The sequence below is a fragment of the Mycobacterium sp. genome, from assembly GCF_004298145.1.
Lineage (GTDB): Bacteria > Actinomycetota > Actinomycetes > Mycobacteriales > Mycobacteriaceae > Mycobacterium.
This window is the reverse complement of record NZ_SCRH01000070.1, coordinates 1-57,671: the sequence shown is the minus strand read 5'-3', so window position 1 is coordinate 57,671 and position 57,671 is coordinate 1. Positions and strand designations below refer to the sequence as shown.

51 protein-coding genes and 3 pseudogenes (1 of these 54 running past the window's edge) are annotated in these 57,671 nt (G+C 67.6%); 38 read left to right on the top strand and 16 right to left on the bottom strand.

The features are described 5' to 3' along the window. From glmS to EPN51_RS27625, 19 genes are all read left to right on the top strand, one after another. On the top strand, positions 1-1,204 hold the 3' portion of the coding sequence (glmS, locus tag EPN51_RS27715) for a glutamine--fructose-6-phosphate transaminase (isomerizing) (protein ID WP_293049079.1). It extends 674 nt beyond the left edge of the window; 1,204 of the gene's 1,878 nt are visible here — the last part of the coding sequence; its start codon lies off the left edge, out of view; the stop codon is at positions 1,202-1,204. Between the two features lie 114 nt (positions 1,205-1,318). Further along, positions 1,319-2,209, top strand: coding sequence for a DUF4436 domain-containing protein (locus EPN51_RS27710; protein WP_293049078.1), 891 nt, complete (start codon positions 1,319-1,321; stop codon positions 2,207-2,209). 69 nt (positions 2,210-2,278) lie between these two features. After that, the gene (locus tag EPN51_RS27705) at positions 2,279-2,998 is read left to right on the top strand and encodes a rhomboid-like protein (RefSeq protein WP_293049077.1); all 720 of its coding nucleotides are present in this window, start codon (positions 2,279-2,281) and stop codon (positions 2,996-2,998) included. 73 nt (positions 2,999-3,071) lie between these two features. Further along, positions 3,072-4,493: an NAD(P)H-hydrate dehydratase gene (locus EPN51_RS27700; RefSeq protein WP_293049076.1), complete on the top strand. Its 1,422-nt coding sequence runs from the start codon at positions 3,072-3,074 to the stop codon at positions 4,491-4,493. Positions 4,494-4,532: 39 nt separating this feature from the next. Continuing rightward, a complete protein-coding gene (locus EPN51_RS27695; RefSeq protein ID WP_293049075.1) occupies positions 4,533-5,897 on the top strand; it encodes a glutamate decarboxylase in 1,365 nt (454 codons plus the stop codon). A 100-nt stretch (positions 5,898-5,997) separates the two neighbouring features. Next, positions 5,998-7,164, top strand: a complete 1,167-nt coding sequence (gene alr / locus EPN51_RS27690) for an alanine racemase (RefSeq protein WP_293049074.1) — start codon at positions 5,998-6,000, stop codon at positions 7,162-7,164. A 52-nt stretch (positions 7,165-7,216) separates the two neighbouring features. Continuing rightward, positions 7,217-8,272, top strand: coding sequence for an alpha/beta hydrolase (locus tag EPN51_RS27685; RefSeq protein ID WP_293049145.1), 1,056 nt, complete (start codon positions 7,217-7,219; stop codon positions 8,270-8,272). After that, a complete protein-coding gene (locus EPN51_RS27680; protein WP_293049073.1) occupies positions 8,259-8,744 on the top strand; it encodes a tRNA (adenosine(37)-N6)-threonylcarbamoyltransferase complex ATPase subunit type 1 TsaE in 486 nt (161 codons plus the stop codon). Before EPN51_RS27685 ends, EPN51_RS27680 begins: the two co-directional genes overlap by 14 nt. Beyond that, the gene (tsaB, locus tag EPN51_RS27675) at positions 8,741-9,367 is read left to right on the top strand and encodes a tRNA (adenosine(37)-N6)-threonylcarbamoyltransferase complex dimerization subunit type 1 TsaB (protein ID WP_293049072.1); all 627 of its coding nucleotides are present in this window, start codon (positions 8,741-8,743) and stop codon (positions 9,365-9,367) included. Before EPN51_RS27680 ends, tsaB begins: the two co-directional genes overlap by 4 nt. Continuing rightward, a complete protein-coding gene (gene rimI, locus EPN51_RS27670) occupies positions 9,364-9,849 on the top strand; it encodes a ribosomal protein S18-alanine N-acetyltransferase (RefSeq protein ID WP_293049071.1) in 486 nt (161 codons plus the stop codon). The genes tsaB and rimI overlap by 4 nt, the downstream gene beginning before the upstream one ends. A gap of 52 nt (positions 9,850-9,901) precedes the next feature. Beyond that, positions 9,902-10,927 (top strand): tRNA (adenosine(37)-N6)-threonylcarbamoyltransferase complex transferase subunit TsaD, encoded by a 1,026-nt coding sequence (gene tsaD / locus EPN51_RS27665; protein ID WP_293049070.1) that lies wholly within the window; start codon positions 9,902-9,904, stop codon positions 10,925-10,927. 272 nt (positions 10,928-11,199) lie between these two features. Next, the gene (groES, locus tag EPN51_RS27660) at positions 11,200-11,502 is read left to right on the top strand and encodes a co-chaperone GroES (protein ID WP_007167930.1); all 303 of its coding nucleotides are present in this window, start codon (positions 11,200-11,202) and stop codon (positions 11,500-11,502) included. Between the two features lie 138 nt (positions 11,503-11,640). Continuing rightward, on the top strand, positions 11,641-13,260 hold the full coding sequence (gene groL / locus EPN51_RS27655) for a chaperonin GroEL (RefSeq protein ID WP_293049069.1): 1,620 nt from the start codon (positions 11,641-11,643) through the stop codon (positions 13,258-13,260). A 99-nt stretch (positions 13,261-13,359) separates the two neighbouring features. Then, positions 13,360-14,874, top strand: a complete 1,515-nt coding sequence (locus tag EPN51_RS27650; RefSeq protein WP_293049068.1) for an adenylate/guanylate cyclase domain-containing protein — start codon at positions 13,360-13,362, stop codon at positions 14,872-14,874. 38 nt (positions 14,875-14,912) lie between these two features. Then, entirely contained in the window at positions 14,913-15,587 is a 675-nt protein-coding gene (locus EPN51_RS27645) for an isoprenylcysteine carboxylmethyltransferase family protein (protein WP_293049067.1), read from the top strand. Positions 15,588-15,636: 49 nt separating this feature from the next. Further along, a complete protein-coding gene (locus tag EPN51_RS27640; protein ID WP_293049066.1) occupies positions 15,637-16,059 on the top strand; it encodes a PAS domain S-box protein in 423 nt (140 codons plus the stop codon). A 65-nt stretch (positions 16,060-16,124) separates the two neighbouring features. Then, positions 16,125-16,940, top strand: a complete 816-nt coding sequence (locus EPN51_RS27635; protein ID WP_293049065.1) for a methyltransferase domain-containing protein — start codon at positions 16,125-16,127, stop codon at positions 16,938-16,940. Further along, complete coding sequence (locus EPN51_RS27630) at positions 16,937-17,656, top strand: ABC transporter ATP-binding protein (protein WP_293049064.1); 720 nt, start codon at positions 16,937-16,939, stop codon at positions 17,654-17,656. The genes EPN51_RS27635 and EPN51_RS27630 overlap by 4 nt, the downstream gene beginning before the upstream one ends. A 9-nt stretch (positions 17,657-17,665) precedes the next feature. Then, on the top strand, positions 17,666-19,999 hold the full coding sequence (locus EPN51_RS27625) for an ABC transporter permease (protein ID WP_293049063.1): 2,334 nt from the start codon (positions 17,666-17,668) through the stop codon (positions 19,997-19,999). Here EPN51_RS27625 and idi read toward each other — a convergent pair. Further along, positions 19,934-20,572, bottom strand: coding sequence for an isopentenyl-diphosphate Delta-isomerase (gene idi / locus EPN51_RS27620; protein WP_293049062.1), 639 nt, complete (start codon positions 20,570-20,572; stop codon positions 19,934-19,936). The two genes, EPN51_RS27625 and idi, sit on opposite strands and share 66 nt — an antisense overlap. A gap of 24 nt (positions 20,573-20,596) precedes the next feature. Then, positions 20,597-21,523 carry a heme o synthase gene (locus EPN51_RS27615; RefSeq protein WP_293049144.1) on the bottom strand — a complete coding sequence of 309 codons (927 nt, stop codon included), beginning with the start codon at positions 21,521-21,523 and terminating at the stop codon, positions 20,597-20,599. A 275-nt stretch (positions 21,524-21,798) separates the two neighbouring features. On the opposite strand from EPN51_RS27615, the gene EPN51_RS27610 reads away from it, so the two are divergent. Next, on the top strand, positions 21,799-22,899 hold the full coding sequence (locus EPN51_RS27610) for a ferritin-like domain-containing protein (RefSeq protein WP_293049061.1): 1,101 nt from the start codon (positions 21,799-21,801) through the stop codon (positions 22,897-22,899). A gap of 88 nt (positions 22,900-22,987) precedes the next feature. Here the strand turns inward: EPN51_RS27610 and EPN51_RS27605 are convergent, their stop codons facing one another. Genes EPN51_RS27605 through EPN51_RS27595 form a run of 3 tightly spaced genes read right to left on the bottom strand, consistent with a single transcriptional unit; the run spans position 22,988 to position 24,889 of the window. Further along, positions 22,988-23,638: a DUF1345 domain-containing protein gene (locus EPN51_RS27605; protein ID WP_293049060.1), complete on the bottom strand. Its 651-nt coding sequence runs from the start codon at positions 23,636-23,638 to the stop codon at positions 22,988-22,990. Between the two features lie 50 nt (positions 23,639-23,688). Then, a complete protein-coding gene (locus EPN51_RS27600) occupies positions 23,689-24,102 on the bottom strand; it encodes a hydrogenase (protein ID WP_293049059.1) in 414 nt (137 codons plus the stop codon). A 58-nt stretch (positions 24,103-24,160) separates the two neighbouring features. After that, positions 24,161-24,889, bottom strand: coding sequence for a superoxide dismutase family protein (locus EPN51_RS27595; RefSeq protein ID WP_293049058.1), 729 nt, complete (start codon positions 24,887-24,889; stop codon positions 24,161-24,163). Positions 24,890-25,207: 318 nt separating this feature from the next. Between EPN51_RS27595 and EPN51_RS27590 the strand changes: the two genes are divergently transcribed. After that, positions 25,208-25,714, top strand: coding sequence for a GreA/GreB family elongation factor (locus EPN51_RS27590; RefSeq protein ID WP_293049057.1), 507 nt, complete (start codon positions 25,208-25,210; stop codon positions 25,712-25,714). Between the two features lie 334 nt (positions 25,715-26,048). Next, positions 26,049-27,224 (top strand): hypothetical protein, encoded by a 1,176-nt coding sequence (locus tag EPN51_RS27585; protein WP_293049056.1) that lies wholly within the window; start codon positions 26,049-26,051, stop codon positions 27,222-27,224. 269 nt (positions 27,225-27,493) lie between these two features. Here the strand turns inward: EPN51_RS27585 and ureA are convergent. Further along, positions 27,494-27,709: pseudogene (gene ureA / locus EPN51_RS27580) on the bottom strand (urease subunit gamma); the annotation flags it as partial. Positions 27,710-27,887: 178 nt separating this feature from the next. Further along, positions 27,888-28,190, bottom strand: a complete 303-nt coding sequence (locus EPN51_RS27575; protein ID WP_293049055.1) for a WhiB family transcriptional regulator — start codon at positions 28,188-28,190, stop codon at positions 27,888-27,890. A gap of 362 nt (positions 28,191-28,552) precedes the next feature. Between EPN51_RS27575 and EPN51_RS27570 the strand changes: the two genes are divergently transcribed. The 3 genes from EPN51_RS27570 to EPN51_RS27560 all read left to right on the top strand — a co-directional run bounded on the left by EPN51_RS27570 (position 28,553) and on the right by EPN51_RS27560 (position 30,666). Beyond that, entirely contained in the window at positions 28,553-29,395 is an 843-nt protein-coding gene (locus EPN51_RS27570; protein ID WP_293049054.1) for a hypothetical protein, read from the top strand. A 91-nt stretch (positions 29,396-29,486) separates the two neighbouring features. After that, the gene (locus tag EPN51_RS27565) at positions 29,487-30,065 is read left to right on the top strand and encodes a sigma-70 family RNA polymerase sigma factor (RefSeq protein ID WP_293049053.1); all 579 of its coding nucleotides are present in this window, start codon (positions 29,487-29,489) and stop codon (positions 30,063-30,065) included. Continuing rightward, positions 30,052-30,666, top strand: a complete 615-nt coding sequence (locus tag EPN51_RS27560) for an anti-sigma-D factor RsdA (RefSeq protein ID WP_293049052.1) — start codon at positions 30,052-30,054, stop codon at positions 30,664-30,666. Before EPN51_RS27565 ends, EPN51_RS27560 begins: the two co-directional genes overlap by 14 nt. A gap of 9 nt (positions 30,667-30,675) precedes the next feature. On the opposite strand, the gene EPN51_RS27555 is transcribed toward EPN51_RS27560, so the two are convergent. Then, positions 30,676-31,089, bottom strand: a complete 414-nt coding sequence (locus EPN51_RS27555) for a DUF5319 domain-containing protein (RefSeq protein ID WP_293049051.1) — start codon at positions 31,087-31,089, stop codon at positions 30,676-30,678. A gap of 163 nt (positions 31,090-31,252) precedes the next feature. Between EPN51_RS27555 and guaB the strand changes: the two genes are divergently transcribed. Together guaB and EPN51_RS27545 are read left to right on the top strand one after the other, a co-directional pair. Continuing rightward, positions 31,253-32,848: an IMP dehydrogenase gene (gene guaB, locus EPN51_RS27550; RefSeq protein WP_293049050.1), complete on the top strand. Its 1,596-nt coding sequence runs from the start codon at positions 31,253-31,255 to the stop codon at positions 32,846-32,848. A gap of 7 nt (positions 32,849-32,855) precedes the next feature. Further along, entirely contained in the window at positions 32,856-33,995 is a 1,140-nt protein-coding gene (locus EPN51_RS27545; protein WP_293049049.1) for a GuaB3 family IMP dehydrogenase-related protein, read from the top strand. Here the strand turns inward: EPN51_RS27545 and EPN51_RS27540 are convergent. Next, a complete protein-coding gene (locus EPN51_RS27540; RefSeq protein WP_293049048.1) occupies positions 33,992-34,618 on the bottom strand; it encodes a TetR/AcrR family transcriptional regulator in 627 nt (208 codons plus the stop codon). The two genes, EPN51_RS27545 and EPN51_RS27540, sit on opposite strands and share 4 nt — an antisense overlap. A 53-nt stretch (positions 34,619-34,671) precedes the next feature. Between EPN51_RS27540 and EPN51_RS27535 the strand changes: the two genes are divergently transcribed. Both EPN51_RS27535 and EPN51_RS27530 read left to right on the top strand, forming a co-directional pair. Then, positions 34,672-36,708, top strand: a complete 2,037-nt coding sequence (locus tag EPN51_RS27535) for a molybdopterin-dependent oxidoreductase (protein WP_293049047.1) — start codon at positions 34,672-34,674, stop codon at positions 36,706-36,708. 129 nt (positions 36,709-36,837) lie between these two features. Beyond that, on the top strand, positions 36,838-38,574 hold the full coding sequence (locus EPN51_RS27530; protein WP_293049046.1) for a GMC family oxidoreductase: 1,737 nt from the start codon (positions 36,838-36,840) through the stop codon (positions 38,572-38,574). 161 nt (positions 38,575-38,735) lie between these two features. Here EPN51_RS27530 and EPN51_RS27525 read toward each other — a convergent pair whose 3' ends face one another. Continuing rightward, a complete protein-coding gene (locus EPN51_RS27525; RefSeq protein ID WP_293049045.1) occupies positions 38,736-39,638 on the bottom strand; it encodes a TauD/TfdA family dioxygenase in 903 nt (300 codons plus the stop codon). A 60-nt stretch (positions 39,639-39,698) separates the two neighbouring features. On the opposite strand from EPN51_RS27525, the gene EPN51_RS27520 reads away from it, so the two are divergent. Further along, entirely contained in the window at positions 39,699-40,274 is a 576-nt protein-coding gene (locus EPN51_RS27520; RefSeq protein ID WP_293049044.1) for a TetR/AcrR family transcriptional regulator, read from the top strand. Here the strand turns inward: EPN51_RS27520 and EPN51_RS27515 are convergent. From EPN51_RS27515 to EPN51_RS27500, 4 genes are all read right to left on the bottom strand, one after another. Next, positions 40,268-42,634 carry a glycoside hydrolase family 65 protein gene (locus EPN51_RS27515; RefSeq protein ID WP_293049043.1) on the bottom strand — a complete coding sequence of 789 codons (2,367 nt, stop codon included), beginning with the start codon at positions 42,632-42,634 and terminating at the stop codon, positions 40,268-40,270. The genes EPN51_RS27520 and EPN51_RS27515 overlap by 7 nt on opposite strands. Continuing rightward, entirely contained in the window at positions 42,631-43,377 is a 747-nt protein-coding gene (locus EPN51_RS27510) for a beta-phosphoglucomutase family hydrolase (RefSeq protein WP_293049042.1), read from the bottom strand. Before EPN51_RS27510 ends, EPN51_RS27515 begins: the two co-directional genes overlap by 4 nt. Positions 43,378-43,605: 228 nt before the next feature. Further along, on the bottom strand, positions 43,606-45,192 hold the full coding sequence (locus tag EPN51_RS27505; RefSeq protein WP_293049041.1) for a PPE family protein: 1,587 nt from the start codon (positions 45,190-45,192) through the stop codon (positions 43,606-43,608). 376 nt (positions 45,193-45,568) lie between these two features. Then, positions 45,569-45,889, bottom strand: a complete 321-nt coding sequence (locus EPN51_RS27500; RefSeq protein ID WP_293049040.1) for a methyltransferase domain-containing protein — start codon at positions 45,887-45,889, stop codon at positions 45,569-45,571. Positions 45,890-46,293: 404 nt separating this feature from the next. Here EPN51_RS27500 and EPN51_RS27495 point away from each other — a divergent pair, with 404 nt between their 5' ends. Beyond that, positions 46,294-46,911 (top strand): TetR/AcrR family transcriptional regulator, encoded by a 618-nt coding sequence (locus EPN51_RS27495; RefSeq protein WP_293049039.1) that lies wholly within the window; start codon positions 46,294-46,296, stop codon positions 46,909-46,911. A 28-nt stretch (positions 46,912-46,939) separates the two neighbouring features. Here the strand turns inward: EPN51_RS27495 and EPN51_RS27490 are convergent, their stop codons facing one another. After that, positions 46,940-48,202, bottom strand: a complete 1,263-nt coding sequence (locus EPN51_RS27490) for a hypothetical protein (protein WP_293049038.1) — start codon at positions 48,200-48,202, stop codon at positions 46,940-46,942. Between the two features lie 410 nt (positions 48,203-48,612). Between EPN51_RS27490 and EPN51_RS27485 the strand changes: the two genes are divergently transcribed. The 7 genes and pseudogenes from EPN51_RS27485 to EPN51_RS27455 all read left to right on the top strand — a co-directional run bounded on the left by EPN51_RS27485 (position 48,613) and on the right by EPN51_RS27455 (position 57,323). After that, positions 48,613-51,489, top strand: a complete 2,877-nt coding sequence (locus EPN51_RS27485; protein ID WP_293049037.1) for a PEP/pyruvate-binding domain-containing protein — start codon at positions 48,613-48,615, stop codon at positions 51,487-51,489. 82 nt (positions 51,490-51,571) lie between these two features. Beyond that, complete coding sequence (locus EPN51_RS27480; RefSeq protein ID WP_293049036.1) at positions 51,572-52,630, top strand: hypothetical protein; 1,059 nt, start codon at positions 51,572-51,574, stop codon at positions 52,628-52,630. Between the two features lie 131 nt (positions 52,631-52,761). After that, positions 52,762-52,970, top strand: a pseudogene (locus EPN51_RS27475) (hypothetical protein); the annotation flags it as partial. A 136-nt stretch (positions 52,971-53,106) separates the two neighbouring features. Continuing rightward, complete coding sequence (locus tag EPN51_RS27470; protein ID WP_293049155.1) at positions 53,107-53,253, top strand: hypothetical protein; 147 nt, start codon at positions 53,107-53,109, stop codon at positions 53,251-53,253. An 11-nt stretch (positions 53,254-53,264) separates the two neighbouring features. Then, the gene (gene guaA, locus EPN51_RS27465; RefSeq protein WP_293049035.1) at positions 53,265-54,845 is read left to right on the top strand and encodes a glutamine-hydrolyzing GMP synthase; all 1,581 of its coding nucleotides are present in this window, start codon (positions 53,265-53,267) and stop codon (positions 54,843-54,845) included. Between the two features lie 213 nt (positions 54,846-55,058). Next, positions 55,059-55,742 carry a hypothetical protein gene (locus EPN51_RS27460; RefSeq protein WP_293049034.1) on the top strand — a complete coding sequence of 228 codons (684 nt, stop codon included), beginning with the start codon at positions 55,059-55,061 and terminating at the stop codon, positions 55,740-55,742. Positions 55,743-55,790: 48 nt separating this feature from the next. Continuing rightward, entirely contained in the window at positions 55,791-57,323 is a 1,533-nt protein-coding gene (locus tag EPN51_RS27455; protein ID WP_293049033.1) for a DNA polymerase Y family protein, read from the top strand. A 208-nt stretch (positions 57,324-57,531) separates the two neighbouring features. On the opposite strand, the pseudogene EPN51_RS27450 reads toward EPN51_RS27455, so the two are convergent. Further along, positions 57,532-57,671: pseudogene (locus EPN51_RS27450) on the bottom strand (beta-ketoacyl-ACP synthase); the annotation flags it as partial.

Below are 57,671 nucleotides of genomic sequence, written 5' to 3'. Positions count from 1 at the left end.
GGTGATCACCGCGAACGGCTACCGGATCACCGACTTCGACGGCAACGAGGATGTCGAATACCGCGAGTTCCATATCGATTGGGATCTGGCCGCCGCCGAAAAGGGCGGCTACGAGTACTTCATGCTCAAGGAGATCGCCGAGCAGCCCGCCGCCGTGGCCGACACCCTGCTGGGGCATTTCGTGAACGGCCGGATCGTGCTCGACGAGCAGCGGCTGTCCGATCAGGAACTTCGCGAGATCGACAAGGTATTCGTGGTGGCCTGCGGCACCGCGTACCACTCCGGGCTGCTGGCGAAATACGCGATCGAGCACTGGACGCGGCTGCCGGTGGAAGTGGAGCTGGCCAGCGAATTCCGTTACCGCGACCCGGTTTTGGACCGCAGCACCCTGGTGGTCGCCATCTCGCAGTCCGGTGAAACCGCCGACACGCTCGAAGCGGTGCGGCACGCCAAGGAGCAGAAGGCCAAGGTGCTGGCGATCTGCAACACCAACGGCTCGCAGATTCCGCGCGAGTGCGACGCGGTGCTCTACACCCGCGCCGGCCCGGAGATCGGGGTGGCCTCGACCAAGACGTTCCTGGCGCAGATCACCGCCAACTATCTGGTCGGTCTGGCGCTGGCGCAGGCCCGCGGCACCAAGTACCCCGACGAGGTCGCGCGGGAGTTCCACGAGCTGGAGGCGATGCCGGACCTCGTCGCGCGGGTCATCGCGACGATCAAGCCGGTGGCCGCGTTGGCCTATCAATTCGCCCAGTCGCCGACGGTGCTGTTCCTGGGTCGCCACGTCGGATACCCGGTGGCGCTGGAAGGTGCGCTCAAACTCAAGGAATTGGCGTACATGCACGCCGAGGGGTTCGCCGCCGGCGAGCTCAAGCACGGCCCCATCGCGCTGATCGAGGACGACCTGCCCGTCATCGTCGTCATGCCGTCCCCCAAGGGGTCGGCCGTGCTGCACGCCAAGCTGCTGTCCAACATCCGCGAGATCCAGGCCCGCGGGGCGATCACGATCGTGATCGCCGAAGAGGGCGATGACACCGTGCGCCCCTACGCCGACCACTTGATCGAAATCCCCTCGGTGTCAACGCTTTTACAGCCGCTGCTGTCGACGATCCCGCTCCAGGTGTTCGCCGCGTCCGTCGCGCAGGCGCGGGGCTACGACGTGGACAAACCGCGAAACCTGGCCAAGTCCGTCACCGTTGAATAAGCGGGCATAAGCCGCTTCGCCCGTATGGGCGACGGACACGCAACCGATCCATTACATTGCCCTGGGAAACCATTTCGGCCAGGTGGTCAAGGCTGCGTCCGTGCGGGAGGAAGTATGCGATCGGGCGGCATGAGGTACGGCGTCGTCGGTGTCGTCGTGCTCCTCCTCGTGGCATACGTCGCGTCGGTCATGATGTACGCCCAAGGCGATGTCGTCCATCGTCTGGGGGACGTCACCGCGGGCGTGAGCGGCGACGAGCCCTCGGCGACGATCAACGTCGAAGAGGTCCAGTCGAACAACAGCGTGCTCGCCGTCAACCTCGCCTTCAATCCGGGATCGGCGTTGCTGGATCCGAAAACCCACCATCTCAAGGAGGATCTCAGCCTCCGCGTCAGATCCTCGGCGATGCCCTCCCGGCGCACCTGGACCAAGGGCATGCTTCCGGGCCTGATGCCGGTCCCGCTGACCCTCGGCGGGCAGATCGAACGCTGGCCGTTTGACCAATATCGCTCCGGGCCGCTGGAAGTCGAGATCTTCCACGGCCCCGATACCGACCGCGCGCCCGCACGCGTGCCCGTCACCTTCGTCGACCACCTCTCGGGGTGGCAGCTCACCGCGGCCAGGCCGCAGGCGGACGGACCGTACCGGCTGCACCTGCGGCGGTCGCTGAGCACCGCGGCGTTCGCCGTCGTCATCCTCGGCGTGCTCATCACGATCGCGAGTCTGGCTCTGTTCGTTGCGATTCAGACCGCACGAGACAAGCGGCCGTTCCAGCCGCCGATGACGACGTGGTACGCGGCGATGCTGTTCGCGGTGGTGCCGCTGAGAAATGCGCTGCCCGGCTCGCCACCCTTCGGCAGCTGGGTCGACATCACCGTCGTGATCTGGGTCCTGGTCGCGTTGGCGGTCTCGATGGTGCTCTACATCGGCTGCTGGTGGCGACATTTGAGAGCGCCGGTGCCCGTCATTGCGGCGCCCGCCCCGGTCCCCGCGCCCGTCGAGTAGCTGAGCGGCGGCGGCGTGTTTGCCGCCGAAGTCCTACGGTGGCACGCCGCGCGTGCGAAGGTTGATGTCGTGGCGCATGCATCGGTTCGTGGACGAGTGCGCAGCATGACGCTGGCGGTGTGGCATTTCGTCAGCAGTGCGCCGCTGACCTACGGCTGGTTGTTCGTGCTGATGGCCACGACGATCATTCAGAACCATCTCACCGGCAGGCAGTTGCACTCGGTATTGCTGCACCGCTCCACCAACATTCACGAGTTGGGCAGGAACCCGCTCGACGTACTGTTCTCCAGCCTGCTGTGGATCGACGGTAAAAACTTCGAGCCCTACCTGCTGCTGTTCACCCTGTTTCTCGCCCCGGCCGAACACTGGCTCGGTCAGTTGCGCTGGCTCACTGTGGGATTGAGCTCTCACATCCTTGCCACCTACATCAGCGAGGGCATCCTCTACTTCGCGATCGAGGAACGCGATGCGTCGCAGCGCCTCGTGCACGCCCGCGACATCGGGGTCAGCTATTTCCTCGTCGGCGTGATGGCCGTGCTGGCGTATCACATCGCCCGGCCCTGGCGCTGGGGCTATCTCGGGGTGCTGTTCGTCATCTTCGGTTTCCCGCTGATCACGATGGACCGCGTCGAACTGAACTTCACCGCGATCGGGCATTTCGCCTCGATCCTCATCGGCCTGTGCTTCTACCCGTTGACGCGCACCCGCGCCGAAGGCAGCCGCCCATTGAGTCCCGCGCGCCTGCGGGCCATGGCGCGCCGGAGCGTGCCCCCGAAGGCCCCGAGCTGATGTCGGCGCCGGGCGGCGATGGAAGATGGTTGGGCGCCAAGCCCCCGCGACGGCGACACGTAATCTGGCTCTGATGCGGCATTACTACTCCGTAGATGCGATCCGTCAGGCCGAGGCGCCGCTGCTGGCCAGCCTGCCCGACGGCGCCCTGATGCGCCGCGCGGCGTTCGGGTTGGCCACCGAGATCATCGGCGAGTTGACGGCCCGCACCGGCGGGGTGACCGGGCGGCGTGTGTGCGCGGTTGTCGGCTCGGGGGACAACGGCGGTGACGCGCTCTGGGCGGCCACCTTGGTGCGGCGTCGCGGCGCGGCCGCGGACGCGATCCTGCTCAACCCCGAGCGCACCCACCGCAAGGGGTTGGCGGCGTTCCGCAGGGCGGGCGGCCGGATCATCGAAAGGGTATCGCCGACAACGGATCTCGTCATCGACGGGGTGGTCGGCATCTCCGGCTCGGGGGCGTTGCGGCCCGCCGCGGCCGAGGTGTTCGCCGCGGTCGATGACGCGCGGATCCCGGTGGTCGCCGTCGACATCCCCAGCGGCATCGACCCGGCCACGGGGGCCAGCCCCGGCCCCGCGGTGCGCGCCGCGCTGACCGTCACCTTCGGCGGGCTCAAACCCGTGCACGCGCTCGCCGATTGCGGCCGGGTGAGGTTGATCGACATCGGGCTGGACCTGCCGGACACCGACCTGCTGGGCTTGCAGGCCGCCGACGTGGCGGCGCGCTGGCCGGTACCCGGGCCCCACGACGACAAGTACACCCAGGGCGTCACCGGCGTGCTGGCCGGGTCGTCGACGTATCCCGGCGCCGCCGTGCTGTGCACGGGTGCCGCCGTCGCGGCGACCTCCGGCATGGTCCGCTACGCCGGCAGCGCGCACCGCGAGGTGCTCGCGCACTGGCCCGAGGTGATCGCCTCACCCACGCCGGCGTCGACCGGGCAGGTGCAGTCCTGGGTCGTCGGGCCCGGACTGGGCATCGACGACGCCGGCGCCGCGGCGCTGTGGTTTGCGCTGCAAACCGACCTGCCGGTGATCGTGGACGCCGACGGGCTGACCATTCTGGCGGCCCATCCCGAGCTGGTGGAAAACCGCACCGCGCCGACGGTGCTGACTCCGCACGCCGGTGAATTCGCCCGCCTGGCGGGTAGCCCCCCCGGGGATGACCGGGTGGGTGCGTGCCGCAAGCTGGCCGACGCGTTCGGCGCCACGGTACTGCTCAAGGGGAACGTCACGGTGATCGCCGATCCGGGCGGCCCGGTCTACCTCAATCCCGCCGGGCAGTCCTGGGCGGCCACCGCCGGCTCCGGCGACGTGTTGTCCGGCATAATCGGCGCGCTGCTGGCGGCGGGCCTGCCGGCGGCGGAGGCGGCCGCGGCGGCGGCCTTCGTCCACGCGCGCGCGGCGGCGCTCTCGGCCGCCGACCCGGGCCCCGGCGAGGCGCCGACGTCGTCGTCGCGCATGGTGCCGCACATCCGAGCCGCCCTGGCCGCCCTATAGACCTATCGAGAGGATTCCCCAGTGCCACAACATCCTTCAATGCCCGCTCACGCCATCGCCCCCGCCTACACCGGCCGGCTGTTCACCGCGCCGGTACCGGCGCTGCGGATGCCCGACGAATCGATGGATCCCGACGCCGCCTACCGCTTCATCCACGACGAGCTGATGCTCGACGGCAGTTCGCGGCTGAACCTGGCCACGTTCGTCACCACCTGGATGGACCCCGAGGCCGGCAAGCTCATGGCCGAGACGTTCGACAAGAACATGATCGACAAGGACGAATACCCGGCGACCGCTGCCATCGAGCAGCGCTGCGTGTGCATGGTGGCCGACCTGTTCCACGCCGACGGCCTGAACGACGCCGACCCCTCCAGCGCGTGCGGGGTGTCGACCGTCGGCTCCAGCGAGGCGGTGATGCTGGGCGGCCTGGCCATGAAGTGGCGGTGGCGCCAGAAGATCGGGAAGGACTGGAAGGGCCGCACCCCGAACCTGGTGATGGGGTCCAACGTCCAGGTGGTCTGGGAGAAGTTCTGCCGCTACTTCGACGTCGAGCCCCGCTACCTGCCGATGGAGGAGGGCCGTTACGTCATCACGCCGGAACAGGTCGTCGACGCCGTCGACGAGGACACCATCGGCGTGGTGGCGATCCTGGGCACCACCTACACCGGTGAACTGGAACCCGTCGCCGAGATCTGCGCGGCCCTGGACAAACTGGCCGCCGGCGGCGGTGTGGACGTCCCGGTGCATGTCGACGCCGCCAGTGGCGGGTTCGCGGTGCCCTTCCTGCACCCGGAGCTCAAGTGGGACTTCCGGCTGCCCCGGGTGGTGTCGATCAACGTCAGCGGCCACAAGTACGGGCTCACCTATCCCGGCGTCGGGTTCGTGGTGTGGCGCAGCAAGGAGTATCTGCCCGACGACCTGGTGTTCCGGGTCAACTACCTCGGCGGCGACATGCCGACCTTCACGCTGAACTTCTCCCGGCCCGGCAACCAGGTGGTCGGTCAGTATTACAACTTCCTGCGGCTGGGCCGCGAGGGCTACACCAAGGTCATGCAGGCGCTGTCGGGGACGGCGCGCTGGCTGGGTGAGCAGCTGCGGGTCAGCGAGCACTGCGAGCTGGTTTCCGACGGCTCGGCGATCCCGGTGGTCGCCTTCCGGCTGTCCAAGGATCGCGGCTACACGGAGTTCGATCTCTCCCACGAGCTGCGGACCTACGGCTGGCAGGTGCCCGCCTACACCATGCCGGACAACGCCACCAACATCTCGGTGCTGCGCATCGTGGTGCGCGAGGGGCTCTCCGCCGACCTGGCCCGCGCCCTGCACGACGACGCCGTCTCGGCGCTGAGCTCGCTGGACAAGCTCAGACCGGGCGGGCACTACCAGGCGCAGCACTTCGCGCACTGAGGATCGCCGCGAGACTGCAACCAGCGACGCAAATCGCGAGTAGCGACGTCGGTAGTTGCAGTCTCGCGGTGCATTTTCGGCTTCTGGGACAATGGCGGGCGTGCCCGTTACGCCGATATCCCTGACACCGGGCCTCCTCGCCGAGGCCCTGGTCGACCTGGGCGCCATTGAGCACAACGTGCGGCTGCTGCGCGAGCAGGCCGGCGGCGCGCAGGTGATGGCTGTCGTCAAGGCCGACGGCTACGGCCACGGAGCCGCCCCGACGGCGCGCGCCGCGCTGGCCGCGGGGGCGGCCGAGTTGGGTGTCGCCACCGTCAACGAGGCGCTGGCGCTGCGCGCCGCCGGCATCACCGCACCGGTGCTGGCCTGGCTGCACCCGCCCGGCATCGACTTCGGGCCCGCGCTGATGGCCGACGTTCAGGTCGCCGTGTCCTCGGAGCGCCAGCTCGACGAGCTGCTGGACGCGGTGCGCCGCACCGGCCGGACCGCGACGGTCACCGTCAAGGTCGACACCGGGCTGAATCGCAATGGCGTACCCCCGGCGCAATACCCGTCGATGCTGACCGCGCTGCGCCGCGCCGTTGCCGAGAACACCATCGTGCTGCGCGGACTGATGTCCCACATGGTGTATGCCGACCAACCCGCCAACCCCGTGAACGACCTTCAGGCCCAACGGTTTACCGACATGCTGGTCCAGGCGCGCGACCAGGGGGTGGCCTACGAGGTGGCGCACCTGTCGAACTCGTCGGCCACGATGTCGCGTCCCGACCTGGCCTTCGATATGGTGCGCCCCGGCATCGCGGTTTACGGGCTGAGCCCGGTGCCCGAGCTCGGCGATATGGGTCTGGTCCCGGCCATGACGGTGAAATGCCCTGTGGCATTGGTGAAGTCGATCCGCGCGGGGGAGAGTGTGTCATACGGGCACACCTGGACCGCGCAGCGCGACACCAACCTTGCGCTGCTGCCGATCGGCTACGCCGACGGCATCTTCCGGTCGCTGGGTAACCGGCTGGAGGTGTTGATCAATGGCAGGCGGCGACCGGGCGTCGGTCGGATCTGCATGGACCAGTTCGTCGTCGACCTGGGCCCGGGGCGCACCGATGTGGCCGAGGGCGACGAGGCGATCCTGTTCGGGCCCGGCGGCGACGGGGAGCCCACCGCGCAGGACTGGGCCGACCTGCTCGGCACCATTCACTACGAAGTGGTGACCAGCCCCCGCGGGCGGATCACCAGGACCTACCGCGAGGCGCAAACCGTTGAGCCCTGAGGGAACCCGCAGGCGCCACAAGAGCAGGGCCTGGCTTGCGGGAGGCGCGGGGCTGACCGCCATCGCCACCATCATCGGGGCCTCGGCCCGCCGGTCGATCACCCAACGCGCCACGGCCGAAGACCCTTACGCCCACGAGGATTTCGACAGGCTCGAGGACGACCGCAGCCTGGTGGTCACCACACCCGACGGGGTGCCGCTCGCGGTGAGCGAAGCCGGACCGGCCGACGCGCCGTTGACCCTGGTGTTCGTCCACGGCTTCTGCTTGCAAAGGGGCGCCTTTCATTTCCAGCGGACCCGGCTGCCCGATCAGCTGGGACCGGACGTGCGGATGGTCTTCTACGACCAGCGCGGGCACGGCCGATCCGGCGAGACCGCGCCCGAGACCTACACGCTGACCCAACTCGGCAAGGATCTTCAAACCGTGCTGAACGTGGTGGCGCCGCGCGGAATGATCGTGCTGGTGGGCCACTCGATGGGCGGCATGACGGTGTTGTCGCACGCTCGGCAGTTTCCCGAACAGTACGGGCGCCGCATCGTGGGCGCAGCGCTGATTTCCTCGGCGGCCGAAGGGGTTGCGAGATCCCCACTGGGTGAAATCCTGAAAAACCCTGCGCTGGAAGCGGTCCGGGTCGCCGCGCGGTCGGCGCCGAACCTGATGCACCGCGGCCGCAACGTATCCCGCTCATTGATCGGGCCGGTGCTTCGGGCCGCCTCCTACAGCGACCTGCACGTCAGCCGGAGCCTGGACGCGTTCTCTCAGCGGATGATGAACAGCACACCGATTCCCACCATGGTGGGATTCCTGGACGCTCTGGAAAAACATGACGAAACCGCCGGGCTGTGGACGCTGCTGCGGATCCCGACCCTGATCGCATGCGGGGACCACGACCTGCTCACCCCGGACGAGTATTCACGAAAGATGGCCGCCAGCCTGCCGCGGTCCGAGCTGGTCATCGTCGTCGGCGCGAGTCACCTGGCGCTGCTGGACAAGCCGGAAGCCATCAACGGCGGATTGGTGCGGCTCGTCAGGCGCACCACCCCGACCAAGGCTGCGCTGAGGCTGCGGCGGATACGAGCGAGGCTGCGGCGCCGTGGCCGGCCCTGATGGCGGCACCGCGACGTGCGAACGCGTCGAGGACACGATCGCGTTGGGGTCGCGGCTGGGTGCGCAGCTGCGGGCGGGCGACGTGGTGGTGCTCTCCGGTCCGCTGGGCGCAGGAAAGACCGTGCTGGCCAAGGGAATTGCCGCGGCCATGGATGTCGACGGCCCGATCACCTCGCCGTCCTATGTGTTGGCGCGGGTGCATCCGCCGCGGCGCCCCGGGGCCCCGGCGATGATTCACGTCGACATGTACCGGTTGCTCGACCACACCGGCAACCAGGGCGCCGACCTGCTCGGTGAGCTCGATTCGCTGGACTTGGACAGCGATCTCGACGACGCTGTCGTGGTGGTGGAATGGGGTGCAGGCCTGGTCGAGCGGCTCGCGGAGCGTCACCTCGACATCAGGCTGGAGCGCATCAGCGGATCCGACGTGCGGATCGCGACCTGGCAGTGGGCCGACGGGACCGATTCATGAGCACCCTCGTGCTGGCCCTCGACACCTCCACCCCGGCGGTGACGGCCGGCATCGTGCGGCGCGAGGACCTGTCCGTGCTGGCGCAGCGGGTCACCGTCGATGCCCGGGCCCACGCCGAACGGCTCACCCCGAATGTGGTTGCCGCCCTGGCCGATGCGGGGCTGACGATGGCCGACCTCGACGCCGTCGTGGCGGGCTGCGGTCCGGGGCCGTTCACCGGTCTGCGGGCGGGGATGGCCACCGCCGCCGCCTACGGGCATGCGCTGGGCATCCCGGTGCACGGGGTGTGCAGCCTGGACGCCATCGGCGTGCGAACCACCGGGGACACGCTGGTGGTCACCGACGCCCGCCGGCGCGAGGTCTACTGGGCCCGCTACCGGGACGGGATTCGGACCGGCGGGCCCGGAGTTGACGCCCCCGCCGACGTCGACCCCGGCACCGCGCGGGAGGTGGCCGGCTCACCCGAACACGCGGCGGTGTTCGGCCTGCCGGTGTGCGAGCCCGTTTATCCGACCCCGGCCGGACTTGTTGCCGCGGTGGGTGATTGGTCCGATGAGCCGGCGCCGCTGGTGGCCCTGTATCTGCGTCGGCCCGACGCCAAACCGTTGGCGACGCGGCAATGATCGCCGAGCCCGTGACCGTCGGCGCGTTGACGCGGGCCGACGCGCAGCGGTGCGCCGAGCTGGAGGCGCAGCTCTTCGACGGCGACGACCCGTGGCCGGTCGCGGCGTTCAACCGGGAATTGGCCAGCGCCCACAACCATTACGTGGGCGCGCGCGCCGGCGAAACGCTGGTCGGCTATGCCGGTATCATGCGGTTGGGCCGCACACCCCCCTACGAGCACGAGGTCCACACCATCGGCGTGGACCCCGACTACCAGGGGCAGGGCATCGGCCGCCGGTTGCTCGACGAGCTGCTGACGTTCGCCGACGGCGGTGTCGTGTACCTGGAAGTGCGCACCGACAACGCGGCGGCCATCGGGTTGTATCGCAGCGTCGGGTTCGAGCAGATCGGCCTGCGCCGGCGCTATTACCGCGTCAGCGGCGCGGACGCGTACACCATGCGGCGGGTGGGGGCACCTCCCGCTTGCGGGGGAGCGCCGTGATGATCCGCGCCGGCGACAATAAAGAAATGAGCCATGAGGTGGAGCGGCGCGCATGACCGTGGTCTTGGCCATCGAAACCTCGTGCGACGAAACGGGAGTCGGTATCGCGCGGCTGGATACCGACGGCACCGTCACGCTGTTGGCCGACGAGGTGGCGTCCAGCGTCGACGAGCACGTGCGGTTCGGGGGCGTGGTCCCCGAGATCGCCTCGCGCGCGCACCTGGAGGCGCTGGGGCCGGCTATGCGCCGCGCGCTGTCGACCGCCGGCCTGGACCGGCCCGACATCGTCGCGGCCACCATCGGGCCGGGGCTGGCCGGCGCTCTGTTGGTGGGAGTTGCTGCGGCCAAAGCGTATTCGGCCGCCTGGGGCGTGCCGTTCTATGCGGTGAACCATCTGGGCGGCCACCTGGCCGCCGACGTCTACGAGCACGGGCCGCTGCCCGAGTGCGTGGCGCTGCTGGTCTCCGGCGGTCACACCCACCTGTTGCATGTGCGTTCGCTCGGCGAGCCGATCGTCGAGCTGGGCAGCACCGTCGACGATGCGGCCGGCGAGGCGTACGACAAGGTGGCGCGGCTGCTGGGGCTGGGCTATCCGGGCGGCAAGGTCCTCGACGAGTTGGCCCGCACCGGTGACCGCGACGCGGTCGCGTTCCCGCGCGGCATGACCGGGCCGCGCGATGACCCGTACGCGTTCAGCTTCTCCGGCCTCAAAACGGCCGTGGCCCGGTACCTGGAGAGCCACCCGGATGCGGTGAACGCCGATGTCGCCGCCGGGTTCTCCGAAGCCGTGGCCGACGTCCTGACCCGCAAGGCCGTGCGCGCCGCGACGGACCTCGGCGTCTCGACGTTGCTGATCGCGGGGGGAGTGGCCGCGAATTCGCGGTTGCGCGAGCTGGCGGAGCAGCGCTGCACGACGGCCGGGCTGACCCTGCGCATCCCCCGGCCCCGGCTGTGCACCGACAACGGCGCGATGATCGCCTCGTTCGCCGCGCACCTGGTGGCCGCCGGGCTGCCGCCCTCCCCGCTGGATGTCCCCAGTGACCCGGGCCTGCCGGTGGTGAAAGCCCAGGTCAGCTGATCGCTCACGGCGAACATGCGGGAAGCAGCAGGGTGCCCTTGAGTGCTAGCACTCCCGTGTATAGAGTGCTAGGTGGCAATCGGCCACGCCCTGCGTCGGCACCCGCGACGACGGCGCTCGGTCATGGACGAATGCCGAACACCTGATAATTCGGCAGGTTCCGGGGCCAGCCCCGGGCCGGCCGTCAACTCCGGTCCGGGCACGTCCCGGACCCGACCCCACACAGCCGGGGCGAAGGTCCCGGCCCGAGCAAACACTGGAGGGCTCCAATCGTGGCGAAGGTGAACATCAAGCCACTCGAGGACAAGATTCTCGTGCAGGCCAACGAGGCCGAGACCACGACCGCGTCCGGTCTGGTCATTCCCGACACCGCCAAGGAGAAGCCGCAGGAAGGCACCGTCGTCGCAGTCGGCCCCGGCCGGTGGGACGAAGACGGTGAGAAGCGCATCCCGCTGGACGTCTCGGAAGGCGACACCGTCATCTACAGCAAGTACGGCGGCACCGAGATCAAGTACAACGGCGAGGAGTACCTGATCCTGTCGGCACGCGACGTGCTGGCTGTCGTCTCCAAGTAAGAACCGTGTCCCGCCCCGGCGATCCCCGCGTCCGCGCGGGTGATTTCCGGGGCGGCATGCGTTTGGCGGATTTGAATTGCCCGGCTCCTCAGCAGGACGGTTACCCGTCCTCCCTCGTCGCCGGGCGGAAGGAGCCTGATGAGCAAGATTATTGAGTACGACGAAACGGCGCGCCGCGCCATCGAGGCGGGCGTGAACACGCTCGCCGACGCGGTACGGGTGACGCTGGGGCCGCGGGGCCGGCATGTGGTGCTGGCCAAGGCATTCGGCGGGCCGGCGGTCACCAACGACGGTGTCACCGTCGCCCGCGAGATCGACCTGGAAGACCCGTTCGAGAACCTGGGCGCCCAGCTGGTGAAGTCGGTGGCGACCAAGACCAACGACGTCGCCGGCGACGGCACCACCACGGCCACCGTGCTGGCCCAGGCGCTGGTCAAGGGCGGCCTGCGCCTCGTGGCGGCCGGCGCCAACCCCATCGAACTCGGTGCGGGAATTTCCAAGGCCGCCGACGCGGTGTCCGAGGCGCTGCTGGCGTCGGCCACCCCGGTCTCCGGCAAGGAAGCGATCGCACAGGTGGCGACCGTGTCGTCGCGCGACCAACTCCTCGGTGAGCTGGTCGGTGAGGCGATGACCAAGGTCGGCACCGACGGCGTGGTCAGCGTCGAAGAATCCTCCACGCTGAACACCGAACTCGAGTTCACCGAGGGTGTCGGGTTCGACAAGGGCTTCTTGTCGGCGTATTTCGTGACCGACTTCGATTCCCAGCAGGCCGTGCTGGACGACCCCGTCATCCTGTTGCACCAGGACAAGATCAGCTCGCTGCCCGACCTGCTGCCCATGCTGGAAAAGGTCGCCGAATCGGGCAAGCCGCTGCTGATCATCGCCGAGGACATCGAGGGTGAGCCGCTGGCGACACTCGTCGTCAACTCCATCCGCAAGACGCTCAAGGCCGTCGCGGTCAAGGCGCCGTTCTTCGGCGACCGCCGCAAGGCGTTCCTCGAGGATCTGGCGGTCGTGACGGGCGGGCAGGTGATCAACCCCGACGCCGGCCTGCTGCTGCGCGAGGTCGGCACCGACGTGCTGGGTTCGGCTCGCCGCGTGGTGGTCAGCAAGGACGACACCGTCATCGTCGACGGCGGCGGCACCAAGGACGCGGTGGCCAACCGCATCAAGCAGTTGCGCGCCGAGATCGAGGCGAGCGACTCCGATTGGGACCGCGAGAAGTTGCAGGAGCGGCTGGCCAAGCTGGCCGGCGGCGTCGCCGTGATCCAGGTGGGCGCCGCCACCGAGACCGCGCTCAAAGAACGCAAGGAAAGCGTCGAGGATGCCGTCGCGGCCGCCAAGGCCGCCGTCGAGGAAGGCATCGTCGCCGGCGGCGGCTCGGCCCTGCTGCAGACCCGCGAGGCGCTGGAAAAGCTGCGCGGTTCGCTGACCGGCGATCAGGCACTCGGCGTCGGCGTCTTCTCCGAGGCATTGGCGGCGCCGCTGTACTGGATTGCCACGAACGCCGGGCTCGATGGCGCGGTCGCGGTGCACAAGGTGACCGAGCTGCCCAACGGGCATGGCCTGAACGCGGACAAGCTCACCTACGGTGACTTGATCGCCGACGGCGTCATCGACCCGGTCAAGGTCACCCGCTCGGCGGTGCTCAACGCGGCGTCGGTGGCGCGGATGGTGCTGACCACCGAAACGGCGATCGTCGAGAAGCCCGCCGACGACCACGACGACCACGGCCATGGGCACCACCACCATCACTGAGTGAACAACGACAAAGCGCCCCTGGCTCGAAAGACCGGGGGCGCTTTGTTTGTTTGCTGACAGCGCCCACGAGCCGCGGTTCGCGATTACGGTCGCGGCATGGAGCGCATTTGGCAGTGGGCGTGGGATCGACACGGCGCGAGGTTTTCGTGGGCGGCCTTCGCAATCACTGTCGTCCTGGGGGCGCCGACCTTCCTCGGTTGGGCGTTCGTCGTCGTCGCCTTTCAGAAGTCCGATCGCTACGTCGAGGCGGCCGCCGTCACCGTGGGCGGAATGCTGCTCCTGCAGTACCTGGTGGTTCTTCCCGGCCTCGGTGGTCTCCGCCTTGCCGAGCAGTGGGCGGCCGGCCGCGAAGTCGATGCGGCGAAGGCGCTGGACGAGACCTACACGTACGCGCGCGGGGCGGCCGCCCGGGCCGTGGGGGTCACCGCAGTCTGGGCCGCGCTGCTGTTCGCCGGTGTCGGCGCGATCGCCGGGGCAAGCGGGTTGCCGTTGGTTCAGTTCGCGGCCCTGGGCGCCGTCATTGGAGGTATCGCCCAGCTGGCCTCCGTGCACAGCTATGTGGAAGGGGCGCTGCGGCCGGTTCGCGCCGCGATCGCCGGCGGCACCGGGATCGGTGACTCCCTGCCCCGCTCTCGACCGACTTTCGCCGCCTGGGCGAACGTGTCCATGCTGTCGGTCGCGTTCACGAACGCCGTCACCGCCGCGATGGTGGCGATTGTGTTCGCCCGGGTCGTTGACGCTCCGCTGTTGTCCATCGGAATCGCGTGCGTGCTGCTGGTCGGCTTCACCCTGCCGGTCAGTGTCGGCGCCATCTTCGCACCGTCCCTGCGGCCGATCCGCGACCTCGCCGAGGGAACGGAACGTGTCGCGGTAGGCGACTACAGCCAGCGCCTGCCGGTGGTTCAGGACGACGACCTGGGCGCGCTCGCGGCGTTGTTCAATCGGATGCAGGCGGGTTTGGCTGAGCGACAACGACTCCAGGGCGCGTTCGGGACCTATGTCGATCCGGCGCTGGCGGCCCGGCTGCTCGAGCAGGGTGACGATGTCTTCAGCGGGGAGCGTCGCGAGGTGACGGTGATGTTCGTCGACATCCGCGACTTCACCCCGTTCGCCGAAGCGAGCACCGCCGAGGACACCGTCGCGCGCCTCAACGCCTTGTTCGAGATCGTGGTGCCTGCTGTCGTCGACACCGGTGGGCACGTCAACAAGTTCCTCGGCGACGGCGCACTGGCCGTCTTCGGCGCCCCGAATGATCTCGAAAATCACGCCGACGCGGCGGTGAGCGCCGCGGTGCTGATCCATTGCCTCGTTGCCGAGCGCTTCGATAACGCGCTTCGTATCGGCATTGGCATCAACACCGGCAAGGTGATCGCCGGAACCATCGGCGGCGGAGGCAAGCTCGAGTTCGCCCTGATCGGTGACACCGTCAACGTCGCCGCCCGCGTCGAGCAGCTCACTAAGACGACCGGTGACGCGATCCTTCTCACCGACCAGACCGTCGACGCCTTCGCTTGTCGACCGGCCGGACTCGTCGACCGGGGATCACATGAGCTGAAAGGCAAGTCAGCCGCGGTGAGGGTCTTCGGACTCGACCCGGCGACCACTGGTTGACGGCTGACATTTACCCGTGCGCGCCCAGGAGGATTGCGATGAAGACTGGTGTCAAGGCGACCGCCACGGCACTGATCGGGTTTGTCGTCTTTGTCGTGCTGCTGTTCGTCCCGGCCGGGACCTTCCACTACTGGCAGGCGTGGTTGTTCATCGCCGTCTTCTCGGTCTCCACCTTGCTGCCGGCCGCGTACTTGATCCGGAAGAACCCGGTCGCCCTGGAACGACGGATGCGTGCGGGACCGTCGGCGGAAACGAGGACGGTGCAGAAGATCGTCATTGGTGTCGCGGGGTTCTCGGCGATGGGGCAGCTGGTGTTGTGCGCGCTCGACCATCGGTTCGGCTGGTCCGCGGTGCCCGCGGCGGTTTCGGCGGCCGGCAATGTGTTGGTATCGGCCGGTCTCGGCATCGCGCTGCTGGCGCTCATACAGAACAGTTACGCGGCAGCCAACATCACCGTTGAGCCGGGCCAGAAGCCGGTGTCGACGGGTCTCTACGGAATCGTTCGGCATCCGATGTACCTCGGCAACCTAGTCATGATGGTGGGCATCCCGCTCGCCCTCGGCTCGTACTGGGGCCTGCTGATCCTGGTTCCCGGAGTTCTCGTGCTGGCCATCCGAATCCTCGACGAGGAGACGATGCTCGAGCACGAGCTGGACGGCTACCGTGACTACGCGCGCAAGGTCCGTTACCGATTGATGCCCTATATCTGGTGAACAGCGCGAGGGAGGTGAACTTGGTGTGCGTCCGTACCGTCATTTCGGTATGGGCGCTTCCGAATCCAGTCGTGCCACGGTCACGGTGGACCGGGCCGGCATCGTCCATCAGTGGGGTGCTGCAGTCACGGAGGTCGTGGGCCATTCAGCGGATGACACGCTCGGCCGGAACCTCAATGTCATCATCCCGCCCGCACTTCGGGCCCTGCACTGGTGGGGCTTTGACCGGGCGATGAAGCGCGGCCGAATGAGTCGCGGGAAACTCACCGTTCCGGCTCTTCGCAACGACGGGCGGATTGTCGTTGCTCACGCGACTATTGAGTTGATACCCGGCAGGGGCGGCGGTACCGATGGCGCCGTGGTCACCTTCGTCGGTGTTGGCGCTCCGTGGCAAGGGACGGCGTGGCGGGCAGCGCTCGCACCGATCGACCTCGCGCATCGGATCTGGCAACGAGCCCGCGCTGAACACTAAGACCGCGCCGCACCTGCTGAACGGTGGCGTGACCCGACTCGGTGAACCATCGAACGCCGCCGTGCGTGACACAAGGTATGGCCGCCCAACGGCCCGGGGCGGAAATGGACCCGGATGCGATGTGGTCGCCGGCGTTGGCGCGCGGGCTGATCCGCGACGACGTCATGCGCGTGATGCGCTGTTGCGATGGCTACACCGACCTGCTCGGCCCGAGCGCGCCGCCGCGGTACAACATTGCGCAGCGTGTGATGCGGGGCCTGCACGGGATGTCCATACCCGTTGAGCGCAACCGCGCTGCCACCGCCCTGCGTTTGGTCGGCGAGCAGCGGGTGCTCGATGTGGCTTGCGGCCCAGGTGATTTCACCGGTCTATTCGCGGACGGGCTCAAGGGGGATGGCTTCGTCATCGGGTTGGACCATTCGGTGGCGATGATGGAGCGCGCCGTCCATGACAACAGCCGCGCTCGGGCTGTCTACATGCGCGCCGACACGCTCCGGCTTCCGTTCAGCGATGGCGTCTTCGACGCGGTGTGCTGCTTTGCCGCTTTGCACCTCATGCCGGAGCCGTTCGCCGTGCTCCACGAGATGGTTCGGGTGCTCTCGCCTGGCGGAATGATCGCGGTGACGACAAGCTACGGTCGTGAATCGGTCCTGGTGCGGAAGGCGATCGAAATCGGTGCCACGATCTGCGGGGTGCGTGTCTTCGACCGCACCACCATCCCGGCCTTCCTCGCAGCGGCTGGACTGATCGACATCGACCAGCAGCTGCGCGGAATCTCCCAGCTTGTGATCGCACGCCGGCCCGATCGGGTCACCGACATCCAGCCTTGGCACACCCCGTCGGCCGCGGGGATCGGCCGGAGGTCGTTGGGGACGCGATGACGAAACCCATGCGCGGCGGCGTCCGGCTATGCGGGGTCAGCAAGACCTACGGCGCGGGCGCGGCTGCGGTTCACGCGCTTCGCGACATCGATCTCGATATCCCTGCCGGCGAGTTCGTGGCAATCCTGGGTCCAAGCGGTTCGGGCAAGACCACGCTGCTCAACGTGATCGGCGGCATCGAATCCGCCGACTGTGGCGCGATCGTGGTAGCGGGGCAGGATATTTCGGGACGCAGACCGCGCGATCTGGGCGCGTTCCGCCGCGCACATGTCGGTTTCGTGTTCCAGTTCTTCAATCTGATCCCCACCCTGACCGCCTACGAGAACGTGCAGGCGCTGATCGAACTCACCGGCCGCGGCAACCGTCGCAGCGTTTCAGATCTGCTCGCCGCTGTGGGCTTGTCGGATCGCGCGCGTCACTTCCCCGCGCAGCTGTCGGGCGGCGAACAGCAGCGCGTCTCGATCGCCCGGGCGCTGGCCACCGACCCCGACCTGGTGCTTGCGGATGAGCCGGCCGGCGCGTTGGACGTAGCGACCGGGCGTCGCGTTCTGCAGCTGCTGCAGCGGACCAGCCGCGCCGGACGCGGCGTGATCGTGGTGACGCACAACGAGGCCGTCGCCGACGTCGCCGATCACGTCATCAGGATGCGCGACGGCGCAATCGTTTCCGCCGACCGCAACGCACTGCCGGCCGATGCCGCAACGATCCGGTGGTGACGAGTTGTGATGCGTAGTGCCTTGAGCAAGAAGGCCCGACGCGACCTGCGACGGCGGCTGCCCCAGGCGAGCGCCATCGGCATGATGGTGATGTTAGGGGTGCTGCTGTACGTCGTCAGCTACGATTCCTTCCGTAACGTGCAGGCGTCGTACGACCGCACCTATGCCAGAACGCATTTCGCCGATCTGACCGTCACAGGCGGCGACCCGGACACCATCGCCGCGGCGATCGGCGACAGCGGGGGTGTCGTGCGCGTCGCCACCCGCACGCAGGCGGACCAACCGATGACGATCGGAGCCACCAAACTCGTCGGACGGGTCGTCGGAATACCGCCGGTAGGCCATACCGAAATCAACAAAATCGATGTCATCGCAGGGGCATTCCCCGACCCCGCACGCGACGACCAGGTTGTCGTCGAACGGCACACCGCGCGCACCTTCGGCCTCGTCCCCGGCGGCCGTCTGAAAGTGTTCGACGGCACCAGGTGGCACGACTTGACCATTGCAGGCGTCGCGCAATCGCCGGAATATCTCTGGCCGGCGCGGAACCGCCAAGACATCCTCGGCGATCCCCATGCGTTTGCCGTGGTATTCGCACCCGAACCGCTCGCCCGGACGCTGGCGGCGCGCATCGAGCCGAACCAGACGTTGATCGAAATGACCGGCGCCGCAACGCAACCCGTCCGTGAGCGCGTCACCAGACTGCTCGGTTCGGCGGGCGCCGTGGATATCGAGGACCGCGCCGATCAACCGTCCAATGCCGCGTTGCGTGAAAACTTCAACGGCTTCAGGGTCATGGCGATCGGGTTTCCCGCGTTGTTCCTGACCGCCGCGGCGATCGCAGAGTACGTGCTCATCACTCGCCTCATCCGCACCGAACGGGCGATCGTCGGCACCCTCCTCGCCCTGGGGGCGCGCCGCGGCGCCGTCGTCCGGCACTACGTGTGGTACGGCTCGGTCGTCGCCACAGTCGGCGCGCTGGCCGGGATCGTCGCCGCGGCACCGGCCACCACCGCCTACACCCATGTCTATGCGTCCTTGCTGAACTTGCCCGACACCGTGATCGGGCACCGAATGCCCACCGCCGTCATCGGTTTCGTCCTCGGGCTGGCCACCGGGGCGATCGGCGGACTCGCCCCCGCGATCGGTGCCGCCCGGGCTGCGCCGGCCGAAGCGATGCGCGGCGACTTCAACCCGCTCCGCACAGGTCCGCTCGTCCGACTGTCCGCGCGGTGGACGCTGTTGCCCGTCGTGGTGCGGATGGCGTTGCGCTCCCTGACCCGCAGTCGACGCCGCACCATCGCCACCATGGTCGGTGGTGTGCTGGCCCTGGTTCTGATCCTGGCGTCGGCCGGCATGCTCACCAGTGTTCGAGCGATGCTCGCCATCGAGTTTGGCGATATCCAGCGTCAGGACGCGACGGTCCTCGTCGCGAGGGGCGCGAATGATGTTGGGGCACAGTTGAAATCAATTCCCGGCGTCGCCGTCGCGGAGCCGGCAACCATTGAACGGATTGGTGTCGCCGCAAATGGGCGCGCCTACCCGACCACGCTCACCGGCCTGGAACCCGCCACGGTGATGCACGGATTCCACACGCCCGGCGGCACGCTGCCACCCGACGGCGTCCTCGCCGGCGCCGCGCTCGCGGACAGACTCGGCGTGCGCGTCGGCGACGAAATAACCGTCATTCCTGCGACGGCACCGCCCACGCGGGTTCGCCTGGCCGGATTGCTGGACGAACCGTTGGGCACCGCGTTGTATGCGACGAATCCTGCTGCGCGGTCGATCACCAACGCCGAACCCGGCGGGTACCTACTCCGCTTCGGCGCCGGCGTCGATCGCGATCGGGTGCGCGCAGCCGCCACGGGCCTCACCGGGGTGGTCGCCTACACCGACACCCGCGCCGTCGAGAACCAGCTCGACAACTTCCTGGTCATATTCTGGGCGTTCGCGGGCGCAATGCTGGTGCTGGGTGCGTTGCTCGCATTCACCGTCATCTACGTGACCATGAGCGTCAACCTGGCCGAGCGGACGGGCGAGCTTGCCACCCTTCGGGCGGCCGGCGCACCCGTCCGGCGACTTACCGCCGCCCTGGCGATGGAAAACGTCGCTGCCACTCTGCTGGCCGTTCCGATCGGCCTCGCCGCTGGGGTCGCCGCCGGCTGGCTGTTTTTGCGCTCGTTCAACAACGACCTGTTCAGCCTGCACTTGTCCATCGGACCCGCGGCGCTGATCCTCGCCACCGGCGCCGTCACGGCGGCCGCTGCGTTCTCGCAGCTACCTGCGGCCCGGCTGATCGAACGCATCGACGTGGCCAGGGTTGTCAGGGAGCGTGGGCAATAGCTCTGTCGCGCCCAGCAACTGCGAATGGGCCCGCACGATACGTGCCCACGACAGCTTAAACCACGGCGTGAAAGTCTTTGGAGCACAAGTGATCTCGGCCTGAAGCGCCCCCGGTGTGACGTAGCGCCACGCCGCGATCTCGGTGACGTTTTCCCGTGGTCGTTGGGCGCTGCGCCCTGCGTAGACCCAGCAGAGTTCGTGCTCAGCGCCCTGCTCGTCGTACTGCGCCCGGTAGCGGAACTTGAAGAGAAACTCGAACTCTGCGGAAAGGCCGAATTCCTCCAGCAGGCGACGGCGGATGGCGTCGTCCATTGCCTCACCGCGGCGGGGGTGCGAGCAGCAGGTGTTGGACCAGTAGCCCGGCCACAGGCGTTTGCCCTGCGCGCGCTGCTGCACGAGCAGTTCGCCCGTGGGTTTGAACACGAACAGCGAGAAGGCGCGGTGCAGCTTTCCGCGGCCGGCGTGCGCATCGCCCTTGGCCAGGAAGCCGATCTCGCGGTCATCGCCGTCCACCAAAATCAGCTGCTCGTCGTTGTTGGAGACGATGCGGTTATCTGGTTGTGGGCTGTCCACATCGCACCTTCGCATTTCACCCAGTCAGCCGGCCAGCCCCAGGACCGTCGGCAGCCCCAGCACCGAATCCACTGCCAGCGCGGAAAACACCGCGGCCAGGTAGTTGTTGGACCGCTGGAACAGCCGTAGCGGTTCGACGGGCTCGCCGCGACGAACCCGGGCGTGGAGATGGTGGGCCGTCACCAGGAGCCACACCGCCGCGAGCAGTGCCACCGCGCCGTAGAGCAAGCCGGTGGCGAGTGCCAGCAGAAGCGTCGCGAACACGGTCAACCACGTGTAGAAGAGCATCCGCTTGGTCACCCGGCGTTCGCTGACCAACGCCGGCAACATCGGCACGCCCGCGGTGCGGTAGTCCTCCTTATGGCGCATCGCCAAGGCCCAGCTGTGCGGCGGCGTCCAGAAAAAGACGATCGCGAACATCACCAGGGCTTGCCAGCCGACGGACCCCGCGACGGCTGACCAGCCGATCAGCATGGGCATGGCGTTGACTGCGCCGCCCCAGACCACGTTCTGCGAGGTGCGCCGCTTGACCAGGAGCGTGTAGACGAGCACGTAGAACGCGATCGTCGCCACCGCCAGCAGTCCGGTCAACGGATTCGTCGTCCACCACAACCAGAAAACCGACCCGACGCTGAGCGCCAACCCAAACGCCAGGGCGTGACGTGTGGAGACGGCGGCGCGCGCGAGCGGACGGCCGGCTGTGCGCTCCATAAGCTTGTCGATGTCGGCGTCCGCAACGCAGTTCAATGTGTTGGCGCCCGCCGCGGCCAGCATCGCGCCGATCAGCGTGTTGAGGATCAGCACCGGCGCAACGACGCCGCGGTGAACGAGCAGTATCGCGGGTATCAGGCCCACCACAAGGTGGATGGTCCGCGGTTTCGTCAGGGCTACGTACTCCGACAGCGTGACGCTGAGACGACCACCGATTGATGAATGAGTCTGCTCACGGATCCCCACGTTTGTCCCCTACGGCTGATCCTCAGGACTGTTCATCGCCAAGGCGCCCGGCAATAGGGACACGAACGGCGAGCAACTTCCGTTCAACGGGCCCGGTGGCGGCGCACTCGGCCGGCGTCAACGGGCGCGACCCGTAATCCATGACCATCGCGAGAAGCGGGGCCGCGATCCGTGCGACCGCCCGTCAGGCTTGACGCGCCGCCGCGCCCGGTGCAATGTGATAAGTGTCATATGACCACTGGTCATATTGGGCGGAAAGGCGGCAGCTCATGACCACGAGAGACAAGTACACGGTGGTGCCCGCGCCCTATTCGTGGGAGGTCCCCAGCGCCGGCGACGCGCGCTTCACGTGGGAGTACGACGAGGGGCGCGCCAGGCTCCTTTCGCTGTACCAAAAGGGAAAAGACAAGCAGTGGGATGCCCAGTCGCGCATCGACTGGTCGCAAGACGTCGACCCGATGAACCCGGTCGGGCTGCCCGACGAGTTCCATCCGCTGTTCGGCAGCCCGATGTGGGACGCCGCGAGCGAGGCACGTCGCGCCGAGATGCGCCAGCACTCCCAGGCCTGGCAGTTCTCGCAGTTCCTGCACGGCGAGCAGGGAGCGATGGTGTGCGCGGCCAAGATCGTCGAGGTCGTCCCGGACCTGGACGCGAAGTTCTACGCGGCCACCCAGACCATGGACGAGGCCCGCCATGTCGAGGCGTTCTCGCGCTTCCTGCAGGACAAGGTCGGCGTCGTATACCCGATCAACAAGCACCTGACCGCACTGCTGGACGACACCCTGCGCGACTCGCGCTGGGACATGCCCTACCTCGGCATGCAGGTCCTCATCGAAGGGCTCGCGCTCGCCGCCTTCGGGACACTGCGTGACATGGCGGCACCGGACTCGCTGGCCAAGCAGGTGCTGGCCTACGTCATGCAGGACGAGGCCCGGCACGTTGCGTTCGGCCGAATCTCGCTGAAGGACTACTATTCCGCGCTGACCGAGGCCGAGCGGGACGAGCGTGAAGAGTTCGTCGTGGACGCCTGTTACCTGATGCGCGACCGGTTCCGTGGCGAGGAGGTCTTCGAGACCCTCGGCATGGACGTCCCGGCGTGCGTCGAGTGGGTCGACGCGTCGCCGCTGATGATCCAGTTCCGCTCGCACCTGTTCAGCCGTATCGTGCCGATCGTCAAGGACATCGGGTTGTGGGGTGACAAGGTGCAGAAGGCCTTCAGGGACATGGGTGTTCTCGACATGGCCGGCTCCGACATCGAGGCGCTGATGAAGGCCGATGAAGATCAGGCCGACGCGCTGGACAAGGCACACGCCGAGATGGCCGGCCGGGCGCTCGAGGTGGACGAGGTGATCGCGGCGGGCGCGAGCTGACTCGATGTCCTCCGCATCGACTGCATAACTCCGCCAACGCTTTTCGTGCAGAGGCCTCACGGTCGGCGCCACTTCGGCCGCGGCTCGATCAGAACTTGGAACCCAATCCCGCGATCAGGTTGATGGTGACCGCCAAGACGACCGCGCCGAGCAGGTAGGACAGCAGCGCATGGCGCAACACCGTCGCCCTGATGGAGGTCAATCCGATCTCGGTGTCTGACACCTGATAGGTCATGCCGACGGTGAAGGCCACATACGCGAAGTCGCGAAAGCGGGGCCGCTCCGGGTCGTGGAAGTCGATTCCACCCGGCTCGTCCGAATAGTAGAGCCGCGCGTAATGCACCGTGAACAGTGTGTGCACGGCAAACCAGGACGCCGCGACGGTCAGGATGCCGACGACGGCGGCTTCTACGGCGCCGGGCCCCGAGCGCGAAGCGGCGGCCACCACGTAACCGACCCCGCCCAGGCTCGCCACACTTGCCGACACGATGACCGCGTCGGCCACCCACCGGGTGGGGTCCTCCTTCGTCACGTATTCGCTGGTCTGATCGGCATCCATTCCGCCCAGAAGGAGCCGCGTCCACACCACGTAGATACCGGCGGTGACGATCCAGCCGACAAGCGCGAATCGCCAGCCGACCGTGTTGCCGACCACGAGAGCGACGGCGACCCCGAGCACGGCGGCAACCGCTATCCGGGCCGCGACCGTGTCGCGAAAGAGTTGAACGAGGGATGGCACAATCCCGACCTAAGCACGAGCGCCTGCCATCCGGTACCGCGAAACGGTCGTCAGCGCCCGAGGATGACCCCGACGATGACGATGCCCACGCCGACCAGGATCGACAGCGCGAGCGACAACAGCAGAAAGCCGACAACCCGTTCCTTTGCCGCCGAGGCCCGGTGGTCGCCCGCCGCGATGGGCGCGAATCTGCGCCCGGCACCCCACGCCGCCGCGAGCAGCGTCGCCAACCAGTTCGCGTAGGCGGCGTACACGATGAGTGCGGCGGCCGTCGTTTCCCACGCGTTGGACAGCCGGATGTGTGGCCAGAGCAGACCGAGCAACACCAGGAACATGCCGTTGAGCACCCCCTCGAGGTGGCTCGACAGCGCCATGCGCGCATTTTTCAGTGCGGGCCCCGCGATCCCGGTGAGCAGCCCGAGTAGGAATAGGACCAGGCCAAGGGTGAACAGCACGGTCTGCATTTCAGAACAGTAATTCGTCGCCCCAGAGCCCGCGGTGTTTTCTTTCCCGTCTAGCGCGTCAGCGGGTGCCCGGCGGCAGGCTGGGCGGAGTCGTCACGGTCGTGGTCGGTGTGGAGGTCGTGGTCGGGGTGCTGGTGACCGTGACGGTGCTCGTGCTCGTCGACGGCGGTGGCACGACGACGGTGCTGGTGCTGGTGCTGGTCGTGACGCTGGTGGTCGACGTGGTCGTCGTCGCCGACGACGCCGCAATCACACCGCAGGCGATGCGCTTGTTCGACTCGGCGGTGGGACCGCTGCCCAGGTTGTCGACGGTCTCGTGCAGGATCAGCGCGCTGCCCGAGCTGTTTTTCAGGTCAGCGGCGGTGAACGAATTACTGGTGGTGACGAGCTTCGCCGAGCCGTCGGAGCGCACCTGCAACGCGGTCAGGTCGCCGCTGGCGGGATGACTCGTGTGATCGGCCGCCTGGTAGACGGTTCCCGCGGAGTCGAAATCGCCCTCGCATTTGCCGACCGAGTGGATTTGCAGCCCATGGAAACCGGGGCTCAGCACCTGGTTGGGACCGGCTTCCACGGTCACCGTCGCGTAGCCGTTCGCGAATTCGAAGGTGGCGTTGGCGACCGGGCTCCCGTCGGCGGTCTTCAGCTGGGTGGTCAGCCTCTCCGCGCCCTGGGCCGGGCTGGTCAGCGGTGACGTATTGGGCTGGCTGCTCTGCTGGTTCGCGCAGCCGGCCAGCGGTGCGATGGTCGCGGTGAGCGCCGCGACCGCGAGCGATACACGCTTGTTCATGGGCGGTGCCTACCCAATTCGCCGATTTCAAAACGAATATGACGCGCGGTCGCACCGAGACCGTAGCGGCGGCGCATCGTCGATTCGACGGCCGGTGATCGAGCTGTGTAGCGGGCCCTACGTTGTCGGAGCTCGACAACGGGGTGGTTCGCCGTTGTCCGGCTCGGGCAAGCGCCAATGCGGCCGGCCGCGCGACCATGGAATCAGCAACGGACGAAGACTTCGCCCACCCCAGGGCGCACCAAGTCGTCAGGGGCGGTGCACAGGCCCGCCCGCCCCTGGCGACAACCCCTCGTCACGAAAGGACGTCACAGCGCCATGACCGCCATTCAACGCATCCGCATGACGGCGCACGACTACACCCGATTGCACGACGAACTCGCCGGGCTGCGTTCGCGCCCCGGCGTCGAAGTTCCCGACGACCTCATGGACCACGACCCGAATCTGCGCGCGCGCCAGTCGGTGCGACAAGCGCGCATCGACCGGATCGAGGAGTTGCTGACCAACGCGGTCGTCGTCGGCGAAGCGGCCGCCTTCGACCCCGTCGCCGAAGCGGGCATGGTGTTGACCATTCGCTACGACGACACCGGCGAAACCGAAACGTTTCTGCTCGGCAGGCCCGGCGCCGAAGGCGCCGACATCAGGGCCTACTCGACGGCGTCCCCGTTGGGCCGCGCGATTGTCGGCGCCCGTCCCGGCGATCAGCGCTTCTACGCAATCCCTGATGGGACAGGGCGGTTCGTGACGCTGCTCAAGGCCCTGCCCTGCGGGATGCACGTGGCGAAAAGCGCTGGGCCACAGCTGCTTACCGCCGCGCAACGATGAGCGCCGCGCGCCGGAGACTGGTGTGCAGGCGCGGGCGTAGAGTCGCTGACATGGGCAAATTCACCGATAGACGCAAGTCGGTGCTGATGCATCATGAGTTGTCCGACATTCCGGCCAAGCAGGTAGACCGGTGGGAAGACGAGGGCGGTTTTGTAGCGCCACCGCCTTAGCCGTCTCGGAGACACATCCGACGTCGCCGAGCAAGCGATAAGCCCGTCGACGGCGACAACGCGGCGTGAGAAAGGGGCGGCTCGAACCGAGAGGCCCAAACGAACTCACAAGAACCGGTCGCCAGAGGCGCCGGCGTAGTCGCTGCGAAAGGATCGAGAGAACCGTGGTAACGATCGAGCGGCTGGACGAGGACGGACTGTGGGACCTCGCCCAGCGAACCGACCAGCTCGGCGTGTTGTCCGTCTACATCAACGCCGATCCCAGGCACGACCCGAACCTGAAAGCCGCCGCAATCGACCTGCGAAACCGATTTCGGGAGTTGCGGCGTCGGGTTGCCGAGGATGCCGGTTCCGATCAGAGCCGCGCCGTGGCTGCCGCTCTGGAGCGACTCTGGCCGCAGATAGAGAGTCTGGCGAGCCCGGCCGCGTCGGGCCGAAGCCGCATCGCCTTCGCCGCGCTGGAAAGCGATTGGATACTGCGGCTGGACAGCGCGATGCCGGTGGCCAATCGGGTGGTCTTGGACGATGGCCCGTTCATCCACCCCCTGCTGGAGTTGCTCGACGAAGGCCGGGCCGCCGGCGTCGTCGTGATCTCTGCGGAGGAGGCGCGGCTGTTCGAGTGGCGGGTCGGGTCGCTGCAGATGTTGAGGCGAATGCAGCAGCAGTACGTTGAGGCACCGCACGAGCGTGCCGGGCAACTCGGGGGTGGTCCGGAGGGGCAGTTCAACACACCGATGCGCGAACAGCGCAAGGCCCGCGAACGTGACCGGATGCAGCGATTCTTGGGCCAGGTGATCGAGGTGGCTGCGGAGCTGGCCGGTGATCGCGGTTGGGAGCGAATTCTCGTCAGTGCCGGGGAACGCTGGACCGAGCCCAGCGTCGCGAGCTTTCCTCAAGCGCTTCGTGACAAGGTATTCGCCGACTCTCGTGTCCTCAACGGACTCGATGACGATGCGTTGGCGACGGCCATCACCGAGTGGGCTCACGATCAGCACACCGAGCGCGAGAGGCGGCTCCTGGGGCAGGTCCGTGACGCCGCCGGGTCGGGAGCTGCGGCCCTGGGGTTGTCCGAGGTGGCCGCGGCTTTGAACGCCGGGAGGGTCGCGCACTTGGTGTACGACCCGAAGGTTCGGTATGTGGGGAGCGTGGGCGCCGACGGGGCGTTGTACGGCGGCGACGAGGTCGGCCCGGACGGACGCCCAGGGACGCCGGAGCCACGGTTGACCGAACGGCTCGTCGAGCGGGCATTCAAGACGGGGGCCCGGGTTAGTCCGATCGAGGGCGCGGCCGACGGAGGGCTGAGCGACGCCGGCGGCGTTGCCGCGATGCTGCGCTGGTGAACGGCTGGCGCCGCATGCGCGCCCTCCCGATTAATCGCGGAGGCTTGGGAATCGGCGAGCGCAGCGCCAAGGATCGCCAACACACCCGCCATCGCGCTGCCGCGGCGGGAATCTGAGGGGAAAGCCCTCCGCAACGCCCTGCACCACGGATGTATGCGTCGAAAAGCACTGGGCCGCAAGCGGTTCTACGCAGCATTGAACTATCGGAAGTCACTGATATGACCACCGGCGCCAGCGGACGTGGATCTCACCGCGAGCTGACAGTCACCCCCGTCCATGACGTCCTCGCGGGTGAGCACCTCGCGGCCGGCGTTCTGCAGATCGGCCTTGGTCCGCCCGTCCCGCGCGCCTTCGAACAGGAAGTCGCTGATGATCGCGGTGGCCTCGGGCAGGTTCAATTTCAGGCCGCGAGCGCGGCGGCTGCGTGCCAATTCCGCGGCGGTATGGATCATCAGCCGTTCCTGCTCTTTGAGGGTGAGCAGCATCGCGACTACCTTTCCTGCGGCTCCCGCGAACCGCGCAGGGCGTATTCCCACCGGGTCACGATGAGCAACGCAGGGATCGCGCAGCTACCCCGGCTGCGGCCGGCCACCGGCCGGACAGGCGATGGCTGTGTTCGGCCTCGGGCCGCCGATCAGATTGCGGCCCAACAGGATCGGCCGGTCAGGCGCTGCGGCGGATGCCCCGTCCGATGTCGCCCTTGAGGAGGAGGTCGCGTTCGGATTCCGACAGGCCGCCCCAAACCCCATAGGGCTCGCCGACGCCGAGGGCATGCGAACGGCATTCCTGGATCACCGGGCACTGCCGGCACATTTCCTTGGCGCGTTGCTCGCGCTGCATGCGGGCGCGCCCGCGCTCGCCGTCGGGGTGGAAGAACACCGCTGAGTCGACGCCGCGGCACACGCCCTGCAGTTGCCAATTCCAGATGTCGGCGTTGGGTCCAGGTAGCTGCTCCGGCTGTGGCATTGGTTCGTTCCCTCTCTGCACGGCCCGCCAGGTGAGGTCAGGTTCGCGAACGCGATTGTGTGCAACTTAAATTAAGTGGAGCGGAGTCCCCGATGACTACCCGTCATGCGTAAACGTTAGGGGCGATGATGAATTTCCGTCAATAGCCACTTAGCCCGGCAAAATATGTGCCGATTAGGGCAAAATTAACTTTGCGTTCACCTCTAATGAAATGGCCATACCGACGCGGTACTACCAGGGAGTTGGCCGAAAGGAGATTTCCCAGCTCAGGGCCGAGGGGAGTCCCGAGCGGAATTTATCCATGGGATACAGTGATTAACTGTTCGGTAACAGAAAGAGCACAAACTGTTTACTACATCATTGTGATTGAAACTCGTCACACTTCCCTGATTGAGCGGCAGCTGGCCGACGCCGCGTTCGGAGACCGGCCCGGCAGCTGGCCGCTGCCGTCGGCGACGACACCGGCGCAACTGTGGCTGCGCGCCGTGGCGGCCGGGGGCCAGGGACGCTACGGCACCGCCCAGCGCGACCTCGCGGTGCTGCGGCGCAGCGCTTCGGCCGGACGGCTGGCCTCGTTGGGCATGAGCACACAGGGGTCGTTCCTGCGCCAGCTCGGCTGGCACGCCGTGGCGCGCGGCTGGGACGGGCGCGCGCTGGCACTGGCCGGCACCGATCCCGAGGCGGGCGCCGACGCCCTGATCGGGCTGGCCGCCGACGCGCTGGGCGTCGGGCGCTTCGCGGCCGCGGCGACGCTGTTGGCGCGCGCCGACCCACTGCTGTCATCCCCGGATTCCGAAGCGACGGTGCCCGACCGGATCCCGGTGCGCCGCCGATGGGTCGCCGCCGAGCTCGCGATGGCCCGCGGCGAGGGCGACGTCGCCGTCCGCCACGCCGGCGAGGCGGTGGAGCTGGCGGCGGCCATGGCCTCTGCTCCGACCTGGGCGTCGGCGCGGCACCAAGTCAAGAGCGACGTGGTGCTGGCCGCTGCGCTGTGCAGCGCGGGAAATATCGAGCGCGCCCGCGCGGTCGCGGAGGCCGCGCTGCAGACCACCGGCCGGCTGGGTCTACTGCCGCTCCGATGGGCGCTGGCGAGCTTGCTGATCGATATCGAAAGTGTCACTTTTTCGGCACATCAACTGCACGAAATCCGCGATATCTGCGCAGGCCAGGTGCGGCACGCCGGTGGGACGTGGCGTTCCGCTTGAAACGGGGTCCCGCCCGTTATTGTCAGTTCGTTAGTTAGCCCGGTTAGGCCCGCGATGTGTCCGGTTCGTAACGTTAGGGATATCACCGTCGATGACAATTCCAGCAGGGGAACGTCTCGATGCTGTGGTCGCCAAGGCCGTCACCGGAGACCACGGCGCACTGAGGGAGGTGCTGGAGACCATCCGCCCGATCGTCGTGCGATATTGCCGGGCGCGCGTCGGCACAGTCGAGCGGGGTGGCCTGTCAGCGGATGACGTGGCACAGGAGGTGTGCTTGGCGACTATCACGGCGCTGCCCCGCTATCGCGATCGCGGGCGCCCATTCCTGGCCTTCCTGTACGGCATCGCGGCCCACAAGGTCGCCGACGCGCACCGGGCGGCCGGTCGTGACCTCGCCTATCCCACCGAATCGATTCCCGAGCGTTGGTCGCCCGACGCGGGGCCCGAACAGCTTGCCATCGAAGCCGATTCGGTGAGCCGGATGAGTGAACTGCTCGAAATCCTGCCCGCCAAGCAACGCGAGATCCTGATCCTGCGCGTCGTCGTCGGCCTGTCCGCCGAGGAGACCGCGGCCGCGGTCGGCAGTACCACCGGGGCGGTCCGGGTTGCCCAGCACCGCGCGCTGTCGCGGTTGAAGTCCGAGATGATCGCGGCAGGTGACTGTGCCTGAATCCCTGAATGAATTCGCTCGCACCGATCTGCTCCTCGATGCGCTCGCCCAACGCCGGCCGGTGGATGTCGAGGACCCCGACGTCGACGTGCTGACCACCATGTTGGAGGACTGGCGCGACAACCTGAGGTGGCCCCCGGCCAGCGCGCTGGTGACGCCCGAAGAGGCCGTCAACGCGCTGCGCACCGGGTTGGCCCAGGGCCGGCGCGGTCATCGTGGCCTGACCGCCATCGGATCGGTCGCGGCGGCGTTGATCGCGCTCAGTGGCTTTGGCGCCATGGTGGTCGAGGCCCGTCCCGGCACCCCCCTGCACGGGCTGCACGCGATGTTCTTCGACCAACCGCGGGTCAACGAAAAGCAGGAAATGCTGGCCGCCAAGGCCGACCTGGCCAAGGTGCAGGAATCGATCGACCGTGGTGAGTGGGACCGGGCCAGGAATCAGCTGACCGAGGTGAGCAGCTTGGTGCAGTCGATTGACGACCCGGCCGCCAAACGGGACCTGATGAACCAGCTGAAGCTGTTGAACCTCAAGGTCGAATCGCGCAACCCGAACGCCACGCTGCCGGCGCCGGTTGCCTCGCCGAAGGCGGCCACCCCGTGACGGTGGAAATCAGTGACGGCGGTGAAAACCGTCGGCGTCTGACGTCGCTTCGTTGAGCGAGGCATCCGCGTAGCCCCGGCAGTAATCCCACGTGACGTAGGCATCCGGCTCGGGATCATAGGCCGGCTCGTGCGGGCGCACGGTGCCGTCGATCAACAGCTGCAGCAGGTTGGCCCGCAACATGTCCCAGTCGTGATAGTGATCCTGCTGACACTCGTCGCAGCACACCACCAGTCCGCGAATCCCTATGTGCGCCAGCAACGCTTCGTACACCGCCAGATCCGCGAGGTCGGCCTCGACGGCCATCCGCTCTTGGGAATCCAGGGGCTGGCCCTGCTCGACTGCTTCCAGCGCCGCCGACGGATCGCAGGGGTCGTCGGCAAAAGGATCGGGCGGCAAACCCGGTGGGAGGTGGTCGCGCACGCCTCTAGCCTACGCAGCCCGGTCGCGATAACGCCAGCAGGGAGCCACCCGCCGTTCCCGTGCCGTGTTGCGCGCGCGGCGCGCCCCGAGCAAGCGAACTCCAGCGGGAGGCGAGCCGATAGGATGGGGTTTCTCACGCCGCATCGTATGGAGGGCTCCACTGATGACCCGTGGCACGTCCCACCTGGAAGACAGCTCTGACCTCGTCGGCAGTCCGTATGTGCGGGTGGGTGGCCTGGTCGATGACCCGGTGCCCACCGGGGGCGACAACCCGCACAAGATCGCGATGCTGGGGCTGACGTTCGACGACGTCCTGTTGCTGCCCGCCGCGTCTGACGTGGTTCCCGCCACCGCCGACACCTCCAGCCAGCTCACCAAGAAGATCAGACTCAAGGTGCCGCTGGTGAGTTCGGCGATGGACACCGTCACCGAGTCGCGGATGGCCATCGCTATGGCGCGCGCCGGTGGCATGGGTGTGCTGCACCGCAACCTGCCGGTCGCCGAACAAGCCGGCCAGGTCGAGATGGTGAAACGCTCCGAGGCCGGCATGGTCACCGATCCGGTCACCTGCCGCCCGGACAACACGCTGGCTCAGGTCGACGCCCTGTGCGCCCGGTTCCGGATCTCCGGCCTGCCGGTGGTCGACGAGTCGGGCTCGCTTGTCGGCATCATCACCAACCGCGACATGCGGTTCGAGGTCGACCAGACCAAGAAGGTCGCCGAGGTGATGACCAAGGCCCCACTGATCACCGCGCAGGAGGGAGTGTCCGCCGACGCGGCGCTGGGCCTCTTGCGGCGCCACAAGATCGAGAAGCTGCCCATCGTCGACGGCCACGGCCGGCTGACCGGGCTCATCACCGTCAAAGACTTCGTCAAGACCGAACAGCACCCGCTGGCCACCAAGGACAGCGACGGCAGGCTGCTGGTCGGCGCCGCCGTCGGCGTCGGCGGCGACGCCTGGGTGCGCGCCATGATGCTGGTCGACGCCGGCGTGGACGTGCTGATCGTGGACACCGCGCACGCGCACAACCGGCTGGTGCTCGACATGGTCGGCAAACTCAAGGCCGAGGCGGGCGACCGCGTCGAGGTGATCGGCGGCAACGTCGCCACCCGGTCGGCCGCGGCCGCCCTCGTCGCCGCCGGTGCCGACGCGGTGAAGGTGGGGGTGGGACCGGGGTCGATCTGCACCACCCGGGTGGTGGCCGGCGTCGGCGCGCCACAGATCACCGCGATCCTGGAAGCCGTCGCCGCCTGCGGTTCGGCCGGGGTGCCGGTGATCGCGGACGGCGGACTGCAGTACTCCGGCGACATCGCCAAGGCGCTGGCCGCCGGGGCGTCGACGACCATGCTCGGCTCGTTGCTGGCAGGCACCGCCGAGGCGCCCGGCGAACTCATCTTCGTCAACGGCAAGCAGTTCAAGAGCTACCGCGGAATGGGGTCGCTGGGGGCCATGGCGGGCCGGGGTTCCGGGAGCGGAAAGTCGTACTCCAAGGACCGCTACTTCGCCGACGACGCGCTCTCGGAGGACAAGTTGGTGCCGGAGGGGATCGAGGGCCGGGTACCGTTCCGCGGCCCGCTGTCCTCGGTGATCCACCAGCTGACCGGCGGTCTGCGCGCGGCGATGGGGTACACCGGCTCGTCGACCATCGAGGCGCTGCAACAGGCCCAGTTCGTCCGGATCACGGCGGCCGGGCTGCGGGAAAGCCACCCGCACGACGTCGCCATGACGGTCGAAGCCCCCAACTACTACGCGCGCTGAGGCCCAGATGGTCGAGATCGGGATGGGCCGCATCGCCCGTCGCAGCTATGAACTGAGCGAAGTCAGCATCGTGGCCTCGCGGCGCACCCGCTCGTCGCAGGACGTGTCGACCGCCTGGCAGCTGGACGCCTACCGGTTCGAGATCCCGGTGCTGGCTCATCCGACCGATGCGCTGGTGTCACCGGAATTCGCGATCGAGCTGGGCCGCCTCGGCGGTCTGGGCGTGCTCAACGGCGAGGGATTGATCGGGCGGCACGCCGATGTCGAGGCCAAGATCGCGCAGCTGCTCGAGGCCGCCAGCAAGGAGCCCGAACCCTCGGCGGCGATCCGGCTGCTGCAGGAATTCCATGCGGCGCCGCTGAATCCGGACCTGCTGGGCTCCGCCGTCGCCCGCATCCGGGAGGCCGGTGTCACCACCGCGGTGCGCGTCAGCCCGCAAAACGCCCAGGCGCTCACCCCGGTGTTGCTGCAGGCCGGCATCGACCTGCTGGTCATCCAGGGCACCATCGTCTCGGCGGAACGGGTGGTCAGGGACAGGGATGGGGCCGGGGAACCGCTGAACCTCAAGACCTTCATCTCCGAGCTGGACGTGCCGGTGGTCGCCGGCGGTGTGCAAGACCACCGCACCGCGCTGCACCTGATGCGCACCGGCGCCGCCGGCGTCATCGTCGGTTACGGCGCGACCAGCGGAGTGACCACCAGTGACGAGGTGCTGGGCATCAGCGTGCCGATGGCCACCGCGATCGCCGACGCCGCCGCGGCGCGCCGCGAGTACCTCGACGAGACCGGCGGCCGCTACGTGCACGTGCTGGCCGACGGTGACATCCACACCTCGGGCGAGTTGGCGAAGGCGATCGCCTGCGGCGCCGACGCGGTGATGCTGGGCACCCCGCTCGCCGAGTCCGCCGAGGCGCTCGGCGAAGGATGGTTCTGGCCGGCCGCGGCCGCGCACCCGTCGTTGCCGCGCGGGGCGCTGCTGCAGATCGCCGTCGGCGAGCGCCCGCCGCTGCAGCAGGTGCTGGGCGGGCCGTCCGACGATCCGTTCGGCAGCCTCAACCTGGTCGGCGGTCTGCGCCGGTCGATGGCCAAGGCCGGGTATTGCGACCTCAAGGAGTTCCAGAAGGTCGGCCTGATCGTCGGTAGCTAGTTGCCGTTGCGACGCTCGGGTCGTTGGCGCGGCGCCAGGCCATCGAGAAGCGAATTCACGACGTCGAAGATCAGTTCGTCCTCGAGCGGATCGATCATTTTGTTGTTGGCCATGGTCGCGATGCCGTGCAGGGCAGCAAAAAGTACCGTCCCGATCTTCTGCAGATCGCCGGCAACCAGCTCACCGGCCGCCTGGCCGGTCTCGACGAGGCGCACGACGGGCGCGAAGGCGGCATCCCGTGCCCGCCTCAGCTCATCGGAGGCGTTCGCGAGGTATCTGCTGGCCGACATCAGGTCAACCAACGCGGGATTGTCGGTGGCAAATCGGATATAGGCCACGGCGACGTCGCTCAGGCTGGCAACGAAGTCCCGGCCATCGGGCTCGGCCGCCGTGGCCAGGGCGTCACCGAGATGGTGGAAACCATCGACGACGAGGGCGTCCAACAGCGCTGCCTTGTCGTCGAAATGCCGGCGCGGGGCGCTGTGACTGACGCCCACCGCGCGGGCCAGTTCCCTCAGCGACAGGCTGTCCGCGCCGGATACCCGCAGCGATTTCTCGGCCTCGGCCAGCAGCGCCGCGCGAAGGGTGCCGTGGTGGTAGCGGCGGACGTCCACAACCCGCACCCTACCAAGATGTAGTCATTGACATCATTGTTGTCACTGCCTACATTTTGGGTGTGGCCTGGACCACAGAGGAGGGCGCGGTGACTGCCGAGGGCGTGCGCACGATACGTAGCTTCTGCCGGATCTGCACGACGGTCTGCGGAATCCTGGTCGACGTCGACGGTGACACCGTGGTCGACGTGCGCGGCGATCCGGAACATCCGCGATCGAAGGGTTACACCTGCCCGAAGGGCCGTGCACTGGCGAAGATGCACCATCACCCGAATCGGCTCGACCGCCCGATGATGCGGGTTGACGGCGTCTTGGTGCCCACCACCTGGCAGGAGTGCCTCGACGACCTGGGCGAGCGGTTGCGCCGGGTCATCGACCGCCACGGGCCCGGGTCGGTCGGCATTTTCTTCGGCAGCGGCCTGGGCATGGACACCACCGGGTACCGGATGGCACAGGGCTTACACGCCGCCATCGGCACCCCGGCGAAATTCAGTCCGATGACGATCGACGGCACCGCCAAGGTGTTGATCGCGGATCTGATGGGCGGTACGTCGGCGCTGTCCGGACGCCCCGACTACGACAACGCCGATCTGCTTCTGCTGGTCGGTACCAATCCCGTTGTCTCGCATGGCCATAACATCGCGATGCCGAACCCGAGGGGGTATTTGCGCGCACTGACCGATCGGGGCCAGCTGTGGGTCGTCGACCCTCGCCGTACCGAGACGGCGCGGATGGCGACCGGTCACCTGGCGCCGCGCCCGGGTACCGACTATGCGGTGTTGGCGTTCTTGGTGCGTGAACTGCTGTCCGATGGCGCCGATCGCGAGTTTCTGCGGCGCCACACCGCGGACGGCGACGCGCTGGCGGCGGCAGTGGCGCCGTTCACCCTGGATCGCACCGCCCAGCTGACCGATGCCGACCCGATCGGACTCGCGGAGCTGCTGGCGGCGGTGCGTCACACCGGGCGGATCGCCGTAGAGACCGGAACGGGCGTAACCATGTCGGCGACCGCGAACGTCACCCAGTGGCTTGCCTGCGCGTTGCTGGCGGTGACCGGGTCGCTGAACCGGCCGGGCGGCTGCTGGTTTCACCCCGGATACTGGTACCAGCTGGAAACGTTCGAGTTACCGATCTCCGGACCCGAGGGATCGTTCGGGCCGGGCCCGCGCAGCCGTCCCGAATTACGCTCGCTGCTCGATGAATGGCCCTGTGCGGCACTGCCCGACGAGATCAATGCCGGCAATATCCGCGCCGTGCTGAACCTGGGCGGCAGCATGGTCACCGGCTTCCCCAACGCCGGTGCGCTGACGTCGGCGCTGCGCAAGCTCGACGTGTTGGCCACCCTCGAGATCATCGGAAACGAAACGACCGAGCTGTCGACTCATGTGTTGGCCACCAAAGACCAGCTGGAGCGGCCCGACGTGACACTGTGGGACGTGCTGTTGACACAGGTTGGCGCGCAATACACTCCGGCCGTCGTCGACCCGGTGGGAGACCGCCGCTCGACCTGGTGGGTGCTGGCTGAACTCGGGCAACGTCTCGGCCACGTGCTCGCCGACACCAGCCAGCCGATCACCGACGATGCGATGCTGGCGGGCGTGACCGCAGGTGCGCGCCTGCCGATGGAACGGCTCGTCGAGGAACGCTGCGTGCGGGTGGGCCATGAGGTGCCGGCACCCTGGGTCGACCGACACATCGAGCGGCTGGGCGGGTGGCGGCTGGCGCCGGCGATACTCGTCGATCAGCTGGCCACGCTGGAGCAGCCCGCCCCGCTGGTTCTGGTGCCTCGCCGCCAGCGCAGCATGTTGAACTCGCAGCTGGAGTACCTGGGCGAGCCTTCCGAAGTCCTCATGCACCCGGACGACGCCGCGGCGGCCGGCGTCCTGGATAACCAGAAAGTGACCGTACGCAGTACCAGCGGGGAGCTGATCGGGGTTGCCAAAGTCGATCCGGCGATCCGGCGCGGAGCCGTGTCGATACCCCACGGGCACGCGCACCGAGCCAACGTCAACCTGCTTACCAGCAAGGATGACATCGATCCCGTCACCGGGATGACGCACTACTCCGGTGTCGCGGTCAGCGTGCAGGCCGCACCCTAGCGCGCACATACCGGGTCGCTCGGTGGGCCACCTGCATCCGATCGACCGCGGACTTGCCCCAGCTCATCGCGACGCTCGGGGAGAACCCGTCGCTGGCTTGTTACCCGCGAGTAAGGCCATACTGGTGCGATGAAGCCGGATTACGACGTCCTGATCATCGGTTCGGGTTTCGGGGGCAGCGTCAGCGCGTTGCGGCTGACCGAAAAGGGCTACCGCGTCGGCGTTCTGGAGGCCGGACGCCGGTTCGCCGACGAGGATTTCGCCGAGACGTCCTGGGATCTGCGTAAGTTCCTGTGGGCACCGAGGCTGGGTTGCTACGGCATTCAGCGCATCCACCCGCTGCGCAACGTGATGATCCTGGCCGGCGCCGGAGTGGGCGGCGGCTCGCTGAACTACGCCAACACGCTGTATGTGCCCCCGGAGCCGTTCTTCAAAGACCAGCAGTGGTCGCACATCACCGACTGGCGCGACGAGCTGATGCCGCACTACGACCAGGCGCGGCGGATGCTGGGCGTGGTGGAGAATCCGACCTTCACCGACGCCGACCGCATCGTCAAACAGGTCGCCGACGAAATGGGCTGTGGCGACACGTTCGTACCGACGCCGGTCGGGGTCTTCTTCGGTCCCGACGGCATCAAGGCCCCGGGCAAAACCGTGCCGGACCCCTACTTCGGCGGCGCGGGGCCCGAGCGCACCGGCTGCCTGGAGTGTGGATGCTGCATGACCGGCTGCCGCTACGGCGCCAAGAACACCCTACTGAAGAACTACCTCTTCCTCGCGGAATCGGGTGGGGCGCAAGTCATTCCAATGACGACGGTGAAGGGCTTCCAGCAGCGCCCGGACGGGGTGTGGGAGGTGAGCACCGTTCGCACCGGAAGCTGGCTGCGCAGGGACCGGCACACCTACACGGCGACGCACCTGATCCTGGCCGCGGGCACCTGGGGCACGCAGCATCTCCTGTTCAAGATGCGCGACACGGGCAAGTTACCCCGTCTTTCCGAGCGGCTGGGCGTGCTGACACGCACCAACTCCGAGTCCATCGTCGGGGCCGGCAAGCTCGAGGTCGACCCCAACCTGGACCTGACGCACGGGGTGGCCATCACATCGTCGATCCACCCGACCTCCGACACCCACATCGAACCCTGCCGCTACGGCAAGGGTTCCAACGCGATGGGCCTGCTGCAGACCCTGATGACCGACGGCGCCGGTCCGGAGGGCACCGACGTGCCGCGCTGGAAGCAGCTGCTGGACCAGGCGCGCGAGGACCCGCGCCGCATGATGCGGATGCTCAACGTGCACCAGTGGAGCGAGCGCACCCTGATCGCCCTGGTCATGCAGCACCTGGACAACTCGATCACCACCTACACCAAACGCGGCAAGTTGGGCATCCGCTGGTACACCAGCAAGCAGGGCCACGGGGAACCCAACCCGACCTGGATCCCGGTCGGGAACAGGGTGACCCGGCGCATCGCCGAAAAGGTCGACGGCGTGGCCGGCGGCACCTGGGGAGAGCTGTTCAACATCCCGCTGACCGCCCACTTCCTCGGCGGCGCGGCGATCGGCGACAACGCCGAGCACGGGGTCATCGACCCCTATCACCGGGTCTACGGCTACCCCACGCTGTTCGTGGTGGACGGCGCGGCCATCTCGGCGAACCTGGGCGTCAATCCCTCGTTGTCCATCACCGCCCAGGCCGAACGGGCCGCCTCCTTATGGCCGAACAACGGTGAGAACGACCAGCGTCCGGTCCAGGGTGAGCCGTACCGCCGGCTGGATCCGATAGCGCCAGCGCACCCGCAAGTGCCCGTCTCCGCCCCGGGGGCGCTGCGCTGGTTGCCGGTCGATCCGGTCAGCTCGGTCAGCTAGGTCGTGACGATCGCGAGCGCGGCGTAGCCGGGCGATGCGGGTCGTCACCATCAGGTCGTGACGATCGCGAGCGCGGCGTTGCCGGGCGATGCGGGTCGTCACCATCAGGTCGTGACGATCGCGAGCGCGGCGTTGCCGGGCGATGCGGGTCGTCACCATCATCAGCTCGCCAACACTTCCAGCGGTGCGCCGCTGAGCGCCCGGCTGTGCTCGCCGCGCACGTTGACCGGCACGTCGCCCATCAACGTGATGCGGTGCATGAGCCGGGGCTGGTCGTCGTAGTCGTCGATCGCCCGGTGCTGGGTCGCGCGGTTGTCCCACATGGCGACGTCGCCCGGTGCCCAGTTCCAACGAATGGTGTTCTCCGGCACGGTGATTCGTCGTTGCAGCAGATCCAGCAGCGTGGTCGATTCGTGGCTGTCCAGGCCGACGAAGCCGCGCACGAAATCGCCGGCCAGCAGGGTGCGTTCGCCGGTCTCCGGGTGCACCCGCACCACCGGGTGCTCGGTGCGGAAGTCCGGCTTCTCGAAGGCTTGCCGAAACGTCCGCTGCGTGTCACTCATCGACATGACCGCTTCGGTGCTCACGTAGTCGTAGCGGTTGGTGTGCAGCGCCCAGAGGTTTTCCACCAGGTGCTTCAGCGGCTCGGGCAGATCCTGGTAGGCCGCCGCGGTCGAGGCCCACATCGTCGAGCCACCATAGGTGGGCAGGGTGACCGCGCGCAGGATCGAGGCCGCCGGGTAGTTGGCGGCGAAGGTCACGTCGGTGTGCCAGCGGTTCGCCTTGCCGTACTCGGAGTCGATCGGCGTGATCACCGGCATGTGCTTGGCGGCCAGGGCGGACGCGGCCGGGTGGCCGATGGGAGTGCCCAGCAGGCGGGCGAAGTCGAGCTGCTGCGCGTCGTCGAGCTGGTGCTGGTGGCGGAAGAAGATGACCTTGTGGGTCACCAGTGCCCGGCGGATCGTGTCGACCGCGGCCTCGTCCAGGTGGCCGCCGAGGCGCACCCCGTCGACCCGGGCGCCGATGCGGCTTCCCAGTTTGGTGACGATTATCTGACCTGTCATGTCATCTTCCTTGAGTCAAAACGGGTGTAGTCAACCGACTACATTTGGTAGTGTAGTCAGATGACTACAACTTCCGCAACAGGCCGCGGGAAAGTGCCTACCGGGCGCGCGGAAGTGGCCGCGGCGATCCTGGAGGCCGCCACCGATTTGTTCGCCGAGCGCGGCCCGGCCGCGACCTCCATCCGCGACATCGCCGCGCGGTCCAACGTCAATCACGGCCTGGTGTTCCGGCACTTCGGCACCAAGGAACAACTCGTCGGCGCCGTGCTCGATCATCTCGGTGCCCACCTGAGCGCCCTGCTGGAGACCGACACCCCCGCGGAGGTGGTGCAGCGCTCCCTGGACCGGCAGATACGAGTGATGGCCCGCACCGTGCTCGACGGCTATCCGGCCGGGCAGCTGCAGAAGCGCTTTCCCAACATCGCGACCCTGCTGGACGGGGTGCGGCCGCTGTACCACGACGAGGTCAGAGCGCGGCTCGCGGTCGCCAATGCCCTTGCCCTGCAGTTCGGTTGGCGACTGTTCGCGCCAATCCTGCGCTCGGCGACCGGGATCGAAGAGCTGACGGACGCCGAGATACGCGAGGCGGCAGGCGCCGAGGTGCAGCGGATTCTCGGGGCCGCCGACGCTCAGTGAGGCCGGGACACGGCCCGCCGGTGCATGGGCTCGCGGCCCGGGGGCTGGCGCGGCGGCGGCAGATGCGGCTTGCGCGGACGCACCGCGACGGTCGTCGGGGACTCGGTGTTGAGCTCGAGGTCCTCGCCGGAGTGCCGGATGGTCAGCTCGCCGCCGGGCCCGTCGCGCAGCGTGTACGTGACATCGGAATGGTTGACGTCGATGGTGACCCGGAAGTCTCGCCACCGCAGCCGGAACCGCAGCCGCGAAATACCGTCGGGCAGTTGAGGATCCAGCGATAACACACCCTCATCGTCGCGCAGGCCGCCGAACCCGGACACCAGCGCGGTCCAGGCGCCGGCGAGCGAGGCCATGTGCAAACCGTCGCGGGTGTTGTGGTGCAGATCCCGCAGATCGATCAGGGCGGCCTCATACGCGTAGTCGTGGGCCAGCTCCAAATGCCCGACCTCGGCGCACATCACCGCCTGGGTACAGGCCGACAGCGACGAGTCGCGCACCATGCGCGGCTCGTAGTAGTCGACGTTGCGGGCCTTCTGCTCGGGCGTGAACGCGTGGCTCTGCCAATGCATGGCCAGCACCAGGTCGGCCTGCTTGATCACCTGCGCGGGGTAGAGCCGCACATAGGCCTCGTGCAGCAGCAGCGGATAGGTGGTGTTCTTGTCGAAGTCCCATTCCGCGAAGGTGGTGAACCCCTGGCACTGCTGATGGACCTGCAGGCCCGCGTCGTAGGGGAGGTTGGCGGCATCGGCCGCGTCGCGCCAGGCCGCCGACTCCTCGGTGGTGACCCCCAGCGCCTTGGCCGCCTCGGGATGACGGGTGCACGCATCGGCGGCGGTATGCAGATTGTGCGCGGCCATCAGGTTGGTGAAGACGTTGTCGCGGACGATCGCGGTGTACTCGTCGGGGCCGGTGACACCGTCCAGGTGCCAGACGCCATGCCGGTCGTGATGGCCGAGCGCGAGCCAGAGCCGGGCCGTCTCGACCAGAACCTCCAGGCCGCACTCGGCTTCCAGGTCGTTGTCCCCGGTGACGATGCGGTAGCGCTCGAAGGCCATCGCGATGTCGGCGTTGATGTGCCAGGCCGCCGTGCCGGCCGGCCAGTACGCCGAGCACTCCTGCCCGCGGATGGTCCGCCACGGGAAGGAGGCGCCCTCCAGGCCCAGTTCGGCCGCTCGTTCCTTGGCCAGGTGAAGGGTCGAGGCCCGCCACCGCAGCGCGTCGGCCACCGTGTGCGGCGCGGTGTACGTCAGCACCGGCAGCACGTAACCCTCGGTGTCCCAAAAGGCGTGGCCGTCATAGCCGGTTCCGGTGAGCCCCTTGGCGGCGATCGCGCGGCGTTCGGCGCGGGCGCTGGCCTGCAACAGGTGGAAGAGCCCGAATCGCACGGCCTGCTGGGATTCGGGGTCGCCCTCGACCTCGACGTCCGCGCAATCCCAGAAGTTGTCCAGATACTTCCGTTGCGATTCCAGTAGCCCCTGCCATCCGCTGTAGCGGCCGCCGTGCAGCGCGGCGGCGACCTGGTCGCGCAGCGCCGGACGCGAGCGCATGCTCGACCAGCCGTACGCCAGGTATTTGACGATGCGCAGCTTCTGTCCCGCGCGCAGCCCACAGATCACGGTGGTCCGCGCCAAATCGGCGCGCGCATCGGTGCTGATTTGGACGCGTCCGGGAACCTCGACCTCATGATCCATCCCGGCGGCCATCATCAGTGCGCTGCTGCGGGTGCGGTGCATGAGAACCGCACTGGTATCGGTGTTCTCATGGTGGACCTCGTCGAGCGGGTTCTCCAGGATGGCCGACACCCGCGGGTCTCCGGAGGTCTGCGGCTGGTCTTCGTTGGTGACCAGTTCGGACTGGACCGTGACCCGGATGAATTCGCCGACCGCTTCCACCACGTACTCGATGGCGGCGAGGCCGCGGTGGGGCAGGGAGACGAGTCGGGTGGAGACCACCTTGACCTCTTTGCCCGCCGGCGAGCGCCAGTGTGCGCTGCGGGTCAGCGTTCCGGCGCGCAGGTCCAAATCCCGCTCGTGGGAAAGCAATTCGCCGTAGCGGACGTCGAATGGCTCGTCCTCGACCAGCAGCCGGATGATCTTGCCGTTGGTGACGTCGACGAGCGTCTGGCCGGCTTCCGGGTAGCCGTAGCCCGCCTCGGCGTACGGCAGCGGCCGGATTTCGTAGAACGAGTTCAGGTAGGTGCCCGGCAGGCCGTACGGCTCGCCCTCGTCGAGGTTGCCGCGAAGCCCGATATGCCCGTTGGACAAGGTGAACAAGGATTCCGACTGGGCCAGCAGATTGAGATCAAGCTGGGTTTCGCGAACGTGCCATGCGTCAACGGGGAACGATTCATCGGTGATCATGACTGCAGCAACTCGGCGAGGTCGCCGACCACCACGTCGGCGCCGTTGCGGCGTAAGTCCTCGGCTTGGCCCACTCGGTCGACACCTACCACGAAACCGAAGTTACCGGCCCGGCCGGCGGCCACCCCGGACAAGGCATCTTCGAACACGGCCGCCGCGTCGGCCGGGACGTCGAGCAGCTGCGCCCCGCGCAGGTAGGAGTCGGGCGCGGGCTTGCCGGCGATGTGCTCCCGGCGCAGGGTGATGCCGTCCACCCGCTGCTGCACGAACCGGTCCAGGCCGGTGACCTCGAGGACGTCGCGGGTGTTTGCGCTCGACGACACCACCGCGATACCCAGGCCAGCGGCCGACACCGCCTCGAGGTAGCGCCGCGACCCGTCGAACACCTTGACGCCGTCTCGCTTCAGGACTTTCTGGAACATGTCGTTCTTGCGATTGCCCAGGCCGTAGACGGTCTCGGCGTCCTCGGGATCGTCGGGGTTGCCGTCGGGCAGCTCGATGCCCCGGCTTTCCAAAAACGACCGGACCCCGTCCTCGCGTTTCTTGCCGTCCACGTACTCGCGGTAGTCCGTGGCCGCGTCGAAGGGGACGAATTCGTCACCGGTGCGCTTGGCCCGCTCGGACAGGTAGGCGTCGAACATGGCCTTCCAGGCTTTGGTGTGCACACTCGCGGTATCGGTGAGCACGCCGTCGAGGTCGAACAGGCAGGCGCGCACTTTTTCTGGCAGACCCAGCACGGGCACTCACTCTCGGCTATCGGGGTTGGGCGCTATCCACTCCACCATGCCGACGTGTAAGTCGCCAGCGATCACCGGGTATTGCGATGGCGCACCGGACGCCGGCATGCCCGGGACTCCTGCAGGACCGAGGACAAATGCGAGTTCAAGCCCGACGGAACAGGCGGGCTACCAGCGGACCACTTACTATTCGTTATCACGCTGTGCTGTGACTGATTTCACCAACGATGGGCCTCAATCGTCGTTGTCGCGCACCCCTTTGCCGTCCTCCGGGGCCCAGGTGCCCGGCATCATCGGCATGCTGGGCCCGCCACCGAATCCATCACGGGCCAGGGTGGTCAGGCCCGCCGCGGCAACGGGTTCCTTGCGTGCCGTGCCGGCGAAGCCCAGGTTTCCGGCGCCGCGTCCCGACGCCGTCGTCGTCGGGTCGTCCCAGTCCGGATCGACGTCGACGTTCATGTCCATGAACTCGTCGCCGTAGCCGCGGTGCCGCGCGCGCCGGCGCCGCCGGGCCCGCGCCGCCTCCCGCGCGGCCGACGCGGCGACAACCGCGGCCGAATCGGGCTCGGGCGCCTTCCTTTTCGCACCGGTGGCAGCGCTCGCACTCATTCCCGAACCAAATCCGAAACCGGGAGGCGCAAGGGCATAGGGAGGCACGAACGGGACCGCGCCCGCCGCCGGCGGCGCGGGCGGTGCCGGGCTGGCCACCGTGCCGGCCGTGGGCGCGGGCGCCGGTGCCGACGCGGGGGCGGCGGCGGGCGCGCTGATCGGGGCCGTGCCGAGTGCCGCCGGCAGGCTGGGCGTCGTCGCGGCGGGCGGGGCTACCGGCGCCGCTACGGGCGCGGGCGGGGGCGCAAGCCCGGCCAGGCCCGCAAAACCGGCCAACGCCCCGAACGGGGCCGCGGCGATGAGCATGGGTATCAGCAGCAATTGGGGTTGCGTCGGGAGCCAGCTCGCGAGCTGGGCCAGGTGAGTCGGCCAGTCGAGCAGCACGAGGTTGGTGATGAACTGGAAAGCCGCCGCCGGGTTTTCCTGTAACAGGGTCCCGAACTGTTGAAAATCCGAAAACAGTTCGAGGGCTCGAACCACCCACCAGAGCACGTCCCCGGGGTTGGTGTAGGCCTCGTAGGGCAATCCGTTGAGAGTCCCCTCGACGGGGTCCCAGTCGATCCCGAACAGCCGCAGGATCTGGGCGACGAACTGGTTGAGCGGACTGTCGAACCCGTGCTCATGGTCGTGATGGCCGTCGTCTTCCTCGTGGTCGTCTTGCTCGGCGGCCTCGGATTTCAGGATCGGCGGCGCCGGGTCGGTCGGCGGCATGGCCACCACCGCCGCCGTGGAGACGCCTTGGTAGGTCGCCATGGTGCCCGCGGCCTGAACCCACATCCGCGCATAGTCGGCCTCGTTGACCGCGATCGGAATGGTATTGATCCCAAAGAAATTCGTCGCCACCAGGGCGCCGTGCACGGCGTGGTTGGTGGCCAGCTCGGGCATAGTCGGCATCGCCGCCAACGCGGCGGTGTAGGCGGTGCCCGCCGTCTCATGCTGTGTGGCCGCCGCGGCGCTGTGCGCGCTGGCCTGCGTCAACCACGCCAGATACGGGGTATGCGCGGCAACGTAGGATTCCGCGCTGGGCCCCTGCCAGGCCCCGGCCTGCGCCGTCGCCAGCAGCCCGCTGAGTTCCGCTGCTGCCGAGGCGTATTCGGCGCCCATCGAGCTCCACGCCGCTGCCGCGGCGAACAGAGACGCCGGCCCCGGGCCGCTGCTCAGCAACGCCGAGTGGACCTCCGGCGGGGCGGCCATCCAGATCGGTGCGGTCATCGTCGGACGCCCCCGCTGCGGTCGGCGATCAGCGGGGGGATCGCGGGAGGCAACGCCATCACGGCAACTCCTGGGCTGGGCGAACGTACAGAATCACCGAAACGCTAATTGAAAATGATTATCGTTATCAATGGGGTGTCCCCACCCTCATACGAAACGCATAACTTGGCCTCGGGTCGCCGGGCTGTCCCGGCTCACGGACGGGCCGCGGCGCCTTGGCGGATGATGCGCAACATTTTCGCTGGGCGCTCGAGGGCCGAAAAGTGGCCGGTTCCAGGCACTGTGATGGCCGCGACATCGAGTTGACGGGCGACGTGGTCGCGCTCGGCCGGACGCGACCAGTCGCGCTCGCTGTAGGCCAGCGTTACGGATGCCTTCAGGCGCGAAGCCGGCGGACTCGGCCACCGCTCGTAGCTCGTCGGGGTGACCAGGTGGCCGCGCACCGGACAGTCGGCCCAGGGCGTGGGATAGTCGAGCTCGTTGTGATCGCCAATCGTGACATCCCACAGGGCAAGCCGCCCGCCGTCGGTGTGAGCACCCGACCAGCTCCCGCGTAGAGGCGCGCCTTATCGGCCACGTTCGTCTGCACATGCTGGCTGACCACGACGTCGAAAGTCCGATCAGGGAAAGGGAGTTCGGTGACGTCGGCCCGATGAACGGATGCCGGTCGGCCGGGCCAGCGAGCCGATTGAGCCACGCGCCGTGTCGCAACAGTGCTCGGTCAGATCGACCGCGGTCAGCTTTGTGGTCGAGATCTTTCGTCGAGCACACCCGCGAAAGGGATCACGCGGGACACAAGTGCTCGACGCGGGCAGCGCGTTGGCCGCTGACCTGTTGCACGTGTGACGCGTTGCTACCGACACGCTGAAAGCGTGGGGCCGCCGTCGTGCTGTGTCGGCGCTCACCGACCGCAACACCGCGACCCTGGGTGCGATGATCCGCGCCGCCAGAATCGCGAAGGTCAGATAGAACGCACTACTGATGTAAGCGTGGATGCGGAGTGCACAACAACCGGGCCGGCTTCGACTCTCCCGCGAACGCCAGTCCATGCGCATCCTTAAGCGATGCGCTGCCCAGCCTCCGTCGAGTAAAGTCCGCGCCGTGGCCAGGCAGCGACGAAGTTCGGAGGAAGTCCGATCCGCGATCCTGCAGAGCGCACGCGAGTTGTTCGACTCTCGCGGCTACCAGGCCACGACTATGGGCCTTGTCAGCGAGAATGCGGGGGTTTCCAAGCGGCTGATCTTCAGCAACTTTGGAAGCAAGGCGGAACTGTTCACTGCCGCGGTCACGGCGCCATTCTCGAGAGTGGTTGCCGAGTACGTGGATTCCTGGCTCGTCGACAGCCATGGGCTCAGCGTCGAGCAACGCGTCGACCGATTTGTCAATGACCTCTACGGCCTCGCCCATCAGCATCGTAGGGCGTTGCTGACGGCGGTTACGGAGATGAACAACCCAGCGCCCGCGCGGGACAATGTGCTCGATGAACTCGCCCGCTCCTTCCAACAGTCGCTTGCGCTAGGGACGAGCGATGATCTCGCCGGCCTCGATATCGCGGCGATGGTTCCCAGCGTCATCGGCATGATCGTCGGCGCGGCGGTCCTCGACCCGCTGTTCTTTCCATCCGGTACGCGCCGGCCGAGCCGGAAACGTATCACCGATGAGATGCGCACCCTCCTGATCGCCGGCGTCCTCAAACGCGACGAGAACCACTCCGGCTGATCACCGTTAGCGGCAGCGGCCTCCGCCGCTATGGTGCCCACGGATCGGTGTAGCATGGCGCCTGATCGGCAGGCGCGGCGGCCGCATCCCCCTGCGCTCGACCGGCTCCCACATCGTGGGCGCCGTCCTCCCAGGTGATGCCATTGCCCTGTCGGCTGCGCTCGGGGAACGTCCGGCCGTAGCGCTCGACCCAGCCCTCGGCGACCACCATCACGTACCCGAATCCGGGTTCACCGTCGCAGGACACAGGCGCGCATTGTTCACGGTCCCACGGCATCCCGCGGCGCCCGTTCGGGAACTTCACCCAGCCGTCGTCGAACAACTCGTACCGATCGGTCTCGACGACGTCATCGCCGCGGTAGGTCCCGAGCCCCCGCCGATCGCTGAACCCGTCGTAATACCCCGTCCCGATCAGCGCTGTCGCCAATGTGCTTGGCTCGCTGACGACTTCGTACTGGCGCCCCGACGTCATGTCCAGCGTCAACGCGACGCGGCGAACGATGTTAGACAGGCCCACGAATTCGATGTTGTGCTCGACAGCGACCACAGCTTCGGTGTGGCTCGCACCGCGCTCGTCGGTGACCCGTACTTCTCCGTCGATGAATCGCCGGTCGGAATCCCCGGCCTGCTTGACTTGAACGTACCCATCGTAAGGGCCGGAAGTGAACGTGGTCCACAAGAACAAACCGCTGTGCTCGCCAATGTGCACACCGCCGCGGTGAAGGGTGACCCCGCCGAAGTGGTCGCGTGCGCCCCAGGAGTGGTCTTTCATCGCATACCAACGGTCTGCCTGCCAGACCCGGTCACCGACGGTAATGGTTCCGCTGATGGTCCCGTTCTGATTGGCCCGGAGGTATTCCTCGACCAGTTGGCCGTCGACGTAGGTTCGGTGCGGTAGCTCTAGCCGTGGTGCTTCGGCGGCTTCAAATACGACATCGGCGGTCACGGGTCCCGGGTTAGCCGAGAGGGTGACCTTATTACGTTGGTGCGGAACGAGATTAGTGACCGAGAGGGGCCCGGCCCCCATTCGATCGATGCTGGGGCGAAGCACCCGCGACACCCGCACGTTGTGCTGGTGATGACGCTCGGCGACCGCTGCGAAGTAGCCGTCGAAAACGTTCATCACTGGGTACGCCGCGATGCCCGTGATGAATGTAAGGCTGCCATCCGGGGCGATCGATGTGTACAGCTGACGGTCGAAGAACCGATGGTCGGTCGACGCTACTTGCGCGAACGGCGCAGTTATCTGGTGCTGCAGGGTGTCGTCCAGCGCTGTGAGTACGGGTCGCATGGCTGGCGACCGTACCGAATGTTTGCGGTCACCGGCAAGGAAAATCTGCGCGACTCCGCGAGTCGCAGATACGCGGGTCTCGAGATCACACCGCGACTCCACGGCGATTGCGCTCACTCTCCGTCAGCGCAGCCCCACCCCTATTCGACTGCAGATCAACATCATTGATGCCAACCATAACTGTGCCGCCGATGCGAGCGGCGCGGTGCTTCCCCGCGTGAACTTCCGTCAACAGGCGGTCAAGCCACTGGTCGCACAGTCACCGTGATTGCACGCCGCCCTCCGCGGCGAGCGGAGGGATGCGAATTTTGGCCGTTGTGAACCATCGGTGCTTAGGGGTACGGTAATGAACCGCTGGTGCTTAAGATCTCGTGTCGATCGCTGGTCGACACGCCGCTGGGAGGCGAATGATGCACAAACAGGCGATGTCCACGGTGTTGCGTTTCGACGAGCCGGGAGCCGACAGCAAGGCGCTCGTGGGCGGCAAGGGGGCCAACCTCGGGCGTTGCGCCGCCGCAGGTTTTCCGGTCCCGCCGGGGTTCAACGTCACCACCGGCGCTTACAGCGCATTCATTCACGCCAACGGCCTCGACCAGGTGGTGACCGAGGCGCTCGACGGCCTCGATTTCGCCGATTCCGAATTGGTCGAGCAGCGCGTCGCGGCGATCCGCGGCGCGATTACCGGTGCGGCACTACCCGACCAGCTGGCGTCCGAAATCACGCGGTATTACACCGAACTCGGTGACGAGCCACTCGTTGCGGTGCGGTCGTCGGGCACCGCCGAGGATTTGGCGGAGGCGTCGTTCGCCGGTCAGCACGACACCTATCTACACATCCGGGGTGCTGCCGGCGTTCTTGACGCGGTCCGGCAGTGTTGGGCGTCGTTGTGGTCGGCGCGGGCCACCGTGTATCGCCACCAGAACGGTCTACATGATCCGGCGGAGATCCGGATGGCGGTGGTCGTGCAGACGATGATCGAGCCGACCGCATCCGGGGTGATGTTCACTGCCAACCCGAGCACGGCGAATACCGACGAGGCGGTGATCAACGCGAACTGGGGTCTCGGCGAGACCGTCGTGCAGGGGATCGTCACACCTGACGAGTATGTGGTGCGGCGCCGACGGACACCACCGGTGGGAATCGACCAGCGGCTGGCGCGGGTCGACGAGGGCCGCCTTGAGGTCAAGGCGTGTTCGATCGGCACCAAGGAGGAGCGGATAGTCCTCGACCCCGACAGAGGGCGCGGAACGGTGACGCAACCAGTGCCCGAAGCCGAGCAGTCCGTACCGACGTTGACCGACGAGCAGGCCGTCCATCTCGCCCAACTTGGCCGCCGGGTGCAGGCTTTCTACGACGACATGCCGCAGGACATCGAATGGGCACTCGCTCAGGACGATTTCTGGCTACTGCAGTCGCGGCCGATCACCGGCGTCGACTTCGATTGGGGCGCGGACCTGGAATCCTTCCAGTGGGCGGTGGATGACGAGCGGTGGCTGTGGTCCGACGGCTTTGCGAAGATGTTGGTAACCGGATCGAAGAGCGCCCTCTACGCGCAATTCGTCACCGAGGTCGACACCGTCGGCTACTACTCGATCGGCAACCGGCTCGGGATCGCGGAGTTGATGGGGCCCGCCTACACCAACGATGGGGCCGACCTGCACCGGACGCCGCAGCTGCAAGTGCACAAGTATCACAGAGGCGAGCTGTACCACAACACCGACTTCGAGAAGATCCTGCATGAGCGCGCATTCGTCCCGGTACTTAGGTCGCCGGAGATCAGCCCGTTCATTGCGCCCGAGCAGGCGCAGGAGACGCACCAGACGCCGTTCGACTACGACGAGTTCTCCCGGATGATCGGCCGCGTGACTCGCAACGGCGACACCCCGGGCCGGATCGGCGACAAGATTCAGGAATTCATCGATACCGCCGCCGCCAAGTCCTACATCTCCGAGCTGCCCGCTCGCGCCTCACTGTCGGACGATGAACTGAAGCGCAGGATCACCGAACAGTGGCACAACGTGTCCAGATACACCAGCGATTCCTTCCTGTACTGGCTGGTCTATGGGCCGCAGTTGATGGCTTTGTGGGGCAGAGTCATTCACGAGTGGTACGACGGTGACAACACGAACGCGTTCGCCGAACTCCTGCAAGGCGTCACACATCGCACCAAGACACTCGATGAGAACCTCGCACTCTTCGAACTCGCGATGCAGATCCGCGAGTCCGAGACGCTGTCGAAGCTGTTCGCCGCCCATCCCGGTGCCGAATTCTTCACCGCGATCGCAGGTGCTGACGACGGGGACGCGTTTCTGAAGGTGTACGACGAATTTGTCGCGGTGTACCCGCACCGCGGGCAGGAGGATCGCGATTTCGCCTATCCCCGACGCTATGAAGACGCTTCGGTTGATTACCGCGTCTTCGAGATGCACCTGAACGAGGTCGATCCGGTGTCACCGCTGGATCGGGAGGACGAGGTTCGTGCACGTCGCGACGCCGTGTACGAAGAGGTCATCGCCAACATCATGCGGGACCAGCACAACGGCGCCATGAAGGCGCACATCTTCAGATACCTCTACGACTTCGCGCACCGCTACATGGCGCAGCGCGACGACGAACGCTGGGCCTACGAGCACTTCACCCTGTGCATCAAGATCTACGGCCGTGAGATCGGCCGCCGCTGCGTCGAGCGCGGCATCTTAGACCACGAGGACGACTTTCTAATGTTATGCAGAGACGAGCTTTTCGACGCGCTCGACGGGGTTTCCAATCCAAAGCTCGTACGCGCCAAGGTGGCGGGTCGCCGGCGTGACCACGACCGCTCGCTCCACGAGGACCACGAGTTCCCGGCCTACCTGCGCGACGGTCGGGAGGCTGTCGTCGGCGAAGACGCTGACGTCGGACTGCACGGCACCGGCTGGACTTCGGGAACGGTTACCGCCACCGCCCGCGTAGTCTGGCGTCTCGCCGAGGTTGGCCGCGTCAAGCGCGGTGAAATCCTCGTCTGCCATCACACCGACCCCGGCTGGACCGCCGTCTTCTCGATCATCTCTGGGATCGTCACCGAGACGGGCGGTGTGTTGTCCCATGCCACGTGTCTTTCGCGCGAGTACGGTCTGCCGTCCGTGCAACTGACCAAGGCAAGGAAGCTCATCCCGGACGGCGCCACCATTACCATCAACGGCGGAACCGGCGAAGTGACGATCGTCGAGGAGTCCGAACACCCTGCCGGCGCCGAGACCAACAACGTCGTAACAGGTTCCGAGGCGCAGCTGGTCCCTCAGGGCTGACGGGTGGACCGACGTCGAAAAGCGGCTTCCCGCTATGCGACAGCACCACTAACCACACTTCTACCCGGAAACGATGGTCAGCATGGATCGCAATGCCCAGGCGCAGTACACCACCGAGTACTGGAGCGAGACCCGCTTTTTCTCGGCCTGGTCCCCGGCGGCCGCAACGGGAATCTTCATCCACGCCGGCCGGCTTCGCGGCAACCTCGACATCTGGTGGACCCAGACCGCGGTCTACCTGCCCGACGGTGGTCTCGCCGTCGACCGCCAGTGGACGCGCAATACTTCGACCGAGGGTGTCGTCAACGGCAACCTGTCGATGGTGTCCGTTGTGCCGCGCGAGCGATTCAACTGCGACTTCGACGGAGTTTGCGAGGTGACCGATACGCTTAGCCTGGCTACCGGCCCGCGCGGCGCGGGGGCTCCGTCCCTGCCGGTGCGCTGGAGCGTCGTCGCCGATGCAGCTCAGCCGATGTGGGACATGTTCAGCGGCCACGGCGACCGGTCGTTCGCGTCGGCCAGCCATACCCAGCAAACCTACACCGTCGTTGGCGACATCACTGTCGGCGAAACCCATTACGAGTTCGACGGATTCGGCTACACCGATCATTCGACTGGAGCGCGGGATTTCGCCGGATTCGGTGGCGACGAGTTTCTGATCGGTGTGGTGCCCGCCGGCGCCATCCACTACCTGGCGGTGCGTCGTAACGCCGATCTCACCGACGTCAGCCGTACCGGTCTGCTGTACCTCGACGGCGGCAGCGAGAGAGTCGTCTCTGCGACCGGACCGCACCACACCGACGCGGTGATGCGACTGGACGACATCGAAGTGGTGTTGTCGACCGAGTCCGGTCGTGAACTGCGGGTGCGGCTGGATGTCCTTGGCTGCCTGCCGATTACCGTCAACGACGCCAACGACAACATCAACGGCTACGACTGGGACGGAGCCCGGGACGGCGTGTTCTTCGCCGAATGCCCGGTTCGCATCACGATGCCCGATGGTACGACGGGGTACGGCCACCTTGAACGCGGAATTCGCCGTCGCTGCATCGACCGCCAAACGCTGGCAGTGAGTGCCCCTGGCGACGACGGGAGTCGCTTTGTGAACCGTGACACGCATCAGATCGAACGGTTGCCGTAGGCCTCGTGGCGGTGGGCCGTCTTGCCGTCGGCGCCTTATGAGAGTTCGACAACGGTGATGGATCGCGCCCCCATCGGGTGCAGGTCATTTCTGCCCGATGGCGTACCCCTCTTGCTGCGCCTGCGTCCCACGTGGTGGTGAGGTCCGCGGGCGGAGAGGAACGTGATGCTTGTGGCCGCGTGCTACCCACCAAGGCGGGTCTGGATGTGCTCGTCGTGGAGGCCATGTAAGGCCGAGTGGGATGACGGCGACCAACCCTATGCCGAGCGCACCGGGCCATCTGATCAATGACGCGTCGATTCAGCCGTCGTTGTTCCGGACGGCGCCGATATCGAAAGACCCGGCGGCGAGCAGGGCCCGCTCGACGTTGGCCGGTGCGGTGGGTATGGACGCGACGTACCGTGTCGAAATCAACGGTCGACGTTTCGAATTCGCGGTGACTGCGGTCGTCTTGGCGCGACGCGCGGAAACCCTCGGTGACGCTGACGACCAGCGCGGCGGATCTTGTCACCACCCGAATGGGGGCGGACGAAGTCTGGCGCAAGGCGACCATACGACGCATCGACTTCGACGGCGATAAGCGCGACATCGACGCGATGCGTGCCGTGTTCGCGCTCCACTAAACTCGGTGAGTGTGGCTGAACCTGCAGACCCCAAGGTCGGACCCGTAGTGCGCCCCGTGCTCGTCGTGGACTTCGGCGCGCAGTACGCGCAGTTGATCGCCCGCCGCGTCCGGGAGGCGCGGGTTTTCTCCGAGGTCATTCCGCACACCGCCACGGCCGAGGACATCAAGGCCCGGGACCCGCTGGCGCTGGTGCTCTCCGGCGGGCCGTCCAGTGTCTACGCCGACGGCGCCCCTCAGCTCGATCCGGCGCTGTTCGATCTCGGGGTGCCGGTGTTCGGCATCTGCTACGGGTTTCAGGCCATGGCCCAGGCGCTGGGCGGGACCGTCGCCCGCACCGGCACCAGCGAATACGGCCGGACCGAACTGAAAGTCCTTGGCGGCGAATTGCATTCGGGTTTGCCGAGTGTTCAGCCGGTGTGGATGAGCCATGGCGACGCGGTCACCGCCGCCCCGGACGGGTTCGAGGTGGTGGCCAGCAGCGCGGGCGCGGCGGTGGCCGGGTTCGAGAACCGGGCCCGGCGGCTGGCCGGTGTGCAGTACCACCCGGAGGTGATGCACAGCCCGCACGGGCAGCAGGTGCTCAGCCGCTTCCTGCACGACTTCGCCGGGCTCGGCGCCCAGTGGACGGCCGCCAACATCGCCGAGGCGCTGGTCGAGCAGGTGCGTACCCAGATCGGTGACGGCCGGGCGATCTGCGGGCTGTCGGGCGGCGTGGATTCCGCGGTGGCCGCCGCGCTGGTGCAGCGCGCCATCGGCGACCGCTTGACCTGTGTCTTCGTCGACCACGGGTTGTTGCGCGCGGGGGAGCGCGCGCAGGTGCAGCGCGACTTCGTGGCCGCCACCGGCGCCAACCTGGTGACCGTCGACGCGGCCGACACCTTCCTCGATGCGCTCGCGGGCGTGACCGATCCCGAGGGCAAACGCAAGATCATCGGCCGGCAGTTCATCCGGGCCTTCGAGGGTGCGGTGCGAGATGTGGTGGGGGATAACGGTTCCGGCGTAGATTTCCTGGTCCAGGGCACGCTGTATCCCGACGTGGTGGAGTCCGGGGGCGGCAGCGGCACCGCGAACATCAAGAGCCATCACAACGTCGGCGGCCTGCCCGACGACCTGAAGTTCAAACTCGTCGAGCCGCTGCGGCTGCTGTTCAAGGACGAGGTGCGCGCGGTCGGGCGCGAGCTGGGCCTGCCGGAGGAAATTGTTGCGCGCCAACCTTTTCCAGGCCCCGGTCTGGGTATCCGGATCGTCGGCGAGGTCACCGCGCAGCGGTTGGACACCCTGCGGCGCGCGGACTCGATCGCTCGCGAGGAGCTGACTTCCGCCGGTTTGGACAACCTGATCTGGCAGTGCCCGGTGGTGCTGCTGGGCGACGTCCGTTCGGTCGGCGTGCAGGGCGACAACCGCACCTACGGGCACCCGATCGTGCTGCGGCCGGTGACCAGTGAGGACGCCATGACCGCCGACTGGACCCGGGTTCCCTACGAGGTGCTCGAGCGCATCTCGACCCGCATCACCAACGAGGTCCCCGAGGTCAACCGCGTGGTGCTGGACATCACCAGCAAACCGCCCGGCACCATCGAATGGGAGTAGGCGGGCGCCGCGAGACTGCAACTACCGACGCCTCTTCTCGGGAAATGCGTCGGTAGTTGCCGTCTCGCGGCGGACAAAAACACCATTAGCCACAGCCGCCCCTCACGTTTCTTGACGGTGTCAGAGGGCGGGTGTTTACTTCGGATGTATCGAACATATATTCGAACACGCTCCCCCGGAAGCTCCCGGAAAGCGTGGTGCTAGGAGGCTGTCATGACCGCGGCTTTTGCCTCCGATCCCCGCCAGGAAACCCGCGCCGAACAGCTCGAATCGCTGCGCCGGCGGATGGCGAGCATCTCCGCGAAGAGGCCCGGGCCGGCCGTCCCCGACGATCTGCTGGACTCGGAGTCCCAGCTGACGCTGCCGCAGTGGCTGGCGGACCTGCTGCCGGCGCCGCTGCCGCGGGGAACGGTGGCGGTGCTCTCGGGTGCCCGGTCGCTGCTGTTGAGCATGGTGGCCGCGGTCACGGCGGCCGGTGGCAACGCCGCAATCGTCGGCCAGCCGGACATCGGGCTGCTGGCCGCCGCGGAGATGGGGGCGGATCTGAGCCGGCTCGCGGTGATACCGGATCCCGGAACCGATCCGGTGGAGGTGGCCGCGGTGCTCGTCGACGGCATGGATCTGGTGGTCCTCGGGCTGGGTGGGCGCCGGGTGCCGCCGACCCGGGCGCGGGCGGTGGTGGCGCGGGCCCGCAACAAGGGGTGCACCCTGCTGGTCACCGGCGGCGATTGGCAGGGGGCGCCGACGCGGCTCGCGGCCCGGGTCGGCGGTTATGAGATCACCCCCACTCCTTGGGGAACGCCCGACCCGGGATTCGGGCGGATCAGCGGGGTGCGGCTGCAGGTCAGCGGGATGTGTGCGGGACGACGGGTGATGCCCCGAACGCGAGCCGGGTGAATTCCGGTGGTATCTCCGTCCGGCTCAAGGGTTTTGGCGATCTGGTGCATGGATTGGCCCGCGGTCGCGGCGGCCGCGGCCGCGGATCTGTCCGCGACCACCCCGGTCGCGGTCACGTTGGCCAACCGGGTGATCGCCTGCTCGTCGGCCGCCCGCGCGGTGGGGGTGCGCCGCGGGCTGCGACGCCGGGAGGCGGCGGCCCGGTGCCCGCAACTGCATGTCACCACCGCCGACACGGACCGCGACGCCCGCTTCTTCGAAGCGGTGATCGCGGCGGTGGACGACCTGGTGCCCCGCGCTGAGGTGCTGCGACCCGGGCTCCTCGTGTTGCCGGTGCGCGGGGCGGCCCGCTATTTCGGGTCCGAGGCCGCCGCCGCCGAGCGGCTGACCGACGCGGTGGCCGCTGCCGGAGCCGAATGTCAGGTCGGAATCGCCGACCGGTTGTCCACCGCGGTCTTCGCGGCGCGTGCCGGCCGTGTCGTCGAGCCGGGAGGCGACGCGAGGTTTTTGTCGGTGCTGTCCATCCGCCAACTCGCCACCGAGCCGAGCCTGTCCGGTCCCGGCCGAGAAGAGCTAGCAGACCTGTTGTGGCGGATGGGGATTCGCACCATCGGGCAGTTCGCCGCGCTGTCACGCAGCGACGTGGCTTCCAGGTTCGGCGCCGACGGGGTGGCCGCGCACCGGTTGGCCCGCGGCGAGCCCGAACGGCCGCCCTCCGGGCGGGAACCCCCGGCCGAGCTCGAGGCCGTGCTGGACTGCGATCCGCCGATCGACCGGGTCGATGCCGCGGCGTTCGCCGGGCGCTCGCTGGCCGGCGCGCTGCATCAGACGCTGATGGCCGCCGGCGTGGGATGCACCCGGCTGGCCATTCACGCCGTCACCGGGGGCGGCGAAGAGCGCCATCGGGTGTGGCGGTGCGCCGAGCCGTTGACCGAGGACGCCACCGCCGACCGGGTGCGCTGGCAACTCGACGGATGGTTGAGCAACCGCACCGCGCGCGATCCCGGTCCCACCGCCGCGGTGACGCTGCTGCGGCTGCAGGCGGTGGAGGTGGTATCCGCCGAGGCGCTGCAGTTGCCGCTCTGGGGCCCTCTGGGGGAGGAGGACAGGCTGCGGGCCCGCCGGGCGCTGGTGCGGGTGCAGGGCCTGCTCGGCCCGGAGGCGGTGCGGGTGCCGGTGCTGTCCGGCGGTCGCGGGCCGGCGGAGCGCATCACGTTGGTCCCGTTGGGCGACGAGCCGGTGCCGCGGGCCGATCCCGATCTGCCGTGGCCCGGCCGGCTGCCCGAGCCGTCACCGGCGGTGTTACTGGACGACCCGGTGGAATTGCTTGACGCCCAAGGAAACCCGATACGGGTGACCAACCGTGGGCTGTTCTCCGCCGACCCCGCCCGCATGATGGCCCATGGCCGAGACGAGCGGCTGTGCTGGTGGGCCGGGCCCTGGCCGGTCGACGAGCGGTGGTGGGATCCCGAACTGAGTAAGGGCCGCACCGCCCGCGCGCAGGTCTTGCTGGAGAGCGAGCGCGCGTTGCTGCTGTGCTATCGCCAGCGGCGCTGGTATCTCGAGGGAAGTTACGAGTAGGCGGGCCGCAGCGCCTCGGGGGTCAGGTCCTGGAGCGAGGGATATCCGTCGACGGCCATGATCAGGTCTCGGCGAAGGCCATAGTCGCTGCTTTACCCCCTGCTCCGCTCACCAAACGGCGCCCGGGGATACGAGCCAAAGGAGGGTCTGGTCGGGCGAAAACGCATTCCGCGATAAGCGGTTTCAATGCGCTTCGATATGCGTTGCGCTAGTACCGTCCGAAGACGGTGGCGACGTTGTGTCCGCCGAAGCCGAACGAGTTGTTGATCGCGTACTCGTAGTTGCCCGGCCGGGGTTTGCCCGCCACCACGTCCAGGTCGATTTCGGGGTCGAGGTTTTCCAGGTTCA

Excerpts from the sequence above, each read along its gene's own strand:
- EPN51_RS27710 (WP_293049078.1), top strand. The coding sequence starts at position 1,319 with ATGCGATCGGGCGGCATGAGGTACGGCGTCGTCGGTGTCGTCGTGCTC.
- EPN51_RS27700 (WP_293049076.1), top strand. The coding sequence starts at position 3,072 with ATGCGGCATTACTACTCCGTAGATGCGATCCGTCAGGCCGAGGCGCCG.
- EPN51_RS27695 (WP_293049075.1), top strand. The coding sequence starts at position 4,533 with ATGCCCGCTCACGCCATCGCCCCCGCCTACACCGGCCGGCTGTTCACC.
- tsaB (WP_293049072.1), top strand. The coding sequence starts at position 8,741 with ATGAGCACCCTCGTGCTGGCCCTCGACACCTCCACCCCGGCGGTGACG.
- rimI (WP_293049071.1), top strand. The coding sequence starts at position 9,364 with ATGATCGCCGAGCCCGTGACCGTCGGCGCGTTGACGCGGGCCGACGCG.
- tsaD (WP_293049070.1), top strand. The coding sequence starts at position 9,902 with ATGACCGTGGTCTTGGCCATCGAAACCTCGTGCGACGAAACGGGAGTC.
- groL (WP_293049069.1), top strand. The coding sequence starts at position 11,641 with ATGAGCAAGATTATTGAGTACGACGAAACGGCGCGCCGCGCCATCGAG.
- EPN51_RS27650 (WP_293049068.1), top strand. The coding sequence starts at position 13,360 with ATGGAGCGCATTTGGCAGTGGGCGTGGGATCGACACGGCGCGAGGTTT.
- EPN51_RS27645 (WP_293049067.1), top strand. The coding sequence starts at position 14,913 with ATGAAGACTGGTGTCAAGGCGACCGCCACGGCACTGATCGGGTTTGTC.
- EPN51_RS27640 (WP_293049066.1), top strand. The coding sequence starts at position 15,637 with ATGGGCGCTTCCGAATCCAGTCGTGCCACGGTCACGGTGGACCGGGCC.
- EPN51_RS27630 (WP_293049064.1), top strand. The coding sequence starts at position 16,937 with ATGACGAAACCCATGCGCGGCGGCGTCCGGCTATGCGGGGTCAGCAAG.
- EPN51_RS27625 (WP_293049063.1), top strand. The coding sequence starts at position 17,666 with ATGCGTAGTGCCTTGAGCAAGAAGGCCCGACGCGACCTGCGACGGCGG.
- EPN51_RS27610 (WP_293049061.1), top strand. The coding sequence starts at position 21,799 with ATGACCACGAGAGACAAGTACACGGTGGTGCCCGCGCCCTATTCGTGG.
- EPN51_RS27600 (WP_293049059.1), bottom strand. The coding sequence starts at position 24,102 with ATGCAGACCGTGCTGTTCACCCTTGGCCTGGTCCTATTCCTACTCGGG.
- EPN51_RS27595 (WP_293049058.1), bottom strand. The coding sequence starts at position 24,889 with ATGAACAAGCGTGTATCGCTCGCGGTCGCGGCGCTCACCGCGACCATC.
- EPN51_RS27590 (WP_293049057.1), top strand. The coding sequence starts at position 25,208 with ATGACCGCCATTCAACGCATCCGCATGACGGCGCACGACTACACCCGA.
- EPN51_RS27575 (WP_293049055.1), bottom strand. The coding sequence starts at position 28,190 with ATGCCACAGCCGGAGCAGCTACCTGGACCCAACGCCGACATCTGGAAT.
- EPN51_RS27565 (WP_293049053.1), top strand. The coding sequence starts at position 29,487 with ATGACAATTCCAGCAGGGGAACGTCTCGATGCTGTGGTCGCCAAGGCC.
- guaB (WP_293049050.1), top strand. The coding sequence starts at position 31,253 with ATGACCCGTGGCACGTCCCACCTGGAAGACAGCTCTGACCTCGTCGGC.
- EPN51_RS27545 (WP_293049049.1), top strand. The coding sequence starts at position 32,856 with ATGGTCGAGATCGGGATGGGCCGCATCGCCCGTCGCAGCTATGAACTG.
- EPN51_RS27530 (WP_293049046.1), top strand. The coding sequence starts at position 36,838 with ATGAAGCCGGATTACGACGTCCTGATCATCGGTTCGGGTTTCGGGGGC.
- EPN51_RS27525 (WP_293049045.1), bottom strand. The coding sequence starts at position 39,638 with ATGACAGGTCAGATAATCGTCACCAAACTGGGAAGCCGCATCGGCGCC.
- EPN51_RS27520 (WP_293049044.1), top strand. The coding sequence starts at position 39,699 with ATGACTACAACTTCCGCAACAGGCCGCGGGAAAGTGCCTACCGGGCGC.
- EPN51_RS27515 (WP_293049043.1), bottom strand. The coding sequence starts at position 42,634 with ATGATCACCGATGAATCGTTCCCCGTTGACGCATGGCACGTTCGCGAA.
- EPN51_RS27505 (WP_293049041.1), bottom strand. The coding sequence starts at position 45,192 with ATGACCGCACCGATCTGGATGGCCGCCCCGCCGGAGGTCCACTCGGCG.
- EPN51_RS27490 (WP_293049038.1), bottom strand. The coding sequence starts at position 48,202 with ATGCGACCCGTACTCACAGCGCTGGACGACACCCTGCAGCACCAGATA.
- EPN51_RS27485 (WP_293049037.1), top strand. The coding sequence starts at position 48,613 with ATGCACAAACAGGCGATGTCCACGGTGTTGCGTTTCGACGAGCCGGGA.
- EPN51_RS27480 (WP_293049036.1), top strand. The coding sequence starts at position 51,572 with ATGGATCGCAATGCCCAGGCGCAGTACACCACCGAGTACTGGAGCGAG.
- EPN51_RS27460 (WP_293049034.1), top strand. The coding sequence starts at position 55,059 with ATGACCGCGGCTTTTGCCTCCGATCCCCGCCAGGAAACCCGCGCCGAA.
- EPN51_RS27455 (WP_293049033.1), top strand. The coding sequence starts at position 55,791 with ATGGATTGGCCCGCGGTCGCGGCGGCCGCGGCCGCGGATCTGTCCGCG.